The organism is Sphingomonas sp. NPDC079357, from assembly GCF_044901155.1.
GTDB lineage: Bacteria > Pseudomonadota > Alphaproteobacteria > Sphingomonadales > Sphingomonadaceae > Sphingomonas.
The window spans coordinates 1355366-1412430 of sequence record NZ_JBJDOM010000001.1 but is presented as its reverse complement, the minus strand read 5'-3'; the positions used below and the strand labels follow the sequence as shown (position 1 = coordinate 1412430).

The window sequence follows — 57065 nt, the reverse complement described above, 5'->3', positions numbered from 1 at the left end:
GGGCCTCGATCCAGCGCGCGGGCATGACAGCGGACTTCTCCTGGGCGACCAGCGGACGCCGCTATGCCGATCTTTACCGGGAGCTGCTGTCCGCATGATCCGTACCGTCACGACCACGCCCTTCACCGACCAGAAGCCCGGCACCTCCGGGCTGCGCAAGAAGGTGAAGGTGTTCCAGCAGCCGAACTATGCCGAGAATTTCATCCAGTCGGTCTTCGACGTGGTCGAGGGCAAGGAGGGCGCGACCCTCGTGATCGGCGGCGACGGCCGGTATCTCAACCGCGACGTGATCCAGACCGCGATCCGCATGGCGGCGGCGGCGGGCTTCGCGCGCGTCGTGGTCGGGCAGGGCGGCATTCTCTCGACGCCCGCCGCCTCGAACGTGATTCGCAAGCGCGGCGCGCTCGGCGGGCTGGTGCTGTCGGCGAGCCACAATCCCGGCGGGCCCGATGAGGATTTCGGGATCAAGTATAATGTGTCGAACGGTGGTCCCGCGCCCGAGAAGGTAACCGAGGCGATTCACGCCCGCACGTTGTCGATCAACGCATGGCACGCCGCCGATACGGCGGATGTCGACCTTGATGCGCTCGGCGAGACGCAGGTCGAGGGGCTGACGGTTGAGGTGATCGACCCGGTCGCCGATTATGCCGAGCTGATGGAGACGCTGTTCGACTTCGACGCGATCCGCGCCGCCCGGCTGACGATGGCGTTCGACGCGATGAGCGCCGTGACCGGGCCGTATGCGACCGAGATCCTTGAGAGAAGGCTCGGCTTCGCGCCCGGCACCGTGCGCAACGGCACGCCGCTGGAGGATTTTGGCGGGCATCATCCCGATCCCAACCTTGTCCACGCGCACGAACTCTACGAGACGATGATGGCGGCCGACGCGCCCGATTTCGGCGCGGCCTCCGACGGCGATGGTGACCGCAACCTCATCATCGGGCGCGGGCGGTTCGTGACGCCGTCGGACAGCCTTGCGATGCTCGCCGCCAACGCGCATCTCGCGCCCGGCTATGCCGGCGGGCTGAAGGGAATCGCACGCTCGATGCCGACCAGCGCCGCGGCCGATCGCGTCGCCGAGAAGCTCGGCATCCCGTCCTTCGAGACGCCGACCGGCTGGAAGTTCTTCGGCAATCTGCTCGACGCCGGCATGGCGACGATCTGCGGCGAGGAAAGCGCCGGGACCGGCAGCGACCATGTCCGCGAAAAGGACGGGCTGTGGGCGGTGCTGCTGTGGCTCAATATCCTCGCGGCGACGGGCAAGAGCGTCGACCGGATCGCGCGCGATCATTGGGCGGAATATGGCCGCAATTATTACGCGCGCCACGACTATGAGGGCGTCGACAGCGCGGCGGCCGACACGCTGATGGCGGAATTGCGCGGCAAGCTCGGCACGCTGCCGGGCACGGCGTTCGGCGCGCTCACCGTCGCGGCGGCGGACGACTTCGCCTATGAGGATCCCACCGATGGCTCGGTCAGCCGCAACCAGGGCGTGCGCGTGCTGTTCGAGGGCGGCAGCCGCGTCGTCTTCCGCCTGTCGGGCACCGGGACGAGCGGCGCGACCTTGCGCGTCTATCTCGAACGCTACGAGCCGGTCGGCGGCGATCTGGATGCCGAAACCGGCGCGATGCTGGCCGGGATCGTCGCTGCGGCGGAGGCGATCGCTGGCATCCGCGCGCATACCGGACGCGAGCAGCCCGACGTCGTGACGTGACCGCGACGCTCGTCGCGGGCGGCGTCGACTTCACGGTCCGCGCGCCGCGTGCAGGTGCGGTGTGGCTGTGCCTGTTCGACGGCGACACCGAGCGTCGTATCGCGATGGTGCGCGTCGGAGACGACTGGCACGCGCAGGTCGCCGGGGCGGGCGAGGGGACGCGCTACGGCTTCCGCACCGATGCCGATTCGGCCAAGCTGCTGGTCGATCCTCATGCGGTGACGCTCGACCGGCGCTTCGTCTACGACCCGCACCTGCGCGAGCCGCGCATCGACACCGCGCCGCTGGTGCCCAAAGCGATCGTCACCGCGCCATTGCCGGCGCTGGACCGGCCGCCGGTGTTCCGCGCCGGCGGGCTGATCTACGAGATCAACGTTCGCGCCTTCACGATGCGCCATCCCGACGTGCCCTCGGCGCAGCGCGGGACGATCGCCGCGCTCGCGCACCCGGCGGTGATCGCGCACCTCCAGCGGATCGGCGTCGCGGCGGTCGAGCTGATGCCGATCGTCGCCTGGATCGACGAGCGGCATCTGCCACCGCTCGGGCTCGGCAATGGCTGGGGCTATAACCCGGTCGTGCCGATGGCGCTCGACCCGCGGCTCGCCCCCGGTGGCATCGCCGAGCTGCGTGCGACCGTCGGAGCATTGCGTGACGCCGGCATCGGCACGATCCTCGACCTCGTGTTCAATCACACCGGCGAGAGCGACCTGCTCGGCCCGACCCTGGCGCTGCGCGGGCTGGATGACGCCGCCTATGCGCGCGCACCTGACGGGACTCTCATCAACGACGCCGGCACCGGCAACACGCTCGACTTCGCCAATCCGGCGGTGCGCGCGCTGACGCTCGAAACGCTGCGCCACTTCGTCCGCCAAGCCGGGGTCGACGGTTTCCGCTTCGACCTCGCCACCGTCATGGCGCGCGGCCCCGGCTTCGACCCAGTCGCGCCGATCTTCGCCGAGATCGCCGCCGACCCCATACTGCGCGACCGCGTGCTGATCGCCGAGCCGTGGGACGTCGGCCCCGGCGGTTATCAGCTGGGGAAGTTTCCCGACGACTGGCTCGAGTGGAACGACCGGTATCGTGACGACGTGCGCCGCTTCTGGCGCGGCGATGGCAGCGCCGGAGCGCTCGCCACGCGGCTGATGGGATCGAGCGACCTCTTCGGCGACCGCACGCGCGGGGTCAGCTTCGTCGCCGCGCACGACGGCTTCACGCTCGCCGACACTGTTGCCTTCGCCACCCGTCACAACCACGCCAATGGCGAGGGCAATCGTGACGGCCATGCCGGCGAGATCGCGTGGAACAACGGCGTCGAAGGCGAGAGCGACGAACCTGCGGTGCGCGCCGCACGTGACGCCGACGTGCGTGCGCTGCTCGCGACCCTGTTCGCGACGCGTGGCACGATCATGCTGACCGCCGGTGACGAGTTCGGGCGCACGCAGCGCGGCAACAACAATGGCTACGCGCAGGATGAGCTGCTGTGGCTCGACTGGGCGAAGCGTGACAGCGCGCTCGAGTCGTTCGTCGCGGGGCTGGCGCGCCGACGCGCGGCATGTGCGTCGCTTGCCGACCCCACAATTGCGCACGGTGCGACGTGGCTACGCCTCGATGGTCAGCCGATGCGCGACGATGACTGGCAAGACGCGCCCGGCTTCATCCTGCAACTGCACGACGCGACGATCACCGTCGATCGCGCCGCACACACCGTTACGCTGACACCATCAGGTCAGGCGCAGATCGCATAGGGCGCGGCATTGGCGGTCGCATCGACCAGATCGCGAAGTTCCTTGCTGTTCAGGGGCTTCATGAACTCGCAACCGAAGACGTGATCATCGACCCAGGCAATACGCGCGTGGCGCTCGGCCCCGCCCGGCAACGTCAGCTTCAATAGCGTCCCCGCCGCCAGCGACATGCCGGCGCGGGCGCGCAGCCCCGCCGCCGAGGCATCGAGGATTTCAATCGATATCGCCAGCCGCGCCAGCCCGCGACATTCGGCGGTTAGACGCGGCTCCCGACGGTTGTCGATCTGCGGTTTGGATGCCATGGCCCCTTCTCACTTCTTCTGTCCTGCCCCGGATCTACGGAGCGAGGAGTAAAGAAGCAGTAACCACCTATGTTATCATCCGCCGATGCAGCGGCGGCGTGACTCATTTTGACGGAGCATGGCATGACGATCGGCGGATCCAGCGCGGCGGCGGAACTTGCGGCCATCACCCCCTGGGTGAACAAGGCGCCGCCGATCGATGCAGCCGAGCGCATGGCGCGACTGGACCGCGCTCGCACGCTGACCGCCGAACAGGGTGCCGATGCCTTGCTGGTGCAGGCCGGCCCGTCCCTCCATTACTTCACTGGCGTGCCGTGGAACCCGACCGAGCGGCTGGTTGCGCTGTTGCTGCCCGTTGCCGGCACGCCACGGCTGATCTGCCCGGCGTTCGAGCGTGGCTCGCTGGAGGCCGAACTCGCCATCGCCGCCGATCTGTCGTTGTGGGAAGAGGATGAGGATCCGATCGCGCTGGTCGCCGACGCGCTGCCCGCCGGCGGGACGCTCGCCCTAGATCCGATGCTCTTTTACAGCTGGGCGCGGCGGCTGGCGGGGGCGGGGCTCACCACCGTCGATGGTGCTCCCGCAATCGACGGCTGCCGGATGATCAAATCGCCCGCCGAACTCGCGCTGATGGGGCAGGCGATGCAGATGACGCTGGCGGTGCACGCCGCCGCCGCACGCATCCTGCGCCCCGGCATCCGCGAGAGCGAGGTCATCCGCTTCATCGACGAAGCGCATCGCGCGATCGGCGGCGGTCCGTCGTATTTCTGTGCGGTGCAATTCGGGCAGGCGACCGCCTATCCGCATGGGCTGCCCGGCGACCGCGCGCTGACAGAAGGCGATCTGGTGCTGGTCGATACCGGCTGTCGCGTACAGGGCTATCATTCCGACATCACGCGCACCTATGCGTTCGGGCAGGTTTCCGACGAGATCCGCGCGATCTGGAATATCGAACATGCCGCGCAGGCCGCCGCCTTTGCCGCGGTGGCTCCCGGCGTGCCGTGCGAGGACATCGACGCCGCCGCACGCGCGGTGCTGGTGCGCGAGGGTCTGGGGCCGGACTATCGCCTGCCCGGTTTGCCGCACCGCACCGGGCACGGGATCGGATTGTCGATCCACGAGCCCGCCAATCTGGTGCGCGGCGACAAGACCCCGCTCGCGCCCGGCATGTGCTTCTCGAACGAACCAATGATCGTCGTGCCCGAACAATTCGGCATTCGTCTGGAGGATCATTTCTACGTCACGGACGCTGGAGCGGCGTGGTTTACCGAGCCACAACCCAGTATCGACCGCCCATTCGATTGAAAACGGACACAATTTCCATGAAGCCCCACGCCGCGCCTCCGGGCATGAACGCGACCGAATTCGTCATCTTCGTCGCGGCGGTCATGGCGGTGAATGCGCTGGGGGTCGACCTCATGCTCCCCGCGCTCGCCGATATCGGGCGCGACCTGGCGATCGATCAGGCCAATCACCGGCAGTGGGTGGTGACCGCTTATGTGCTCGGCTTCGGCGTCGGGCAGTTGCTCTACGGGCCACTCGCCGATCGCTATGGGCGCAAGCCGGTGCTGATCGCGACGCTGATCGGCTTCGTCGGGGCGAGCGTCTTCGCCGCGGCGTCGGTGACGTTCGCGGCGCTGCTCGGCGCGCGGGTGTTGCAGGGGCTGATGTCGGCTTCGACGCGCGTCATCGCGGTGGCGGTGGTGCGCGACAATGCCTCGGGCCGCGCGATGGCGCGTACCATGTCGGTGGCGCAGATGATCTTCTTCCTCGTGCCGATCCTCGCGCCGACGATCGGGCAGGGATTGCTGGTGATCGGGCCGTGGCGGTTCGTCTTCTACGCGCTCGGCGGCTTCGCGGGGCTGGTGCTGGTCTGGACGCTGACGCGGCTGCCCGAGACGCTGCCGGTCGAGCGCCGCACCGCGATCTCGCTCGCCAATCTCTCCAGCAGCTATCGGCTGACTCTCACCAACCGCTATTCGCTCGGCTATGCGCTCGCCGCCTCGTTGACGTTCGGCGGGATCATCGCGTTCGTCTCCTCGGCTCAGCAGGTGTTCGTCGACGAATTTGGCGCGGGCGATCGGTTCACCGTTCTGTTTGCGATCTGCGCCGGCGCGATGGGCGTGGCATCGTTCATGAACAGCCGGCTGGTCGAGCGGCTTGGCACGCGGCTGATCTCGCAGACCGCGGTGATCGCGCTGGTCGTGCTCTCGGTGCTGCACCTGTCGGTGGTGTGGATGGGATGGGAGACGCTGGCCAGCTACATGGTCTTCCAGTCGCTGAGCATGACCTGCATCGGCCTGTGCGGGTCGAACTTCGGCGCGATGGCGATGGAGCCGGTCGGGCGGATCGCGGGCACCGCGTCATCGGTGCAGGGCTTCATCACCAGCGTCGGCGCGGTGCTGGTCGGATCGGCGATCGGCCAATCCTATGCCGGCACCACGCTGCCGCTGACCCTCGGCTATCTCGCGATCGGCGTCGCGGCGTTCGTGATCGTCTATATCGTGGAGGAGGGCCAGCTCTTCCGCGCCCGGCTCGCCTGAGCCGCGACGACCGCGGCCTTGATCCGACCGTAGCCGAGCGCGACGAGCATCGTCAGTCCGGTGAGCGGGAAGAGCAATCCCGCGACGCCCATGATCGCGAGCAGTCCGGTGCCGGTGCGCGCATCGGGTAACGTCGTTCGCCCACGCGGTCCACGCTTCCACCACATCACCGGTGCGGTGACGGTCAGCAGCGCGAGCGCGGCGCAGGCGAACAGCATGATCAGCCGGTTGGCCTCGCCATATTCCTTGCCCTGGTGGACGGCGGCGCTCCACTCGATCACCTGACCCGGACGGCCGAAGTCCTTGAACCCGGCATCTTGCAACACCCGACCGGTGCCGGCGTCGACATAGACGACGTGCGCCGCCTCTGAAGGCCCGAGGGAAGCGCTGACCAGATATGGCGCGCCGGGACCTTCCGGCCACGTCAGTGTCCAGTCGGGCGCCATGCCGCGCGCCTGTGCCGCCGCCAGCGCGCGGTCGGCGGAGATACGCGGCCCGTCATGCCCCATCGGCATCTCATGCTGCTGGAGCGACCATGGCAGGTCGTGCCCCGCATGCGCCTCGCCACCCGGCGCGGCGGGGCGGCCCCAGCCCGCGCCCGCGACCCCCGCCTGTACGTTGTGTCCCCACACCGCGCTCCACGGCATACCGCTGAGCGCGAGGAACAGGATCAGCCCGCCGGCGAACAGCCCGGTCACGGCATGGAGGTCGCGCCAGAACAGCCGCCCGCTTGCGCAGCCGCGCACCGTGACCGTCCGCCCGCGTCCCCACCACAGATACAGGCCGCTGACGACGAGGATGATCGACCAGCCGGCGGCGATCTCGATCATCCAATTGCCCACCCAGCCGGTGATCGCGAGGCTGTGGAGATGCTTGACGGTCTGCATCACCCCGCCCGGGCTGGTGGTTCCGAAGACCCGCGCGTCATGCGGGTCGACGAATGCCATCCGCTGCGTCCCGTCGGCGCGCCGCACCGTGACACGCCAGCTTTCGTCGAGCGTGGCGGGTTTCTGCACCTGCGTCACCGTGCCGCCGACCGAAGCACCGACGCGCATCGCCAGCGTATCGAGCGGCAGCGTGGTGCGCGCCGGCGCGACGTGGATCCAGTCGGCATAGACCTGCCGCTCGATCTCGGGCTTGTAGAGGTACAGGGCGCCGGTGACGGCTAGCCAGAGCAGGAAGGGCAGCACGAGCAGGCCGGCGAAGAAGTGCCAGCGCCAGACTGCGCGCTGCAGTTCGGCCGCAAGCGCAGCCGGACGGGAAGGGGTCATGATGATTCCTCGGGTTCGGCGCGCACGAAGGGCGCCGCGACAGCAGATCAGCGGGTCGGAAGGAGGATCATCGGTGGTGCGCGGAGTGGCGGACGCCAGCGGAGCGCGATGCGCGGGGCGGGTGGCGCCGCGAGGGGGAGGAGTTGCCGGACTGTCGCCGCCAGCGGGAGGATCAGCAGCAGCACGATCGCGAGCAACGTCGCGGGTGCGGCAACCGCGGCAAAGGCGCACGGCCGCTCGAACCCGTCGTGCATCGGCGCGTCATGCCCATGAGGATACGCGGTGCTCGCCATCGCCATGCCGGGGCAGGAGACGATCGCGACCTTTCCGTGCGCGATCTGCGGCATGAACCCGGCCGGGACCAGCAGCCGCACCAGCAACGCCAGCGCGGCCACGATCGCGAACAGCGATGATCGTGGGCGGACGCCGCTCACAACGGGCCCTCCGTCATTGCGCGCGCATCAAGGCAATCCCGGGCCGGATCAGGACGCCCCGGATTGCTTCGCTGCGCGCGCAATGACGAACAACATTTGCCATGCGCCGCATCTTATCGGGAGATGGTTAACCAGAACATACCGCGTCGACTGCGATCACCGCCGAATGGCGCACCGGGAAGGCGACCGAACGCGCGATGAAGCAGCGCCGCTGCGCCTCGTCGTGGAGCGCCTCTGCCAGTGCGGCATTGCCCCCGGCGGCGATCGTGACGTGCGGGCGCAGCGTCGCCTCGCTGACCTGCCCATTGCCGTCCTTGTCCAGCGTCAGCACCGCATCCGCCTCGTCGCGATAATCGGTGACGACGATCCCGGCGTCGGCGCACAGGTGCAGATACCATAATTGATGACATGCGCTGACCGCTCCGAGCAGCAGCTCCTCGGGGTTCCAGCGCGTGGCATCGCCGCGGAAGCGCGGGTCCGACGAGCCGGGAATCGGCTGCTTGCCCTCGGCCGCAATCTCATGATCACGCGCATAGCTGCTGTAGCTGGCGGTGCCGACGCCGCGATTACCGGTCCAGTGCAGCCGGACGCGCGTCATGCCGCGTGGAGCCTTCGCGTGCGGCGATAGAGCCACCACGCCACCAGCGCGAACAGCAACGTCCCCGCGATCAGCGCCGGCCCCTCAAACCCGTCGACCAGCGCGAGCGGTGTTTCGGTGCCGGTCTCGTAGACGATACCCGCAAAGACGACGTTCCACAGGCTCTCGCCGACGATCATGCCCGTCGCGGTCAGCACGCCCAGCCGCTTCGCCGCCTCGGCATCGGGCAGCGCGTCGGCGCGCTTGTCGTAAAAATGGCCGATCACCGCGCCGATCACGACGGTCAGCGTCGCGCTCATCGGCAGATAGATGCCGAGCCCGACCCCCAGGGGCGGCAGCCGCAAGCGCCCGGCCCGCCCCAGCGCCTCGTCGAGCGCGATCGCGGCTACGCCGGCAAGCGCGCCCCAGCCGATCATCATCCAGTTGAGATTGCCGCCCAGCACGCCCTGCGCCAGCGCCGAGATCAGCGCCGCCTGTGGCGCTGCAAGCGCGTTCGGCCCCGCCCCCGGCATCCCGGCAAAGCCAAACGACGTGTAGAGCAATTGCATCACCGGCGGCACCACCACCGATCCGAAGCACACGCCAATCACCAGCGCGACCTGCTGCTTCCACGGCGTCGCGCCGACCAATTGCCCGGTCTTCAGATCCTGCAGATTGTCGTTCGAGATCGTCGCCACGCCGAACACGATCCCGGTCACGATCAGCGCATAGGCGACCAGCGCCTGCGTCTGCGCAACCTCCCCGCCGCGCCCGAACAGCCCGACCAGCAAGGTCGCGGCGGCGATCACCGACAGGATGCCGATCCCCGAAACCGGCGAGTTCGACGCGCCGATCAGCCCGGCCATATAGCCGCACACCGCCGCGATCACGAGCCCGATCACCGCCACGAACAACAGGCTGCCCGCCACCAGCGCCCATTCATGCCCGGCGAGCGGCCCGCCGCTCACCACCGAATGGAGCAGCAACGCGATCGGAACGAGCGTCGCGAGGCTCACCGCCGCGACGATCCCGATCGGCAGGTCGCGTTCCTCGATCGCAACGCTGTCGCCGCGCGCGGCGGTCAGCGAGGCACGCAGCCCGCCGATCACCGGCCGCGCGATCCGCAACAGGGTCCAGATCGCCGCGACCCCGATCACGCCCGCGCCGAAGAAGCGCACGTCGCTGCGGAACACGCCGTTCGCCCAGACCGCGACGTCGCCGGCCTGCGGCGCGGCGGCGGTCAGGATCGGCAGCACGACCCACCAGCCAACCACGACGCCGAGCAGGATCGCGAGTCCTGCCGATAGCCCGATCAGATGGCCGGCACCCAACAACGCGAACGACAGCCCGGCGCTCACCCCCGTCGCGCCGGCGCCGACGCGGAAGAATTGCGCCGCCTCGCCGGCGATCAGCCGCGTCTGCGTCAGGATCGAAAAGGCCGCGGCGGCCAGCGTGCTCGCGACGATCGCCGACAAGCCTTTGGCGCTCTCCGCCCCGCCGTTTCTGCTCTCCTCACCGACCTTGAGCACTTCGGCGGCGGCGCGGCCTTCGGGGAAGGGCAGCACGGTATCGACCACTAGGGCACGGCGCAGCGGCACCGAGAACATCACGCCCAGGATGCCGCCGGTCGCGGTGATCGTCGCGGTCGTGACGAACGGAAAGCCCTGCCACCAGCCGATCATCACCAGGCCCGGCAGCACGAAGATGATCGCCGCCAGCGTCCCCGCCGCCGAGGCGACGGTCTGGACGATATTGTTCTCGAGGATCGTCGAATCGCGAAACGCGCGCAGCACCGCCATCGAGATCACTGCGGCGGGGATCGAGGTGGCGAAGGTCAGCCCGATCTTGAGCCCGAGATAGACGTTGGCGGCGGTGAACAGCAATGTGATGAGCCCGCCCAGCAGCACGCCGCGCAGCGTGAGTTCGACGGGGGAACGGAGAGGAGCGGAAGCCATGCCGCCTTCGTGCCACAAGTCCGTCGCCGGTGACAGGGCGGCCCCACCCATGATGGTCAACGCCGCTGAGAGACCTTACAACCTGCGCCATGTATCGGCCGCCCGCTTTTCGTGAAGATCGTCGCGACGTGCTCCGGGTCGCGATTCGCGCGCATCCGCTGGCGACGCTCGTGACCGCAACCGACGGCGATATCGTTGCGAACGTGATCCCGTTCGGTCTGGAGGTCACGGCGCGAGGCGATGTGCTGAAGGCGCATCTGGCACGGGCCAATGAGCAGGTGGCCGCGTTACGCGCAGGCGCACCCGTGCTCGTCGTCTTTCAGGGGCCGCAAGCCTATGTCAGTCCCGCCTGGTATGCGAGCAAGCGCGTCCATGAAAAGGTCGTGCCGACGTGGAATTACGTCGTCGTGCAGGCGCGAGGCAGAGCACGGGTCATCGAGGATCCCGTCTGGGTGCTGGCGCACATCGAGGCCATGACGGCCGCGATGGAAAGCGGGCAGCCGGAACCATGGACGGTCGCCGATGCGCCGGCCGACTTCATCCACGCGCAAATGAAGGGGATCGTCGGGATCGAGATCGCCGTCGATCGCCTCGAAGGCAAATGGAAGGTCAGCCAGAACCGCAGCCGAGAGGACCGTATCGGTGTCGCCGACGGGCTCCGCGCTGGCGGCCACGACGATGTCGCCGGTCTGATCCCGCTTGATTGAGCCGCTACGCCGACGCACCGTCCTTGAGCTGGAACCGGTACAGGCGACCCGGCCCGTCCTCGGGCGCGAAATACAGGTCGCGCCCTTCGATTGCCATGCCCTCGGCGGTATAGGTGCCCGCATCGATCGATCGGCGTAGCGTCAGCCTGGGCCAGTCGAGCCAGTCGACCGTTCCGCTCCACCACGATCGCGGGCCACCCGCGACCAGTCTGCCGCCAGCAAACTTGATGTCCTGGTAGCGGGTCGGCGACGGATTGGGGACGACCCGCATCCGCGTCGGTGCGTCGCGGTCAATCACGTAAAGCAAGCGGCTGTTCCAGTTGCCCGCGACCAGCCAGCGCCCCTGCGCCGCTACGCAGCCGAGATGATCGGCGACCCGGATGCGCCGTCGCACGCGCAGCGTCTCGGTATCCAGCTCGATCAACACTGCCGAGCTGCTCGCGCGGAGTTCCGCGACCGGCACCCACAAGGACTGGCCGTCGACCGAAATCCCGCCGGGGTGATAGCGCGCGCCATCGGTCAGCTCGATCCGCCGCACGAACCGCCCTGTCCTGCGGTCGAACAGGTGCAGAAAGCCGCGACGCGAAAAGCGGTCGACCGAGGTCAACCACACGCGCGTCCCTTGCAGCGCCAATCCTTGGACGTGGAAGATCTCGCCATCCAGCGCCGTCGCTCCGCGGAAGCGTGCGCTCTCCACCTCATCCTCCGCTGTCTGTGGCGCCGCGGCGACCGACAGGCTCGACAGCAGCAACAAGGCGAGGGTCGTCCCGGATCGTATCCATCGACGGTTCATGGCCGGCCCCCGCAGCTTCGCTCGCCACGGCCATGCCCGCGCTTCGTGTCAGCAGCGCGCAAGTGGCGTTGCGGTTTGATGAGCGTTCGATGTCGTCCTAAAGACGGCGTCGATGTTAATCCGCCCTGCTTCGCCCGATGATGACGCGGCGATCGCCGCGCTGATCCTTCCGGAGATTGCGGCGGGCGAAACCTATGCCCTGTCGCGGGACATGGGTGCGACGGCGGCGGTGGCCTATTGGCGCGGGCCAGACCGCCAGACCTTTGTCGTCGAGAATAATGGTCGTCTGATTGGCAGCTATTTTCTTCGCGCCAATCAGGGCGGTGACGGTGATCATGTCGCCAATGCCGGCTATATGGTCGATCCCGCGGCGCGCGGACGCGGTGTCGCGCGCGCGATGGCGACCGATTCATTCGACCGCGCACGCGCCGCCGGCTTTATTGCGATGCAGTTCAATTTCGTGGTGTCGAGCAACCAGCGTGCGGTGGCGTTATGGCAGACGCTTGGCTTCGCGATCGTTGGGCGGTTGCCCGGCGCGTTTCGTCATCCCGCTTTGGGGCCGGTCGACGTTTTGGTGATGTTTCGCTCGCTGTAGCGAACCCCGCCCGGGGAACGGCCCGCCGACCGTTCCCCGCTCCGCTGCCGGTCCGACCCGGCGCATCCTGTCCTGTTTTTTCCTGTTCGTCCGCGCTCTTCGGTGCGGCGAATCGCTGCCTAGCGGACGTCAGGGCCAAAAAAAAGCCGGGCAAAGCCCGGCTGTAAAAGTTTTTAGGAGAGGATGCCTGAAAGGCACACCTTTTTTGCGCCGCAGCACGGCAGGACGCAAGTGCAATAATTCCTATCTCGATTGCAGGAATTGCAATTCACTTGCCGCAGACGTGCTCGACAGCGTCCTGCTCACCGCCTAGCAGCGCGGGCTAAGGATACGGAGACGAACATGGCGCAGGCGTTGCGGGTGGCATTGGCGGGGCTGGGGACGGTCGGAGGCGGCGTGATCCGCGTACTCGACGAGAACCGCGAGCTGATTACCCGGCGTGCGGGTCGCCCGATCGAGGTCGTCGCCGTGTCCGCGCGCGACCGGTCGAAGGATCGCGGCGTCGATCTGTCGCGCTTCGCCTGGGTCGACGACACCGCATCGCTTGCCGAGGCGGAGGCGGATGTCGTGGTCGAGCTGATCGGCGGATCGGACGGCCCGGCGCTGGCGCTCGCGCGGCGCACGCTTGCGGCCGGCAAGGGGTTCGTCACCGCCAACAAGGCGATGCTCGCGCATCACGGGCTCGAACTGGCGCGCATCGCGGAAGGTGCGGGCGTGCCGCTGAAGTTCGAGGCGGCGGTCGCGGGCGGCGTCCCGGTCATCAAGGGGTTGCGTGAAGGCGCGGCGGCGAACGTGATCGCGCGCGTCTATGGCATCCTCAACGGCACCTGCAATTTCATCGTCTCGAAGATGGAGGCCGAGGGTCGCGACTTCGCCGAGGTGCTCGCCGAGGCGCAGGCGCTCGGCTTTGCCGAGGCCGATCCGTCGTTCGACATCGACGGGGTCGATGCGGCGCACAAATTGTCGATCCTCGCCAGCCTCGCCTTTGGCACCGCCCCGGCATTCGGCGACGTGGCGATCAGCGGTATCCGCCATCTGCTCGCCGCCGACATCGCCGAGGCGGCGGCGCTCGGCTACCGGGTACGGCTGGTCGGCGTCGCGGAGGCGGACGGCGGGAAGCTGTTCCAGCGCGTTCATGCGCATCTCGTCCCCAACGATCACCCGCTCGCGCATGTCACCGGCGCGACCAACGCGGTGGTCGCCGAGGGCAATTTCGTCGGCCGGCTGCTGTTCCAGGGCGCGGGCGCGGGCGAGGGGCCGACCGCCAGCGCGGTGGTCGCCGACCTCATCGACATCGCGCGCGGCGAATCCGGCGCGCCGTTCGCTATGCCCGCCGACGCGTTGACGGTAGCGGTCGCCGCGGACAGCGGCGAGCGGCGTGGGCGTGCCTATCTGCGCTTTGCGGTCGCGGACCGCGTCGGCGTGCTCGCGGAGATCGCCGCGGCCATGCGCGACGCGGGCGTGTCGATCGAGAGCCTGATCCAGCGCGGTGCGCACGCCGATGGCAGCGTGCTGGTGGCGATCGTCACCCATGACGGACCGGAACGCTGCGTCGCCGCCGCGCTGGAGCGGCTGCGCGGGTCGCAAAGCCTGACCGGCGAGCCGTTGTGGATGCATATTCTGGGGTGAGCTTTCCCTCACCGTCATCCCCGCGCAAGCGGGGACCCAGGACCTCTGACGTTGCGAACGTTGCGAGCACCTGCGCGTCTCGATTCCCGCCTGCGCGGGAATGACGAGGGAGGAGGGTTTGCGCACGAGCCGGGGATGACGCCTCCGGCCCCGCCCGCTAAACTCCGCGGCATGAACGAAAATCTTACCGCCGATCGCGCGACGTTCGTCACGTATCTCGAATGCTCGCTGAGCGGCGAGCTTTACGAGGCGGACCAGCTTCACAACCTCTCGCGCGCTGGCCGGCCGCTGCTCGTGCGCTACGATCTCGACGCGCTGCGCGGCGCACTCCCGCGCGATACGCTCGCCGCCCGCCCGACCGATCTGTGGCGGTGGCGCGAGCTGCTGCCGGTACGCCACACCCGCAACATCGTCAGCCTCGGCGAGATCGAGACGCCGCTGATCCCGATCACCGCCAGCGCCGGCCCCAACGTCTGGGTCAAGGACGAGGGTCGGTTGCCGACGGGCAGTTTCAAGGCGCGCGGGCTGGTGATGGCGGTCGCGATGGCCAGGGAATTGGGTGTGACGCGGATCGCGATGCCGACCAACGGCAATGCCGGCGCGGCGCTCGCCGCCTATGCCACCCGCGTCGGGATCGAGACGATCGTCTTCTGCCCGGAGGACACGCCCGAGGTGAACGTCCGCGAGATCGCCGCGCAGGGCGCAAAGGTGTGGCGTGTCAACGGCTTGATCGACGATTGCGGCGCGATTGTTGGCAAAGGTGCCGCAGAGGGGCGGTGGTTCGACTTCTCGACCCTGAAGGAGCCGTACCGGATCGAGGGCAAGAAGACGATGGGGCTGGAACTGGCCGCGCAGCTCGGCTGGCGGCTGCCCAGGGCGATCTTCTATCCGACCGGCGGGGGCACCGGGCTGATCGGGATGTGGAAGGCGTTCGACGAGCTGGAGAGGCTCGGCTGGATCGGCGCGGAACGGCCGCGGATGTTTGCGGTACAGGCAGCGGGATGTGCGCCGATCGTGCGCGCATTCGAGGCGGGCGAGGAACATGCTGAACGCTGGGAGGACGCGCACACCGTCGCCGCCGGCATTCGCGTGCCGCGCGCGGTGGGCGACTTCCTGATCCTGCGGGCGGTGCGCGAGAGCGGCGGCCGGGCGCTGGCGGTCGGCGACCCCGCGATCCTGAAGGCGGTGGACGAGTGCGCGCGCAAGGACGGGCTGTTACTGTGCCCGGAAGGCGGGGCGACGCTGGCGGCCTACCGGCAGGCGCTGCGCGACGGGCTGGTTGATGAGGATGACGAGGTCGTGCTGTTCAATTGCGCGACGGGGTTGAAGTATCCGATGCCGCCAGCGGAGCAGCGGCTGGATCGGCATGGGACGATCGACTTCGACGCTTTGTGATCGCGCGACGCTACCTGGCCTCGATCTGCTCGACATCAGGAACCGAGCGGCCGACCCACCATGTATATAATAGGATACCCATGCCGGTAATGACGCTCACCGCAGCAATCGGCATGCTGTCGCTGTAGTCCTCCGCTTTTTCGATGATCCCGAGAGCACCGATCGCGATGCCAGCGACGACCATCACCCAGCCGATCAGCCCGGCGTTCGATCGTGCACGCGGTTCGATCTTTTCGATCAACAGGCGTGCGCTGGCGGGATCGACATCGAGAGCCTTGCGAACGGTGCGGTTAAGTATCGCTTGTGAGATCAGGCGGCAAACCTGCGCGAACATCAGCGACATGAACGCCAGCGCACCAAGCGGAAGAACTATTTCAACCATAAGCCATGATCCGCCTTGGCGGCAGGTTTAGCAACAACAAAGGCACCGGCGCCGATCATTTAACAAGTGCGGTCAGCCAAGGGGCCGTAAATTAAGGCGCTTAACCGCTTTGAGGCGGGGGGCGATCATTACTGCCCTTAATATGGCGCACACGCCCGTCGCCGCTGCAAGCCCTTCAGCGTCAACACCAGATGCCCCAGCCGCTCGCGCACCAGCCCTTCGTCGAGCAACAGCCGGATGGTCGCCGGATCGTTCCCGTGCGAGATGATCAGCGTCGCGCCGGCGCTGCGGGCGGTCCAAAGGATTTTCTCGAGCTGCTCGCGCGGCGAGCCGCCGGTCATCGCGTCCATGGTTCCCCACTCTCGGGCGTGCGCGCGACTCGTGCCGCCGCAGGGCCGGAGAGGACCGGTTGCGCGTCCGTTCGTCAACGCCCCGACGGCATGGTGACCGAAATTGATTGATGAAACGTTAAAGCGACGCGGCAAAGCGACAGGTCAGCCGCCGCCGTCGCGCTCGATGTCGGCACCGACAGCCTGCAGCTTCTCCTCCAGCCGCTCATACCCGCGATCGAGATGATAGACCCGCGAGACGGTCGTCTCGCCGTCCGCGACCAGCCCGGCGATGATGAGGCTCATCGACGCGCGCAGGTCGGTGGCCATCACCGGCGCGCCGACCAGCCGGTCGACGCCGGTCACCTCGGCGGTGCGCCCGCGCACGCTGATGTCCGCGCCCATCCGCGCCAGTTCGGGAACGTGCATGTAGCGGTTCTCGAAGATCGTTTCGGTCAGCGTGCTGGTGCCCGGCGCCTTGCACAGCATCGCCATGAACTGCGCCTGCATGTCGGTGGCGAAGCCCGGATAGGGCGCGGTCGACAGCGACAGCGGTTTCAGCTCCGCCTCGGACGTCACCATGATCGAGCCGCGCCGCTCCTCGATCCCGACGCCGGCTTCGCGCAGCGCGTCGAGCGTCGCGCCCATGTCGGCGGCGTTGACGTTGGTCAGCTCGACCGTGCCGCCGGTGACGGCGACCGCGCAGGCATAGCTGCCCGCCTCGATCCGGTCGGGCATCACCGCATAGGTCGCGCCGTGCAATTCGTCGACGCCCTCGATCTCCAGCGTGCCGGTGCCGACGCCCTCGATCCGTGCGCCCATCGCGATCAGGCAGCGGCACAGGTCGACGATCTCCGGCTCGCGCGCGGCATTCTCGATCCGGCTCGATCCTTTGGCGGTCACCGCCGCCATGATGACGTTCTCGGTCGCGCCGACCGACACGACCGGGAAGCTGTAGCTCCCGCCCGAAAGCCGTCCGCCGGGCGCGGTGGCGGTGACGAAGCCGGCGCTCATCTCCAGCGTGGCGCCGATCGCCTCCAGCGCCTTGAGATGCAGGTCGATCGGGCGATTGCCGATCGCGCAGCCGCCCGGCAGCGAGACGCGCGCCTGCCCGGCACGCGCCAGGATCGGCCCCAGCACCAGGATCGACGCACGCATCTTGCGCACGATGTCATAGGGGGCCTCGGTGGAGGTCAATTGCCCCGCACGGATCGTCATCACCCGGCCGAATTCATCGGGTTTGCTGCCCTCGATCCGTGTCGAGGCGCCCAGCTGGTTGAGCAAATGCCCGAAACCGTCGACGTCGGCGAGCCGCGGCAGGTTGCGCAGCGTCAGCGGCTCGTCGGTCAGCAACGCGCACGGCATCAGCGTCAGCGCGGCATTCTTAGCGCCGGAAATGGGGAGCTTGCCAGACAGGCGGCGGCCGCCGCGAATGATGATACGGTCCATCGGCACGCTCTATCGAAGCCGCGGCGTCGCGCCAAGTGAACGAACGCATCCGCCGGTTGATCGGTTTTAATGCAGTCCAATGCCACGCCCGCGTAACGATCCGAGGAACTTGAGGATCAACATTGCGTGCCAGCGCTTAGTTTCGCCGACCGGGTCGGCGATTTTCTATCTCTCACCACGGTCGAGCGCGGCGTGCTGGCGGGGCTTGTCGAGCGGGAACGCCCGCTGCGCCGGGGCGCGACGCTGGTGCGCCAGAACGAGCGCGGCACCGATCTGTTCGCGCTGAAAAGCGGGATGATGATGGGCTATGTGCTGCTCGGCGACGGCAGTCGACAGATATTGCGGCTGATCTTTCCGGGCGATCTGTTCGGAGCACAGGTGATGGTGTTCGGCAAGGCGCAACAGACGCTGGTCGCCGCGGCCGACAGCGTGGTGTCGCCGATCGATCGCGCCGCGCTGGCTGACGCGACGCTGCGTCATCCGCGGCTCGCGCTGGCGCTGACCGCGCTCGAACAGATCGAGAGCGCGTCGCTGGCGGATCGACTGGCGGCGGTGGCCAAGCTGCCCGCGCGCGCCCGGGTGGCGGGGATGTTGCTGGAAATCCGCGCGCGGATGCGGCGCGGCGATGCCGCGATCGGCGACAGCTTCACCCCCGGGCTGACGCAGGAGGAAATCGGCGACGCGGTCGGGCTGACCGCGGTGCACGTCAACCGGATGCTGCGCCAGCTTGAGGATCAGGCGCTGATCGCGCGCACCGCCGGGCGGGTGACGATCATCGACGAGGCGGGACTTCGCCGCGCGGCCGGCCGCAACGATCGCGGCGAGGATGCCGATCTCTCGTGGTTGCCCGAAGTGCAGCCGGCGTAGGCGGCGACGACGACCCTCCCGTCATTCCGGCTCAGGTCCGGCGCGACGATGGGGTCGGTCGATCGGTCAGTTGCCGCTGCGCGACAGCCCACAGGCCGCCAGTTCCGCATCGATCGCCGCGATCAGCCGCGCCAACGCCCCGGCATCGCGCCCTTCGGCGCGCAGCGTCAGCGCCGCTTGCGTGTTCGAGGCGCGCAGCAGCCACCAGCCGTCCTCGGTCGAGACGCGCACGCCGTCGGTAATCGTCACCCGCGCACCTTGTTTCGACAATCGCGTGGCGACTTCCTCGACCACCGCGACCTTGCGGGCGTCGGGTACGGGCACCCGCCATTCGGGCGTCGCGACCCGCGCGGAGGTGTCCTCGCGCAGATCGGTCAGCGAGCGCCCCGACAGGTGCACCGCGCGGATCAGCCGCACTGCGGCATAGAGCGCATCGTCGAAGCCGTAATATTCATGCGCGAAGAAGATATGCCCGGACAGCTCGCCCGCCAGCGGCGCTCCCAGTTCCTTCATCTTCGTCTTGATCTCGCTGTGCCCGGTCCGCCACATCACCGGCGTCCCGCCCAGTGCGGTGATCCGCTCGAACAAGGCGTCGCTCGATTTCACGTCGGCGACGATCGTGCTGCCGGGCAGTTCGGCGAGCGTCGGCCCGATCAGGATCGACAGGATCTCGTCGCCCCATAACACCCGGCCCTGCGCGTCGACCGCGCCGATCCGGTCGCCGTCGCCGTCGAAAGCCAGTCCGAAATCGAGCTTTCTCTCCGCCACCAGCGCCTGAAGCTGCGCGAGATTGGCCTCCACCGTCGGATCGGGGTGGTGATGGGGGAAGGTGCCGTCGATGTCGCAGAACAGCAGATGATGTTCGCCCGGAAGCTGCGCGGTCAGCCGCGCGATCGCCGGCCCGGCAGCGCCGTTGCCGGCGTCCCAGCCGATCCGGTACGTCCCCCCGGCATAGCCGGCGAGCAGCCGGCCGACGTAAAGGTCGAGGACGTCAGCCTCGGTGACGGTGCCGGCCCCGCTCTCCCAGTCGCCGGTCTCGGCGAGCCGCGCAAGATCGCGCACATCCGGCCCGCAGAAGCTGTTCCCCTGCATCACAAGCTTGAAGCCATTGTCCTCACGGGGATTATGGCTGCCAGTTACCTGTACGCCGCCATCCACCTCTAACGTCGCGGCGGCATAATAGAGCATCGGCGACGGCCCGACGCCGATCCGCACGACGTCGACGCCCGAGGCGGTCAGACCGGCCACCAGCGCCGCCTCCAGCATGGGCGAGTGCGTTCGCCCGTCATAGCCGACCGCGACGCGCATGCCGCCCGCGCGCCGGATGCGCGTCGCGAAGCCGCGTCCGACCGCCCACGCGTCGGCCTCGGTCAGCGTGTCGCCGACGCGCCCGCGAATGTCATAGGCGCGCAGGATCTCGGGCGAGAGCCGGTGCGTCATCGCGGGTCCTTCAACGCGGCGAGCAGCGTGTCGCGCGCTGCATTGACGCGCCGCGCGCGCTGTTCGGAGCCGCCGCGATCGGGGTGTAGCTCGCTCATCAGCCGGCGGTGCGCGGCGCGGATCTCGCCCGCGTCGGCGCGCGCGTCGACCCCCAGCACGCGCCGCGCCTCGCCGAGCGGGGAGGGGCGCTTTCTCGCCGGCTTGCGGAGCAGCATCCATACGCCCCACACGATCAGCGCCGCGACGATCCATTTGATCAGCATCGTCAGGCGGCCTGCGTCGCGCCGACGTCTGGCAGCGCCAGCGCGGCCATCATTTCGCGCAACTCCTGCCGCGCCGCGACATGGCTCAGCCCCATGCCGCCGAATTCCTTGGCGTCGAGCAGCGTCAGCCCCTTGGGGAACAGTTCGCGATAGATCACGCGCTCGCCCAGGCCCGGGATGATCCGGAAGCCGACGCGCCGGGCGAGCTGGTCCAGCGCCTCGGACACGCGTCGCATGTTGCGCGCCTCAAGGTATTGCAGGCGGTTGCGCAGCACGACCCAGTCGATGGTCGTCCCGTCCTCGCGCGCGCGGGCCTTGCGCGCGTCCCAGATCAGCTCCGAATAGAAACTGGGGCGCACCACCTTGTAGGTCTCGGGATCGACCTGCCCGATCAGGTCGAAGTCGACGAAACTGTCGTTCATCGGCGTCACCAGCGTGTCCGCCAGCGCCGCGGCGATCCGGGCTGCCGGATCGTCCCGCCCCGGTGTGTCGATGACGAGGAAGTCATAGCCATCGGTGAAGGCGCGGTACATTTCCGGGAAATTGCCATCGGCCCGCCCGTCGCCCGTGGCATGGACCGGCACTGCCAGATCGATCCCGGCGCGCTTCACCGTCGCCTCGCGGTTGTCGAGATAGCGGCCCAGCGTCCGCTGGCGATGATCGAGGTCGATGCACGCCACGCGCGCGCCCTTGGCGGCCAAGGCGATCGCGACGTGAACCGCCGTCGTCGACTTGCCCGTGCCACCCTTTTCGTTGGCGAACACGATGACATGCGTGCGGCCGTGTTGCGCTTCCGTCCCCGTTTCGGACAATTCGTCGCATCCTCGATTGATTGCGTCCTGTCGCGACCATAGAACCCCCGACCGCGAGTTTCGAGGGGTAACGGGTGGAAGTGTATCGTGATCTCGCCGGCCTGCGCGCCGCGCTGGAGACAGCGCGCGCCGGCGGGCGTGAAGTGGCGCTGGTGCCGACGATGGGCGCGCTCCACGCCGGGCATATCGCGCTGGTCGAGGCCGCGCGCCGTCCCGGCGCGCTGGTCGTCGCGTCGATCTTCGTCAATCCCAAGCAGTTCGGCGCCAACGAGGATCTGTCACGCTACCCGCGCAAGGAAATCAGCGACATCGCGATGCTCACCGACGCGGGCTGCGACGTGCTGTGGCTGCCGCCGGTCGAGCAGATGTATCCGGCGGGCTTCGCCACCAACGTCTCGGTATCGGGGGTGAGCGAGGGCTGGGACGGCGCGGCGCGTCCGGGGCATTTCGACGGCGTCGCGACCGTCGTCGCCAAATTGTTCAACCAGGTCCGCCCGACCCGCGCCTATTTCGGCGAGAAGGATTTTCAGCAACTCGCGGTGATCCGCCGGATGGTCGCCGACATGGATTTCGAGATCGAGGTCACCGGGGTGCCGACGCAGCGTGAGGACGATGGCCTCGCGCTGTCGTCGCGCAACGTCTACCTCCTGCCCGAAGAGCGTCAGAAGGCGGTCGCATTGCCCCGCGCGCTCGGCGTGGCGGCGCGCGCGGTGCTCGCCGGCGGTGCTGTCGACAAGGCGCTGGCGGATGCGGGCGCGACGCTCGTCGCGGCAGGCTTCACCGTCGATTATGTCGCACTGGTTGATGCCGAGACGCTCGAAAGCGATCCCGCACCGGGGCGGCGGCGGCAGTTGCTGGCGGCGGCGCGGCTGGGCAACACACGGCTGATCGACAACCTCGCCGTCGATCCCGTTTGATTGACTCACCCATTTTAAGTCATCGGCTTAGATGATCGCGGCCTTAACCATTTGGTGAGCCGAATCGGTGCAAACCTCACTTCACATTGAAGGATTGAGGGGTGGTCCGATGGCAACTGAATTCGACCTGGCGCTGTTAGCGCGCCGTATCAACGAAGCGACCCGCGGCGACGTCGACGCCGCCTATGATCTGGGCGTGGCCTATTCGACCGGCACGATGGGTGTGGTCCTCGACCTGATCGAGGCGCACAAATGGTTCAATCTGTCGGCGGCCTGGGGCAATGACGCGGCGGCGGCAGCGCGCTCGGACATCGCCGAGGACATGACCGCGCGCGAGATCGCGACCGCACAGCGCGCCGCGCGTGACGTGCTCGGCGGAATGCAGCGCCGCGCGGCCTAGGGTCTGAGCACAGACCCTAACCTGCGGCATCTCCTTGACCCGTCGCGCTTGCACAGCGCATAGCCCGGTCATGGAGAATACGACCGAGACGCTGTCCTTCGAAGCCGGTCTGCGCGAACTCGAGGAGATCGTCGCGCGGCTCGAATCGGGGGACACCCCGCTGGAGGAGGCGATCCGCCTGTACGAGCGCGGCAGCGTGCTGCGGCAACGCTGCGCCGACCGTCTGGATGCCGCACAGGCGCGGATCGAGGCGATCCGTACCGGCGCCGACGGGCGCCCCGCCGCGGTCGAGCCGTTCGCCGCCGGATGAGCGTCGCCGCCAACGCCTCGCCGCAGCTGAAAGCGGCGCTCAAGGAAGTGTCGGCGGAGATGGACCGGCGCTTCGACGCGCTGTTGCCGATCCCGAACGATCCGCGCGCGGACCTTTACCGCGCGATGCGCCACGCCACGATCGGTGGCGGCAAAAGGCTGCGTCCGCTGCTGGTGTTCGCGACCGCGCGGCTGTTCGACGTCGCGCGCGATGCCGCCGCGCGGGTCGCGGTCGCACTGGAGGCGATCCACGTCTATTCGCTGATCCACGACGATCTGCCTGCGATGGACGACGACGATCTGCGCCACGGCAAGGCGACCGTCCACAAGGCGTTCGACGAGGCGACCGCGATCCTCGCCGGCGATTGCCTCCATGCCCTGGCGTTCGAAGTGCTCGCCGATCCCGCGACGCATGCCGATCCGTTCGTCCGCGCCGAGCTGATCGCCGATCTCGCGCGCGCTTCCGGCCCGTCGGGCATGGCAGGCGGGCAGGCGATGGACCTCAAGGCCGACGGCACGCGCTTCGACCTGAACACCGTCACCCGGCTTCAGCAGATGAAGACTGGCGCACTGATCGGTGCGGCGGTGGAGGGTGGGGCGATCCTCGGCCGCGTCCCGCCGGAGGGGCGCCGCCACCTGCGCGGCTATGCGCACGACCTCGGGCTCGCCTTCCAGATCGTCGACGATCTGCTCGACGTCGAGGGGGACGAGCAACTTGCCGGCAAGAAGCTGCGCAAGGACGGCGATCAGGGCAAGGAAACGTTCGTCTCGCTGCTCGGCGTGGACCGGGCGCGTCAGCAGTCGCGGATGCTGGTCGACCAGGCGATCGACCATCTGCGCAGCTATGGCGAGGAGGCCGAACTGCTCCGCGCGATCGCCCGCTTCGTCATCGATCGTCGCGGCTGACCGAAAGGCTTCTCCCATGCGTATCGGCGTCTATCCCGGCACTTTCGACCCGATCACGCTGGGGCATATGGACATCATCCGCCGCGGTGCGAAGCTGGTCGACCGGCTGGTGGTCGGCGTCACCACCAACCCCGGCAAGTCGCCGATGTTCGCGCTCGACGAGCGGATGGCGATGGTCGAGCGTGAGGTCGCCGGCATCGGCGGGGACATCCGCGTCGTGTCGTTCGATTCGCTGCTCATGGACTTCGCCGAGCGCGAGCGGGCGACGATGATCGTCCGCGGCCTGCGCGCGGTCGCCGACTTCGAATACGAATATCAGATGGCGGGGATGAACCAGCAGCTGAACGACCGGATCGAAACGGTCTTCCTGATGGCCGACGTCTGCCTGCAACCGATCGCGTCGCGGCTGGTGAAGGAGATCGCGATCTTCGGCGGCCATATCGGCAAGTTCGTCAGCCCGGCGGTCTGCGAGGAAGTGGTGGCGCGCGTCGAGCGGGATGGCCGGCGGGGAGGCTGAGTCCGTTTCTCGCCCATCGTCATTCCCGCGCTCCCCTTTTTTCGTCATTCCCGCGAAGGCGGAAATCCAGACCCTCTCACGTCCCGGCTCCTTCGACGGAACTGCGCGTCTGGATCCCCGCCTCCGCGGGGATGGCGAAGGTGCGGCCCGCGCGTGTTCAGTTTGGCGCAAGCACGTTTCTGGTCTAGGGCGAGCCGGAACCCATTGATCCGATCCGAAAGACCCGATGCGCCCGATCGCCCTTTTCGCCGCCGCGCTCGCCGCGACCGTGTCCGTCGTTACCCCTGCCGTCGCGCAGGACCGGCTGCCCGCGCCGCCGCTGACCGACAAGACCAATATCTGGGTGCTCGATCTCTCGACCGGCGGCCGGGTTGAGGTGGCGCTGCGCCCCGATGTCGCACCGAAGATGGTCGACCGGATCAAGACGCTGACCCGCCAGCATTTCTACGATGGGCTGACCTTCCATCGCGTCATCGACGGCTTCATGGCGCAGGGCGGCGATCCCAAGGGTGACGGCACCGGCGGCAGTACGCTCCCCGATCTGCCCGCCGAGTTCAACTACCTCCCGCACGTCCGCGGCGCGGTGGCGGCGGCGCGTGCCGAGAAGGAGGACAGCGCGAACAGCCAGTTCTACATCGTGCTGCAACCGCGCTTCCAGCTCGACAAGAAGTACACCGTGTTCGGTCGCGTGCTGTCGGGCATGAACTATGTCGACCTGATCGAGAAGGGCGAGCCGCCGCAGAATCCGTCGCGGATCGTCCATGCCTATATCGCGTCGGACAATCCCCCGCCGTACCAGCCGCTGCCTGCCGCCGCCGCGCCGACGCTGCCGGCGACGCTCCCGACGCTGCCCGGCACCACGCCGGCCGCGGCGAAGCCTGCGCCGAAGAAGTCCGCTACCCGCCGCTGACACAATGAACGTCGATCTTTTCGACTTCACGCTCCCGCCGGAGCGGATTGCGCTGCGTCCCGCCGCCCCGCGCGACGCGGCGCGGATGCTGGTGGTCACGCCCGCCGGGCTGGCCGACCGCATCGTCTCCGACCTGCCGTCACAGCTCCGCGCCGGCGACCTGCTGGTCTTCAACGACACGCGCGTGATCCCGGCGCAGCTCGAGGGCATGCGGGGATCGGCGCGGATCGGTGCGACGCTTCACAAGCGCGAGGGGCCACGCCGCTGGCGCGCGTTCGTCCGCAACGCACGGCGGCTGCGCGACGGGGACGCCATCGACTTCGGCCACGACGTCACCGCCACCGCGCACGACCGCGCCGAGGATGGAAGCTGGGCGCTGGTCTTTGCGGGCGAGGAGCCGGTCGAGCTGCTGCTCGAACGTGCCGGCCGGATGCCGCTACCGCCCTATATCGCGGGCAAGCGCGACACCGACGCGCGCGACGCGCAGGATTATCAGACGATGTTCGCGGCAGAGCCGGGCGCGGTCGCCGCACCAACCGCCGCGCTGCACTTCACCCCCGCACTGCTCGATGCGTTGGCGGCGGTCGGGATCGAGCACGCCACACTGACGCTCCACGTCGGCGCGGGTACCTTCCTGCCGGTCAAGGCTGAGGACACCGCCGACTACAAGATGCACGCCGAATGGGGGCGGATCGACGCCGCTACCGCCGCGCGGCTCAATACCGTCCGCGAACGCGGCGGGCGGGTGATCGCGGTCGGCACCACCTCGCTACGGCTGATCGAGAGCGCGGCAGACGCGGCGGGGATGATCCAGCCGTTCGAGGGCGACACGTCGATCTTCATCACCCCCGGCTACCGCTTTCGCGGCATCGACGGGTTGATGACCAACTTCCATCTGCCACGCTCGACACTGTTCATGTTGGTGTCGGCGCTGATGGGCCTCGATCGGATGCAGGCGGCCTACGCCTATGCGATCGAGAGCGACTACCGCTTCTATTCCTACGGCGACGCGAGCCTGCTGCTGCCATAGTCGACGGCCGTCCGGGTGAGGTCACCCGGACGGCCGCGCGCCTTACGACGACAGCCCGACGCGCAGCGCGGCGTTGGGGTTGTTCGTCCCGTTCGGGAAGAAACCGCCACCGGTACGGTTCGCGCCGGTCGCGTTCAGGTATACGATGTTGTGCACCTGCTCGCTGCTGCGGCTGTAGGCGATGCCGTTGACGTTGGTGGGCACCAGGTTGGCGGCGTTGCCGTTGTTGGCGTCGACCAGCCCCTGATCGTCGTCGGAGCCGATACCGCGCGTGGTATCGTCGGTCGGCTTGCCGTCGAGCAGGTCGCGTGCGTCGGAGATCTTGGTCGTCGCGTCGATCAGCGCGGCGGTCGACATGCCCTTGGCGTAAAGGACGGTGCGCACGATCCCGGCGTGATACGCCTCGGCCGCGAGAATGCCCGCCGCCGCCTCCAGATAGGTCTTGTTCGTCAGCAGCGGCGCGGCGCCCTTATAGGCGGTGACCCCGACGTCCTCGAACAGGAACGCGCCGAGCAGGAAGTTTTCCGGCGACGAATAAGGGTCGAACGTATCGGTGTCCCCGATCACCTTTGCCGCGCGCGCCGCCGCAGTGAAGGCGCCGTTCGCGCCGCCGGCGATGTTGATGTTCGGCATCGCCACCGCCGCCGAACCGAGCGCCGCGCGGAGGAACGCGACGTGCGCGGCTTCGTCCGCAGCGATCTCGCGCGCATAGGCGCCCACCATCGGGTCCTTGGTGAAATCGACCTTCGCCCCGCCGGTTACGGTGCCGCCGGCGGTGCCGCTGCCGCTGGCGGTCTGCGCCGCCGACAGCCCGGTGCCGTTGACGGCGTACAGGTAGAATTGCGCCTCGAGATATTCGAGGTTGAGCGCGAGGTTCAGCACATCGCTGTCACTGATCGCCGACGGCGTCGGGGTTGGGGTCGGTGACGGCGTGGGGGTCGGTGCGGGCTGGTCTTCGTAATCGCCATAGCAGCCCGACAGCAGCGACGCGCCGCCCAGCAGCACCGCACCGCCACCGGCCGCCTTGAGGAAGCCGCGCCGCGCCGCGCGGCGCGCATCGGCGGCGGACAGGATTTCGAGAGCCTTGAACGGATCGATCATGGGGAAGATTCCTTGAAAGCGTCAGGAGAACATCATCGGAAGCGCCATTGCGCTCAGGTCGTCGACTTGATGTTCCCGTTGACGCCATTGGGGAAAAAGCCGCCCATCGTCGCCGTACCGGCGTTGAGATAGACGATGTTGAGCACCTGTCCCGGCGTCCGGCTGAAGGCCAGGCCGTTGGTGTTGAGCGGCGACAGATTGGCGGTCAGCGTGTCGCCGCTGCCCGAGGGGGCGATGCCCTGGTCGTCCATCGGCGCGATGCCGCGCACCTTGTCCTCGGTCGGCGCGCCGTCCAGCGCGTCACGCGCGGCGGCAATCTTCTCGGTCGCGTCGACCAGATCCTGCACACCCTTGGAATACAACGTCGTCCGCACGATCGCCGCGTGATAGGCCTCGACGGCGAGAATGCCGGCGGCGGCCTCGAGGAACGTCTTGTTGCTGAGCAGCGGCGCCGCGCCCTTGTAGGCGGTCACCCCGACATCCTCGAAGATGAACGCGCCGAGCAGGAAATCGGTCGGCGAAGCGTAGGGGTTGAAGATGCCGGTCGTCGGATCGACCACCTTGGCGGCGCGCGCCGCGGCGGTGAATGGCCCGTCCGCCGCGCCGCTGATGTTGATGTTCGGCATCGCCACCGCCGCCGTGCCGAGCGCGGCACGCAGGAACTTGACGTGCGCCAGCTCGTCGGCCGCGATCTCGCGCGCATAGGCGCCGACCAGTGGATCGGTCGTGAACGTCACCTGCGCGCCACCGGTGACGGTGCCGCCGGCCGTGCCGCTGCCGCTCGCGGTCAGCGTGCTGTCCAGCCCGGCGCCGTTGACGGCGTAGAGGTAGAATTGCGCCTCGAGATATTCGAGGTTCAGCGCGAAGTTGAGCACGTCGCTGTCGGTCACGCTGGTCTGCGCCAGCGCCGGATCGGCATAAGCGAACGCACCGCCAACGGCGGCGACACCCAAGGCAGCGGTAAAGAAGGCTCGGCGGTTCTCACGACGGCGCGCACGGCCGTCGAAGTTTTCGATCAAAAGATCTTGCTCGGTTCGGGCGTCTTGCATCGTCACTTCGCACCTCCCACAACCCACTGGGACGACACGAAACGCCTTCCTCAACGTGGGTAAAGTCAGGTACGACGCGAACTTGGGTTGGGATGCGGGATCGTTAAAAAAGAATTTCGACGATCGATCCTGCCAACGGAGGGCTGCGGTGACGGCTAACGAGACGGTTGCGGCCGAAACGCGAAGAGCGGCGCTCGCCGCCGCGCTGGCCGAGAGCGCGGCGGGCGATCGGCAGGCGTTCCGGCGCGTGTACGATCTGACCGCCGCGAAGCTTTTCGGCATCTGCCTGCGTATCTGTGGCGAGCGACAGGCCGCGGAGGACGTGTTGCAGGAGGTATATCTGATTGTCTGGCGCCGCGCCGCCACCTATCGGGCGGATCGCAGTCACCCCGTCACCTGGTTGGCGACGATTGCGCGCAACCGCGCGCTTGACTGGCGCCGTTCGCCACGCGGCCGCGCCTTCGTCCCCGTGCCGGCCGGCGGCACCGACGAGACGGTCGACGACACCCCGCGCGCCGATCAGGCGCTGGTCGCCACCGAGGACGGGCAGCGGCTGGATCATTGTCTGGAGGAACTCGACGAACGCCCCCGCCACGCGATCCGTGCGGCCTTCCTCGACGGGCTGACCTACGCCGACATCGCCGGGCGCGTCGGGGTGCCTTTGCCGACGATGAAGAGCATCATTCGCCGCGCATTGCTCCGGCTGCGGGAGTGTCTGAACCATGACGCCTGACGATCGCACACTCGCTGCCGAGTTCGTGATCGGCCTGCTTTCCGCGGACGAGGTCGCGCAGGCGGAGGCGCGCCGCGCACAGGATGCGGACTTCGCTGCCGAGGTCGCATGGTGGGAAAGTCGCTTCGCTCCGCTGTTCGATCACTATCGCGATACCGTGCCGCCCGCGTATCTGCTGGAACGGATCGAGGCGATGCTGGCGCTGCCGCACGTCGCGGGGCGGAGCAAGCGCGTCCACTGGCGCTCGCTTGCGATCGGCGCGACCGGCGGCGCGATCGCCGCCTCGCTCGCGGCGTGGCTGCTCACGCCGGTCGCGGTGGTGCCGCCACCGCCGTCGGCCACGACGCCCGCACAGCCGGCCGGATTGATGGTCGCGCAGCTCGCATGGTCCGACAAGAGCCGTCTGCCCGCCCCGGTGGCGATCGTCGAGCCGGCGCTCGGCTCGGTGCGGCTGACGCGCGGCATCGACGCGCCCGACGATCGCGACGGGCAATTGTGGCGCATCCCGGCGGGCGGCAAGCCGGTTTCGCTGGGGCTGCTGCCGCGTGGCGATGCGCGCGAGGTGCGCGTCGCCCGGGCGGACCTGCCGGCGATTGGAAGCACGCTGGCGATCTCGATCGAGCCGCGTGGCGGATCGCCCACCGGTCAGCCGACCGGGCCGGTCGTCGCCGCCGGCACGCTCGAACGGTTGTGACGGCACCCGGGCGTTCGCCATGCCGGCAACCGAATGCGCATGGTTTCGAGTGTGTTCCATCCACCTGTTGATCTAAATTTGTTTACGAAACGGCCGTAATTAGCTCGTGTGTGGAATCGGGCCAGATACGCGCCATGTGGCTGAGAAACGTCCTCGCCGATCGGGGCGGCGGCGTCAGCGTGCTTGCCGCACTGTCCGTGGTCAGCGTGATCGGCATGGCCAGCTTCGCGGTCGACCTCAACCGCGGCTATGAGATCATGGTCTCGAACCAGCCCGTCGCCGACATGGCGGCGCTGGCCGCGGGGGTTGCGTACAGCGCGGCGAAGAGCGAGACGATTTTGCAACCGACCGCGCAGGATCTCGCCGCGGTCCACGGCATCACCTCCGGCACCGTCGTCGCACGGCTGGTCAGCGACGTGCCGACCCCCGGCGCGAAAGCGGTACAGGTGACGATCACCGTCCCGCTGACGATCACGCTCGGCCGGGTGCTCGGGCTGGGAGCGAGCTTTCCGGTGAGCACCACCGCCACTGCCAGCCTCGCCACCCAGTCGACCGCCGGCTGCATCGTCGGGCTTGCGAACTCGGGCACCGCGATCGAGACGAAGGGCGGCGCCACGATCAACGCGCCGGCGTGCGCGGTCGCCGGGGTGGGGACGGTCGCCAACAACGGCACCGGTATCACCGCGAAGACGATCATCTCCGGCGCGGGTGACATCGTGAACAATTACGGCACGCTCGCAGCCGATTTGCTTCGTTACGCCGGCAGCTTCACCAATCCGAGCTGGAACAACAATGTGCCGGGCCCGGACAAGCGCGTGAGGCAAGGCTCGACGGTCGCCGATCCGCTCGCCGACAATCTCGATCTCGGCAGCGCGCGTTCGCTGATCGGAACGTGGCGAGCCCCGGTCGCGCCGTCGAACCCGACGACACCCGGCGGCGGCGATGTGTGGTCGTTCAGTTCGTCGCCGTCCGCGGCGGTCGCCAAGTTCCGCAAGGGTAACAGCAGCAATTTCGTGGTGCCCGCCGGCAATTACACGATCGATACGCTCGCGGCCACAGGCGGCGTCAGCGTTACCTTCAACGCAAACTCGACGGTGACGGTCGCCCGCGGCGCGACGATCGACGGCGGCGCGACGGTCGTCTTCGGCAACGGCACCTATCGCATCAACGGCGGCTTTTCCGGGGCGAACGTGACCTTCGGCGACGGCGAGTTGTCGATCGGGCAGGGGACCGTCAGCTTCACCGGTGCCAGTCGCATCGGCGGCGGGCCAGTGACGATCAATGCGCCGCTGTCGATCGGCGGCGGCGCCACGCTGGCGGTCGGTGCCGGGGCGCACACCTTTGGCGGCATCTCGGTCGGCGGCGGCAGCTGGCTGACGATGGGCAACGGCGCGCTCAATGTCGCTGGCGGGGTGTCGGTTGCCGGCGATTCCACCATCATCGCAGGCGCGGGTGACGTCGCCATCTCCAATCCCGGCGCGCGCGCGATCGATCTGAGCGGCAGCGGGCGCTTCTTCATGGGCGATGGCCTGTTCAGCGCCAACGGTTCAGTGGTCACTGCCGGGGGCAGCCGGCTGGTGTTCGGAAGAACCGCCAACCACCTCATCAATGGTGACCTGTCGGTTGCAGGATCGGTGCTGTTCGGCGCGGGCCGCTACACCGTCGCTGGCAATCTCGTGAACGGCACCGGCGGCACGACTTGGCCCTATACCTCGCCGATCAACAATCAAACGTGGGGCGATTATCTGGAGGGCACCAGCGTCTCGGACTATGATATGGCCGGGGTCAACGTTACCCTCATCCTGTCAGGAACGATCAATCTGGCCGGCGGCGCCAAGACGTTGCTAATCGCGCCCGCGACAACGACGAGCAACGGCGCGATCGCCGACATGCTGATCGACAGCCTTACCTCGACCGACACCAGCTGGAGCGCCGGCGCCACCAGCACGTTCAGCGGTGCGGTGCACCTACCCAATTCGGCGCTGACCAGCAGCGGTGGCAACAATACGCAGTCCGGCGTCCGATGCTTCATGCTGGTGGCGCTGCGGGTGACCGTCACCGGTGGCGCGACGACAGGATCGACATGCTCCGGGATTGGCTCGGGGGCCGGGGGCAGCGGCACGGTGGACCTGATCTCATGAGCAAGGACATGCTGCTTCATCGCCTGTCGCGCGACCGGCGCGGCGTGGCGGCCGCCGAATTCGCGCTATGGATGGTGCTGTTCTTCATCACCATGCTCGCCGCGCTCGATATCGGCACCTTCTCGATCGAGCGCGCGCGGCTGGCTCAGGCGATGAGCGGGGCGTCAATCGCCGCGTTCAAGTCGCGCGATGCGGTCAACTTCACGGCCTTGCCGGGCTACCTGCGCGCCGCCGCCAACGTCACGACGCCGGGTGCGCTGACCGTCACAATTGGCTGCAACGGCGGGCAGGACAATTGCGTCAACACGTCGCGGACCTGTTCCTGCCTCACCTCAACGGCGACCCTGGTGGCCGCCAGCAGTTGCGGCGCGCCGTGCGGCAGCGGGGCGTCAGCGAACAGCCAGTCCGGCTATTACCTGAAGATGACGGCTTCCTACCCGTTCCGTCCCGCGCTGCTGCCACGCGGAATGCTGGGCAACGGCGTGGTGTCGCAAAGCACCACGGTGCGGCTGCAATGATCCGCGACGAACGCGGCGCGACCGTGATCGAGTTCGCGATCGTCCTGCCGTTGTTGCTGATGGCGCTGTTCGGACTGATCGAGGGCGCGCGGCTGGTGTGGATGGATCAGGCGCTCGACCAGGCGGCCTACAGCACCGCGCGCTGCCGCACGATCGCCAGCACCGCCTGCGACAGCGCTGCCAAGCAGGTCGATTACGCCGTTCAGCGCGCCAGGGCGAACGGCGTCACCGTGAGCCCGACCGATGTCGTCATCAATCCCGGGGCGACCTGCGGCGGGGCCAGCGGCGCGCTGCTGGTGACGCTGACCGTGCCCTTCGGCTCGCCGGTCGGAAAGCTGTTGCCGCTGCCGCAGACGGTGCGTGGACGGTCTTGCGTGCCGGTGCTGCCAAAGGTCTGAGCCGCCCCGAAAGCGGCAGTTGCAAATTGTAAGAAACCGACGTTCCGCCTGATGGGACAAAAGTCTATGGCGCTGCCGTCCGCGGGGCCATTGCCTTGGGGGGAGCCACCGTTGCGAGGCTCGTGGGAGAGAAACGTTGGCGAACCTGCTGCAGTCCGTGATGCGGACGCTCTACACGGCGCTGCCCGCCAAGCAATCGCTGCAGGTTCAGTATCTGAAGGCGCTTGGGCAATGGCCCGATCTCGATAACCCGAAAACCTTTAATGAGCGCGTGCAGGCCCTCAAGCTCGCACCGCCCAACCCCTTGCTACCGTTACTTGCCGATAAGGTGAGAGTAAAAGACTGGGTAGCCGAACGTGCCGGCCGTGACGTGGTGATCCCGACCTTGTGGTCGGGCAAGGTGCTGCCTGCACAAGTGCCGTGCGCCACCCCATTCGTCGTAAAGGCAAACCATTCGTCGGGCTGGAACGCCTTTATCCGCAGCTATGACGAGGCGACATGGCAGCAACTTCGCGTGACCAGCGAGACGTGGCTTGAGAAGGATTGGCATCCGTATTTGCACGAATGGTGGTATAATGAGATCGATCGGCTGCTGCTGATTGAGCCGATGATCGGCGAGAACCTTAACGACTACAAGTTTTTCTGCTTCAACGGGCAGGTGCGTGCGGTGCAGGTCGATGCCGGGCGTTTCATCGATCACCGACGCAGCTTCTATAACCGCGATTGGCAGCAGATGCCTTTCAGTCTCGCGCACGACCAGATCGAAGGTGATGTGCCCGCGCCACGTCATCTGAAACGCATGATCGAGCTTGCCGAGGTGCTATCGGCGGGCTTCGCATTTGCGCGGATCGACTTCTACGATCTGGAGGCTGGCCCGATGTTCGGCGAGATCACCTTTGCGCCGGGCGCGGGTCTGGAGCGCTTCTCACCGCCGTCCGCGGATCGCCTGATGGGCGACTGGTGGGCGGAAAGCGAACAGCGTTTGTCGGGCTCACGATCGGACGATCTGCCGATCGCGGTCTGATCGCGTCACTCAACGGCGCACGAACTTGGCCTTGATCGTGCGCACCTGATCGAGCCGCAGCAGCAGGATCGCCGCCGCATAGACCAGCCCGCCGGCGGCGAGCGCGACCAGCGTCATCGGCACGCCGGTGACATGCGCGAACGGCAGCATCGCCGCCGCCATCGCCGCCCCGGCCACCAGCACCTTGGCATTGTCGCGCCCCAGCAGCCGGATGCCGAATGTGCGCCGCGCCAGCAGCGCGCTGACCGCATAGCCGCTCGCCTGCGCCAGCAGCGAGACGCCCGCGATCCCGATCAGCCCGTAGCGGTGCAGCGACAGCGGCCCCAGCGCCACGAAGGTCGCGATCGCCAGCGCCGGCGCGATCATCAGCAGCCGCATGTGCCGCGTCAGCTGGAACGCCACCTGCAGGTGATAGATGGTCAGCAACCGCAGCAGCGCCGCCGCGGTGACCAGCGGCAGCAGCGGCGCGCTTTGCGGCGCCAGCCGCGCGCCGAGCAGCAGATGGCTCACTGGCCCCGACAGCACCGTGGCGGCGACCAGCACGGGCAGGCACATCGCCACGTACATGACGGCATTGCCCTCCAGCAGCACGCGCGCCTTGTCCGGGCCTTCGTCCTCGTATGCGCGGACCATCGCCGGATACATGGTGATGTTCACCGCCAGCATCGCGAAGCCCAGCGTCTTCTGCAGCAGGTCGGCCGGGGCGGCGTAAAAAGCCACGCTGGAGGTGCCAAGAATATGTTCGACCTGATAGCGGTCGAGCACCCCGACGCCGTACGACAGCCCCGAACTCAGCATCAGCGGCGCGCCCAGTTTCAGCATCCCGCCCATGATTTCGCGATCCTCGGCCCGCGCGCCGCGCACGCGCAGCCGCCGCCACACCGCGTCGGTGGCGATTCCGCCGATCACCGCGATCGCCTGTCCGATCACCAGACCCAGCAGCACGCCCGACAGACCCAGTCCATAGCCGAGCACCAGCGCAAGCCCGATGATCAGCGACAGCGCCGAACGTGTGACGATCACCCAGAAAGTGTGCCAGGCGGCATGCCGCGCGCGGCTGATAACGTTGAGTTGCGTCAACGCCACCTCGCTGATGAGGAAGACGAACAGCACCCACATCCACCGTGGCCCGAGGCCGAAGATCGTGTGCCCCGAAATCGAAAGGATGGCGGTCAGGATGCCGAGCAGCAGGATCAGGCCGAAGACGATCGTGAACAGCGCATCGGCCCGCGCCGGATCGATGCGGGTCGCGGCGGTCGGCGAATAGAGCGTCCGCGCGCTGACGATCCGCGCCCATTCGAACAAGATCGCGTTGATGAGCAGCGCCGTCGTGGTGATGAGCGTGAACTGGCCAAACTCGACGGGCGGCAGCAGCCGCACCCAGAGCAGCAAGGAAATGAAGTTCAGCCCGCTGGAGATCGCTAGACTGAGCGTGTTGAGAACCGCTGGACGCGCCACGATCTTCCTCTTCAACAAAACGCCGCGAGCCATGCCGGATTTGTGGCGCGGTCGCCATGCGCTTGTCGCGAATAATGTTGCGGCGCAATACGAAAGAGCCCCCTTCCATCGGGAAGAGGGCTCAGGCGGACGAAGGGACCGTGCGGCGATCAGCCTTCGACAGGAAAGGACGGACGCTCAGCGCTGGCAGTAGCGCGGATTGTCCGACCGCTCGACCGCGTTGCCGGCCAGCGCACCCGCGCCCGCGCCGATCACGGTGCCGAGCGTGCGATCGCCGCGCTGGTCGATCGTGCGGCCAAGCAACCCGCCAGCGATCGCGCCGAGCACCGTGCCGGTCGTGCCGCTCTGGCAACGCGCGCGATAGCGATAGCGGCGGTCGTCGCGGTCATAACCGCGGTAGCGATCGTCGCGGTCATAGCCGCCGCGATCGTATTCGGCATAGCGCGGGCCGCGGTTCCAGCCGTCACGATAGGCGCCGCGATAGGCACGGTCATGATCGCGATAGCCGTCGTCGTCATCATAGCTGCGATAGTCGCGCGCGTAGTAATCGCGCTGCTCCCACCGCTGCGCCTGCGCCGCGACCGGCGTCAGCGCCACGATCGCCAGCGCCGCAGACCCGAGACCCATCGACATCTTCTTGAGCATGATCCAGCTCCCCTTACGCACCACCGCCGCAGGCCGGAGCGGCTGCGACGATCACAGGGATAGACTCGCGTGATTGAGCGGAGACTGAATGCGTCCGTTATCCTGCGTTAAGGTCGATATCCGGTTGCAACGACTTTCGGGCATCATCGCTCGCCCGTCGGAGAAGCGAGAACGAAAAAGCCAAGCCCTTCTAAGCGTCTATCTTCCCTAAGCCCCTTCCCTTCAGGGGAATGGCCGGGTTGGGGAAGTCGCGGGTGCTGGGCTCGGTGAAACGCAGCCCCACTCCCTGCCCCTGCCCTGAAGGGGAGGGACGGGGCGGTTTCACGTCAACCCGCGCTATACGACCGACCCCTCGGTCAGCCCCGATCCACCGAGGATCAGCGCAATGCCGATGTCGTTGCGCAACGCGGGCGGCAGCGTCACCTCCAGCGCATCGCCGGTGCGTACGAAGCGCAGCGGCGCGTTGCTCCCCGGCACCGTCACGCGCTCCACCGTCCCGCGTCCGACGCGATTGTCCCTGGCCAGCAGCGTCAGCCGCGCGACGCCGTCCTCGGGCCAGCCGAGCACCAAAGCGTGCAGCCGCCCGCCCTTCGTCACGTAGCGGATGTCCTTCGCGCCATAGAGCGACTTGGGGCCACCCTCCGAGAACAAGCCGCCGCCGCCGTTGCGCGGTCCCTCGCCATGCACGCGCCACGGGCGGGTCGCGTAGATCGCCTCGCCATAGCGCTGCATCCACGCCGCGATCCCCTCGACGATCCGCTCTTCCTTGTCGTCGATCGTGCCGTCGCCGCGCAGCGGCACGTTGACCATCAGATTGCCGTTCTTCGACACCACGTCGCACAAGGTGTGGATGACGGTCGCGGCGGATTTGTAGCGATCCTGATCGTAGACCGCCTGATCGTAATGCCATTCGCCGATGCAGGTGTCGGTCTGCCACGGAAAGCGCTCGATGTACGTCTTGCCGCCGCGCTCGACGTCGTCGACCACGCCCATCCGCCGTTGCGGCGGGATGTTCTTGCCCGTCACCACGGCGTTTAGTTGCCCGCGATTCCACGCCATGCTGCGGTTGTAGAAGTAAGCGGTGATGTCGAGCCCGGCCTGTTCGAGCGGCAGGTCGAAATTATCGAAATAGACCAGATCGGGGCGATAGCGGTCGATCAGCTCCTGACAGCGTAGATACCAGTTGCGCACGAAGGCCGGATTGGCGGGCGTGCCCTCGTTCCACAGCCGGTCGTGCGCCTCGTGCCATGCATCAGCCTCCAGCAGCGTCTCGATCCCCTCGGGCATGATGTCGTCGCGCCCGGTATAAAGCTGCTGCGGGTCGAGCCCCTCCCACCATTTGCCCTTGCCATCGGCGGCGGTCAGCCGGAACGCGTCGTAACGCTGCCCGCGCCGCGGTCCGACGGGATCATAGCCGTAGGCGGCCTGGTTCCAGTGCCAGGCGTGCGCCGAGTGGTTCGATACGCCGAAGCGCAGGCCCCGCTCGCGCGCCAGTTTCTCCCACGTGCCGACGATGTCGCGCTTCGGCCCGACGCGCGTGCTGTTCCACGCGTGATGCGTCGAGGCATAGCAATCGAGATTGTCGTGATGGTTGGCGAGCGCCATGAAATAACGCGCACCCGCCTTCTGATAGAGGTCGATCAGCCGCACCGGGTCCCACTTCTCGGCCTTCCAGCGGTTCTGGATCTCCATGAAGCCGGTGTCGGCGGGATGGCCGTAATTCTTGAGGTGGTGCGCATATTGCCCCGAGCCCTGCAGGTACATGTTGCGCGCATACCAGTCGCCCGCGGCGGGCACGCATTGCGCGGTCCAGTGCGCCCAGATTCCGAACTTGGCGTCGCGAAACCAGTCGGGCACGCTGTAGCCGTCGGTCAGTGAGCGCCAGTCGCCGGTGAAGGCGCGCGGGGCAGGGACGCGCACCGCGCGCGCGCCGCCGGGGCGCGTGCTGTACGCACAGGTCGCGGTGGTCGCCGCGCCCGCCGGCACCGCCGCCAGCGCTCCTGCGGTCGCGCCCGCGCCCAGCGCCTGCCTGCGTGTCACCTTCATCGGGCTGCTCCTCTCACGATAATTCGTTGTTTTGAAAACTGGTTTTCACGATCATGCCGCGCGACCCGACCGATGACCACCCCCTTTCGGCGCGCTTGCGGCGGCGGGCGTCCTGCCGCACAGATCGTGGCAACAATCCTGCCGGAGTTTTCCATGCGCCGTTCCGTGCTGTCGCTGCCGCTTATCGCTCTGGCCACCGTTGCGGCGCAGGCGCCCCAAACCCAGACCCAGCCAAAGACCCGGCCGCCAGCCGGTGGCGACATCCCCGCCGACTTCCGCCTGCCGACGGTCGAGCGCGACTATATCAAGCAGGAGGTGATGATCCCGATGCGCGACGGGGTGAAGCTCCACACCGTCATCGTCATCCCGAAGAACGCGACCAACGCGCCGATCGTGCTGACCCGCACGCCGTACAACGCCTCGGCGCGCGCGAAGCGCAGCGACAGCCCGTCGATGCTCAACGCGCTGCCGCTCGCCGACGAGATCTTCGTCAAGGGCGGCTACATTCGCGTCTATCAGGACGTGCGCGGCAAATATGGGTCGGAGGGCGATTATGTCGTGACACGCCCCGTCATCGGCCCGCTCAATCCAACCAAGGTCGATCACGTCACCGACGCGTATGACACGATCGACTGGCTGGTGAACAAGACGAACCTGCCGCAGTCGAACGGCCGCGTCGGGATGATCGGCTCGTCCTACGAAGGCTTCACGGTCGTGATGGCACTGCTCAACCCGCATCCCGCGCTCAAGGTCGCCGCGCCGGAAAGCCCGATGATCGACGGCTGGATGGGCGACGACTGGTTCCATTACGGCGCGTTCCGGCTCGCCAATATCGCATGGCTCGGCGGGCAGACCGGCTACAAGAGCGGCGGCCCGCTGCCGCCGACCGGCGGCTATGACGATTACGACAATTTCCGCGACAAGTCGGCGGGCGACTGGGCGAAGCAATCGGGCTACGACCAGCTGCCATACTGGACGCGCATGTCGCAGCATCCCGCCTATGACGGTTTCTGGCAGGGGCAGGCGCTCGACAGATTGCTCGCCGCCAATCCCTCGAACGTGCCGACGCTCTGGGAACAGGGCCTCTGGGATCAGGAGGACATGTACGGCGCGATCACCGCCTGGGAGGCGCTGAAGGGCAAGGGCAAGACCGGCAACAATTTCCTCGTGATGGGGCCGTGGCGGCACAGCCAGGTCAACCGCGAGGGGCGCAGCCTCGGCCCGTTCCAGTGGAACGGCGACACCGCCGCGCAATTCCGCGAGCAGATGGTGCGCCCGCTGTTCGACCAGTATCTCAAGGACGGCGCGCCCGCGAACCTGCCGACCGCCGCGATCTACAACACCGGCGAGAACCATTGGGACCGTTTCGCCACCTGGCCGCTGGCATGCGAACAGGGCTGCGCCGCGCCGCTGACGCCGATGTACCTTCAGGCGGACGGCGGCTTGTCGCTGGCGAAGGGCGCGTTGGGCGGCGACGCCTACGTCTCCGATCCCGCCAAGCCGGTCCCGCATTTGCCGCGCCCGGTCAATTTCGACGACGGCCGCTGGGGCGACTGGCTGGTCAGCGACCAGCGCCCCGCCGACGGCCGCACCGACGTGATGACCTATATGACGCCGGTGCTGACGCAGCCGATGCGCGTCTCGGGCGCGCCGATCGCGGACCTCTATGCGAAGACGACCGGCACCGACGGCGATTTCGTCGTCAAGATCATCGACGTGCTGCCGCCCAACGTCGCCGACGCGAAGATGGGCGGCTATCAGCTGCCGATCAGCCTCGACATCTTCCGCGGCCGCTACCGCAACAGCTTTGCCAAGCCGAGCGCGATCCCGGCCGGCAAGGTCCAGCGCTATCGCTTCCGGCTGCCGACCGTGAACCACGTCTTCCAGCCGGGCCACCGCGTGATGGTGCAGGTCCAGTCGAGCCTGTTCCCGCTCTACGACCGCAATCCGCAGACCTACGTGAAGAACATCTTCTTCGCGCAGCCGGGCGACTACCGGAAGGCGACGGTGACGATCGAACGCGGCGGCGCGCAGGCCAGCGCGGTGCTGTTGCCGATCGTTCCAGTAGTGCAGGGGGCGAATTGATACCGTCGCCCCGGACGTGATCCGGGGCCCCGCTTCTTACGTCCGTTCCCCCAACACCAGCCCCGCCCGCAACCCGCGCCCGTCCTCGCCCGGCGTGAGCGTCAACGCGCCCCCATGCGCGGCGGCGATCCGCGCGACGATCGACAGCCCCAGTCCCGATCCACCGCTGCGCGCCTCGCCTTTCCAGAACCGCTCGCGCATCTTCACTAGCCGCTCGGGCGGGATCGGCGCGCCGTCGTCGCACACGCACAGCCGCGCGCCCGGCCCGGCCGATACCGCGATCCGCGCCCCCGCCGGCGTATGCCGCACCGCATTGTCGATCAGATTCTCCAGCGCCAGCGTGATTGCCGCCGGCTGGCCGGGGATCACCGCAGCCCCATCGACCTGCAACGCGATCGTCCGCCCCGAGGCGAGCACCCCCGGCGCGCGCTCCGCCACCACCTCTTCGGCGAGCGCACCCAGATCGACCATTGCGCCGTCGCCCTGCACCGGCCGCTCCAGATCGGCGAGGCTCAGCAATTGCGCGATCACCCGCGCCGCGCGATCGACCTGCTGCAACAGCGCCGCGCGCGCCGCCGCATCCGGCACCGCATCGGCGCGCAGCCGGATCGTCGCCAGCGGCGTGCGCAGCTCATGCGCGACATCCGCCGCGAACGCCGCCTGCGCCGCGAACGCCTGCTCCAGCCGGTCGAGCGCGGCATTGGTCGCCACCGCCAGCGGCTCGATCTCGGCAGGCAGCGTCCCCTGCGGCAGCCGCCGGTCGAGCGCGCGCGGCCCGATCGCGGCGGCGGTCTGCGCCGCGGCCCTCATCCGCCTTCGGATCCCGCGCGTCAGCCACGCCGCCATCAGCGGCCCCAGCATCACGAACGGCAGCAGCAACAGCACGAACCGCTTGAGGAAGGTCGTGACGATATCGTCGGTCACCACCTCGGGCGCGGTGCTGTCCTGCGCCACCACGATCCACCGCGCGCCCTCCGGCCGGCTGAGCACCGCGACCCGCCCGCGCCGCACCAGTTCCGGCCGACGCGCCAGCGGCACGTCGGCCGGCACCATCGCCCCGCGGGCGGCCACGACATGCCGCCCGGCATCGACGATCGCCAGCGACAGTCCGCCCGCGAGCAGGTCGACGCTCGCCATTGCGCGCGCCGCGTCGCCGTGATCGGCACTCAGCCGGTCGGCGACGCGCTGCGCCTGCTGGTGGAGCACCTCATGCTGGTAATGCCGCGCCACCCGGTGAAGCAGCGCCCCCACCGCGATCGGCAAGGTCACTGCGGCGGCCAGCGCGATCGCGACGTGGAGCAGCGCGAGCTGCCCGAACAGCGACCGCGGCCACCACCGCCTCATGCCGCGCTGCGCAGCAGATAGCCGACCCCGCGCACCGTATCGATCCGCGCCCCGGTCGCGGCCTCGTCGAGCCGCTTGCGGAGCCGGTGGACATAGACCTCGACCGCATTCTTCGAGCCCTGATCGCCGCCCGCGCCGAACAACTGGTCCTCCACCACGCGCTTGGGCACGACATTCCCCGCGCGCCGCAGCAGCAGCTCCAGCAACTCGGTCTCGCGCGCCGAGAGGGTCAGCACCGTCTCGCCGACCCGCACCGTCCGCGTCTCGACATCGAAGGTCAGCCGCGCGCAGGTCAGCGACACGCCCAGATACCCGCCCTGCCGCCGCAACACCGCCAGCAGCCGCGCATGCAACTCGTCGGCGTCGAACGGCTTGACCAGATAGTCATCCGCGCCGTCGTGCAGCCCGCGCACGCGCGCCTCGACGCTGCCGCGCGCGGTCAGCACCAATACCGGGCGCGTCTCGCCCGCCGCGCGCCGCCGCCGCAGCCATGCCAGCCCGTCGCCGTCGGGCAGCCCGAGATCGAGCAGGATCGCGGCATGATCGACCGCGGCCATATACGCCTCCGCCTCGTCCAGCGACGCGGCATGGTCGAGCGTCAGCCCCCGCTGCAACAGCGCCGCCGCCAGCGCCTCGGCCAGCGCGCGGTCGTCCTCTATCAATAATATGCGCAAGAAGCCCCCGCAGCGCAGCAATAGTAAGAAACATGTAAGTCGGCATCGCTAGGGGCCTTACGGTTCACCGTACGCAGAGTCGATCATGCACGCAGCCGACGAATCCGTCCCGCTTCCCCCCGCGAACCGTTTGTCGCGCCCGGCGCAGTGGCGCTGGCTGGCAATTGCCGCCGCCGCGCTGGTCGGCATCGTGCTGCTCGTCACGCTGATCGGCAAATGGACGCATAAGGAAGAGGCGCCGCCCGCGCCGCCGCCGCCCGGCACCTTCCGCCCCACGCCGACACAGCTTGCGGGGCTCCAGACGATGCGCGTCGGCGAGGGCGGCTCGGCCGAGCAACTGCTGGCGAGCGGCGCGATCACCGTCGATGGCGACCGCAGCACGCCCGTCCTGATGCCGTACGCGGGTCAGGTCGTGAAGGTGCTGGTCGAGGCGGGCGAGCGCGTCGTTCAGGGTCAGCCGCTGATGCTGGTCCGCACCGGCGATTTCGTCGACGCGCGCAGTGGGCTGTTCGCGGCCCGCGCCGCCTATCAGAACGCACAGGCGCAATTGCTCGCGGCGCAGCGCGCGGCCGACCGTCAGAAGCAGATCTACGAAACTGCCGGCGGTGCGCTGAAGGATTACCAGCAGGCGCAGGTCGATCTCGCCGCCGCACAGGCGAGCGCGCGCACCGCCGCCGCCTCGCTGGGCGCGGCGCGCGACAAGCTGGCGGTGCTCGGCAAGTCGCCCGCCGAAATCCGCCGGCTGGAGAATGTCAGCGAAGTGTCGGGCATCCATGACGTCACGACGCTCCACGCGCCGATCAGCGGGCTGATCGCGTCGCGCGACGTGTCCGCCGGGCAATATGTCGGGCAGGGCGGCGACAAGCCGGTGATGACGATCACCGATCCGTCACGCGTCTGGCTGGTTGCGCAGGTCGCGGAAGGCGATGCGGAATCGATCCACGTCGGCGATGCCGCCACCGTCACCACCCCCGCGCTGCCGGGCCGCACGTTCAGTGCGCGGATCGATCTGGTCGGCGCGGCGCTCGATCCCGTCACGCACCGCCTGCCGGTGCGCGCCGCGATCGCCAATCCCGGCGGCGCGCTCAAGCCGCAGATGTTCGCCAGCTTCGCGATCCGCCGCGCCAGCGCGGGCGCGGAGATGCGCGTTCCGGCGGCGGCGGTGATCCACGAGGGCGAGCAGGCGCGCGTGTGGGTGGTCCAGCCCCATAATGTGCTCGCCTCGCGCGACGTCGTCACCGGCGACAGCCAGGACGGGCAGGTCGCGATCGTCAAGGGGCTCAACCCCGGTGAGCGGATCGTCACCGCCGGCGCGCTGTTCGTCAACGAAGCGGGGCTCGGCGAGTGAACCGCCTGGTAGGCTTTGCGCTGCGTCAGCGGCTGCTGATCGTCGGCGTCTTCGTCACCATGCTGGTGGCGGGCGTCATCGGCTTCCTGAATCTCAATATCGAGGCCTATCCCGATCCGGTCCCGCCGATGGTGGAGGTCATCACCCAGACGCAGGGCCTGTCCGCCGAGGAGATGGAGCGCAACGTCACCATCCCGATCGAGGTGCAGATGGCGGGCATCCCGCATCTCACCGCGATCCGCGCGATCAGCCTGTTCGGCCTGTCCGACATCAAGATCCAGTTCAGCTACGATTACACCAACGAACAGGCGCGGCAGCAGGTCATCAACCGCCTGTCGCAGCTGCCGCCGCTGACGGGTGGCGCGCAGCCGACGCTGTCGCCGACCAGCCCGGTCGGGGAGATCTATCGCTACCGGATCGCCGCGCCCAAGGGCTATTCGGTCATGGATCTCAAGACGTTGCAGGACTGGGTGCTGCAACGCCGCTTCAAGCGCATTCCCGGCGTGATCGACGTCACCGGCTGGGGCGGCAAGCTGCGCGCCTATGACGTGGTGATCGACAACGACCGGCTCTCCGCGCACAATGTCACCGTCAACCAGGTGTTGCAGGCGATCGCCAAGAGCGACGGCAACGTCGGCGGGCAGACGATCAACTTCGGCAGCCAGGCCGCGATCGTCCGCGGCGTCGGGCTGATCCAGTCGCCGTCGGGGATCGAAAACGTGCTGGTCGGCACCGCCGGCGGGCAGCCGGTGTTGGTGAAGGACGTGGCGAAGGTCACGATCGGCAACACGCCGCGGCTCGGCATCGCTGGCTATAACGATCAGGACGACATCGTGCAGGGCATCGTGCTCATGCAGCGCGGCGCGCAGTCGATGCCGACGATCGAGCGCGTCCAGAAGGAAGTCGCCGAGATCAACGATTCGGGCGTCCTGCCGCCCGGCGTGCATCTGGAGCGGATCTACGACCGTTCGGATCTCATCAAGTTGACGATCCATACCGTGCTCGAAAACATGGTGGTCGGCATCCTGCTGATCTTCGCGTTGCAATGGCTGTTCCTCGGCAATTTGCGCAGCGCGATCATCGTCGCGGCGACGATCCCGTTCGCGCTTGCCTTCGCGATCCTGATCCTCGTGCTGCAGGGCGAAAGCGCCAATTTGCTGTCGGTCGGCGCGCTCGATTTCGGGCTGGTGGTCGACGCCTGCGTCATCATGGTCGAGAACATCTTCCGCCACATGGTCGAACGATCCGCCAACGTCGAAAGCGGCAAGGGGCATTATTCGCTCGCCAGCCGCTTCTCGGCGGTGCTGGGCGCGTCGAGCGAGGTCAGCCGCGGCATCTTCTTCGCCGCCGCGATCATCATCGCCAGCTTCCTGCCGCTGTTCACGCTGACCGGGGTCGAGGGCCACATCTTCGGCCCGATGGCCAAGACCTATGCCTATGCGATCACCGGGGGCCTGATCGCGACCTTCACGGTCGCGCCGGTGCTCGCGACCCTGCTGCTCCCCGACAAACTGTCGGAGGTCGAGACGTTCATCGTCGGCAAGCTGCGCCGCGTCTACGAACCGGCTGCCGCCTTTGCGCTCGGCAATCGCGTGCTCGCGCTCGGCGGTGGCGTGCTGTTGCTGCTCGTCGCGATGGTCGGCGTCCGCTCGCTCGGTATCGAATTCCTCCCGCATCTGGAGGAAGGCAATATGTACATCCGCGCCACGCTGCCGGCGTCGATCAGCCTTGAGGCGGGCGAGCCGACCGTCAACGGCATCCGCCGGATCATCGCGGAATATCCCGAAGCGACCGCGGTGCTGTCCGCGCACGGCCGCCCCGACGACGGCACCGACGCGACCGGCTTCTTCAACGCCGAATTCTTCGTGCCGCTCAAGCCCGCCGACGAATGGCCGTCGGGCATGACCAAGGAGAAACTGATCGACGAATTGTCGAAGCGGCTCAGCGCCAAATATCCCGGCGTCGACTTCTCCTTCTCGCAAATCATCGAGGACAACGTCGAGGAAGCCGCTTCGGGGGTGAAGGGCGCGAACTCGATCAAGCTGTTCGGCCCCGACCTGCCGACGCTCGAGAAATACGCCAACCAGATCAAGGACCAGATGGGCAAGGTGCGCGGGATCGAGGATCTCGGCGTCTTCCAGTCGCTCGGCCAGCCGACCGTCCGCATCGACGTCGATCGTGCGCGCGCCGCGCGCTACGGGCTGACCCCCGACGACGTGAACGGCGTCGTCGCGGCGGCGATCGGCGGCAGCAGCGCGGCCGATCTGTACGAGGCCGGCACCGACCGGCACTTCCCGATCGTCGTGCGGCTGAAGTCGGAACAGCGCGATTCGCTGGAGGCGCTGCGCCGGATCACGATCGGCGCGCCCGCGCTCGATGGCAGCGCGCAGACGATCCAGGTGCCGCTGTCGGAGGTCGCGAACGTCCGCCTGACGTCCGGCGCGTCGTTCATCTATCGCGAGCATCAGGAGCGCTACATCCCGATCAAATTCTCGGTGCGCGGCCGCGATCTGGGCGGTGCGGTCGAGGAGGCGCGCGCGCGGATCCAGCGCGAGGTGCATCTGCCCGCCGGCTATCACCTCGAATGGGCGGGCGAGCTCGACAATCTCAACAACGCGATTGCGCGGCTGGAGATCGTCGTGCCGATCAGCCTGTTGCTGATGCTGTTGCTGCTCTACGCCAATTTCGGATCGATCCGCGACAGCCTGCTCGCCTTTGCCGCGATCCCGCTCGCGGTGATCGGCGGGGTGCTGGCGCTGGCGCTGACGGGCACCGCGTTCAGCATCTCGGCGGCGATCGGTTTCGTGGCCTTGTTCGGGATCGCGGTGATGGACGGGATCCTCGTCGTCACCACCTTCAACAATGCGATCGACGAGGGGCTCGATCGCGCGCGCGCGATCGCGACGACGGTGCGCCATTCGCTGCGCCCGGTCGTCATGACCTGTCTGGTCGCCGCGATCGGTCTGCTCCCGGCGGCGATGTCGCACGGCATCGGCAGCCAGGTGCAGAAGCCGCTGGCGCTGGTCGTGGTCGGTGGCATGACGCTCGCGCCGGTGCTGATCCTGCTGATCCTGCCGGTGCTGATCGACCGCTTCTCGAAACGTGTCGCCCCCGCCGATCGCGGCGCGCATGGCCGCGACGTCGGCCACCATAATGGCGGATCGGAGGTGATCGCATGACCCGCACGCTCGCCCTGCTGCTCGGCTGCACCGCGATGGCGGCGTGTTCCGTCGGCCCGCGTGACCTGGATCCGCATATCGCGCTCCCGGCGGCAACGACGCCGGCACCGATCACGCCGGAGAGCGCCCCGAGCCAGGTATTTTCGGGGGCGTCGGCGTCCCCGGCGGCATGGTGGACGGCATTTGCCAGTCCGCAACTCGACATTCTGGTCACCGAAGCGCTCCGCCACAACAACGACATCGCTACCGCCGACGCGTCCTTGCGGCAGGCGGCTGAACAGGCGCGCGCCGCCGGCGGCGCGCTGCTGCCTCAGGCCGACGTCAGCTATCAGGCGGAAAGAACACGGGTTTCGGACGCGATCTCGCCGGTGATCGCGAACCAGAACCAGCAGCTGTACACGCTCCACACCGCGCAGGTGAACGTCAGCTACACGCTCGACGCGTTCGGCGGCACCCGCAGCCGCGTCCGCTCCGCCCGCGCCCAAGCCGCGGTGCAACGCAGCCGCTTGGACGCGGCAAGAACTACTGTTATCAGTAACTTGGTACAGTCGGTGATCCAGCGCGCGGCGCTCGCCGACCAGCTCGACGCGGCACGCACCGCGGTCGCGGTCAACCGCGACATCCTCAACCGCCTGCAACTGCGTCAGAAATTGGGCGCGGTCGGCGCGGCCGATGTCGTGACGCAACAAACGGCGCTCGCCGCCGCCGAGGGCGCGCTGCCCGCGCTGGTCCGACAGGAGGCGCATCAACGCGTTGTAATCGCTGCATTGCTCGGCCGCGCCGCAGGTGATCCGCTGCCCGATCTCCCGACACTCGCGCAGCTATCGCTGCCCACGCAATTGCCCGCGGTGCTCCCGTCCGACCTCGTCGCGCAGCGCCCCGACGTGCAGGCGGCGCGCGCGCAACTCGAAGGTGCCGGTGCCGACGTGCAGACAGCGATCGCCGCACGCCTCCCGTCGATCACGCTCAGCGCCAATGCCGGCGGTTCCGCGCAACGGTTCGGCGATATGTTCAAGGACGGTAACCCATTTTGGACGCTGATCGGCGGGATCACTCAACCGCTGTTTCACGCCGGGCAGCTCCGTCATCAACAACGTGCTGCGGAGGCGGCGCTCGACGGTGCCAAAGCGGGTTATCGTACGGCGGTGCTGACCGCCTTCGGTGACGTGTCCGACGCGCTCACCGGCCTGTCGACCGATGCGGTGGCGCTGGACGCCGCGACCCGCGCCGCAGATGCCTCGAACCAGGCGCTGGCCTTCGCGCGACGACGGCTGGCGCTGGGCGACATTGACACGCTGACGTTGCTCAACGCCAGCGCCGCCGATGCGCAGGCACGCGCGCAACTCGTTCAGGCGCGCGCCGCGCGGTTGACCGACACCGTGGCCTTGTACGCCGCGGTCGGCGGCCGGATTGCGGCCCCTAATTAGTTCGTACTTTCCAAGAGTTGACATAGGCTATCCGGAAAATAGTAAAAGACTCCGGACTGCCTTGCCGTGCCGATAATCCCAGTATCGCACGGCCAAGAAGATGAAGCGAGCGTGAAAATTGCTCGGGTTTGCTTGTCATAGCTTCGTCACGATCTTGAAGCCGAATCGAATTAGACGCGCCCCGTCAGGCCGAACGGCCGAAAGGGGATACTCAATCATGTCGAATGCTTCGCAGGCGCGCCTGCGCCTGCTCTCCGGAATTGCCGCACTTGCGCTTCCCTTCGCAGCGAATGCCGAAACTCCGGCCGCGCCGGCTGCCGAACCGACGACTGAAAACGCCGATGGGCAGGGTCTGACCGAGGTGGTTGTCACCGCCACCCGCCGCGAGACTAACCTCCAGAAGACGCCGATCGCCATTTCGGTGATCGATCCCGTCATTATCAAGGACCGTCACGTCCAGAGCCTGCTCGACCTGGGCGATGGCGCGATCCCTTCGCTGCGCGTGGCCACCTTCGAGGCGCGCCAGTCGGCGCTCACCATCGGTATCCGCGGCATCGTGCCGTTCGACCAGAACCAGACCGCGCGCGACACCGGTGTCGGCGTTTACATCGATGGCGTCTATCTCGGCCGCTCGCAGGGCCTGAACGCCGCCTTGTTCGACGTGGCGCGGATCGAGGTGCTTCGCGGGCCGCAGGGCACCCTGTTCGGTCGTAACACCGAAGGCGGCGCGCTGTCGGTCGTCACGGCTGCCCCGACGGGCAAGTTCGACGGCACGTTGACGGCAGGCCTGGGCAACTTTGGCGCCTACAATGGCCAGTTCCACGTGAACCTGCCTGAATTCGCCAATATCTCGCTGAAGTTTGATGGCGTCAGCCAGCACCAGGACGCGACGGTCAGCAACCCGCTGCCTGGCAGCTACGGCTGGAACTATTACAACCGCGTCGGCGGCCGCGCGACCGCGCTCTGGAAGCCGGCCCCGGGTCTGTCGGTGACTGTCGCCTATGATCAGGCGAAGGATGAGAACACGCCGTTCTACAGCCAGCTGGTGAACTACAACCCCAACAAGTACAATGTTGCCACGCTGGCGCAGATCAATGCCAACGGTGGCAAGCTGCCGGCGGACGCGATTGCGCCGCTTTCGCCACTGGTGGTCGTGGCGGGCGGCCGCCGCATGACCAGTGCTGACATCGGTGTGCCGCAGCAGTTGAGCGTCGACCAGACCCATGGCGTGTCGTCGACGATCAAGTGGGAAGTCGCGCCGTCGCTGGAATTGCGGTCGATCACCGCATGGCGCGGCGTCACCACCGATCAGTGGGATAATTCGGGCGGCGGCCACCGCACCGTGTTCCTGCCGAACGCCAAGTTCAGCCGCTACAGCCTGTCGTGGATGGATCAGCACCAGTTCAGCCAGGAATTCCAGGCGGTCGGCAGTGTGCCGCAGCTCGACTACACCGCCGGCCTTTATTACTATACCGAAAAGGCCGAGGAGACGGCCGCGACTCCGACCAGCAACCAGTGGAATGCGGACGGCACTGCCTACACCATTCTCAGCCCGATCGTTACTGGTACGGTCGCCAGCGGCAACCAGGGCTGGGCGCCGGGTTCGCGCTTCCTGCAACGCGGCAGCCGCGCCAATGCGCACAGCTATGCCGCATTCGCCCAGGCCACCTTCACGCCTGACGCGTTCGACGCCTTCCACCTGACGCTCGGCGGCCGCTACACCAAGGACAAGCGCGAGGGTACGCTGTTCCTGGTGTCGGGCAAGACGACGAACTTTCCGTTCACGTTCGACAACAGCCGCTTCGACCCGATGGTCACCGCGGCGGTCGACGCCAGCGATACCATCCACCTCTACGCCAAATACGCGACCGGCTATCGCGCCGGCGGCGCGAACTCCCGCTCGCAGACGTTCGCATCGTTCGGGCCGGAAGTGGTGAAGTCGTACGAGGTCGGATCCAAAATGGATTTGCTCGACCGGCATGTCCGTCTGAACCTGGCCGGCTACATTATGGATCGCACCGGGACGCAGATCGACTTCGACAACGTTGATACGAATACAGCCAGCCCGACCTTCGGCAACCATACCGAGGAAACGCGAAATGCGCCGGGCAAGTCGAAGATCCGCGGCCTCGAAGCCGATGTGACCATCAACCCGGTCGACGGGCTGACGCTCACCGGGTCGTATGCCTACACCTACACCGACGTGCCGGCGACGGCGAACCCGTTCAAGAACAACGCGCTGACCAAGGTGTTCGTGGTCTTCACGCCGCGCAACGCCGCGTCGGCATCGCTGGACTATGAGCTGCCCGTCGCGATTGGCGAGGCGAAGGCACGCCTCCACATCGACGGCAATTACTCGGATGCTATGTACAGCTTCCAGAACGAGCCGGTGAAGACCGACAGCAGCTTCATCGTCAACGGACGACTGGCGCTTGCCGACCTGCCGCTCAACGATGCTGGCACCAAGGTGACCCTCTCGCTCTGGGTGCGCAACCTGTTCGACGAGACGCACATCTATCGCCGGTCGAATGCCAACTCATCGCCGACGCTGAACAACAACGGCTCGCTTAACTACGGCGGCGTGCTGGGTGATTACGCCAACTTCAATCCGCCGCGCACGATCGGGCTGGAAGGCGCGATCAAGTTCTGACCCACCGTCCGACCTACGCGTGGCGCCCGTCCCGGTTTAGACCGGGGCGGGCGTCGTCGGTTTGGCCCTTCATACCTTGAGGATGATGCCCCGGCGGTCGAGCGCATGCCCGAACCAGCAGCACAGCAACGTGTAGGTGAGCGCACACAGCAATGATCCGATCGGACCGGGCGCGAGTGCCTGAAACCACGTCTCGCCCATCCAGCGATACAGGCCGACGCCGGGTCGGACGTGGATCAATTCCATCGTCACCACGAGCAGTTCAGAGAACAGATAGATCGCGAGCGGATTGCGCCCGAGCATCTGCAGGAAATCGCGCCCGAACCGCAGGCCCTTCACCTCGACGACCCCGATCACCGCGCCCAGCAGGATCATGTCGAGCCCGACCGTCAGCAGCACGAACGAGCCGGTCCACAATTTTTTCGCAATCGGCAGCACCGGCGCGAGCAGTAGCGCGACCAGGACCAGGCCCGCTCCGATCGTTGCCATCCGCGCTACGGTCGCGCCATGCTTGCCCCAGCGCTGGATGGCGAGACCGGCAAGATAACCGGCGATGACGTTGGCGGTCGCGGGCAGGGTGCCAAGCAGGCCTTCGGGATCGAAGCCGTGATCCTTACGGTAGAGATGGTCCGGGCCGATCAGCCACAAATCCAGCAACGTGCCCGCATTGCGATAACGCCCGAACGCCTCGTCGGCCGGGCTGAACCCCACGAGAATCGCGCAGTGCGCGCCTGCCAACGCGATGGCGGCGACCATCAACCAGCGCGGCGACAGGTATCGCGCGAGCAGGCCTGCGAACAGATAGCAAAGCGCGATCCGCTGCAGTACGCCGGTGAAGCGGGTTTCGGCGAATGGCTTCCACGCCCAGCTACCATCCGCCGCATGCGTAACGAACGGAAACCAATACATCAGGAAGCCGAGCAGGAAGATCAGCGCGGCGCGCTTGCAAATCCGACGCAGGAAAACGTGGTTCGACATCGGCCGCGTCAACGCGAAGCTCATCGCGTTCCCGACCGCAAACAGAAACGACGGATAGACGAGATCGGCGAGCGTGAAGCCGATCCACGGCGCGTGGACCAGTTGCGTGAACGGTTGGCCCGCGCCCGCAGTATTGACGACGATCATCAGGAAGATCGTGGCGCCGCGAAACATGTCGAGCGAGGCAAACCGCTCCGGGCGGGGAAGAGTGGTCAAGGCTGCGACACCTGCGCCATCACCGCGCGCGCCGCGCCGATCGTGTCGACGGGCGCGGAGGCGCGATAGGGGCGGCCGTCCGCGACCCAGCGATCCTCCCACGCGCGCAGCCGCTTGAAAAACGCCGCGTCGTTGACCGGCTGCCCGGCGAGCGCCGCCACGCGTGCTTCGCCGAGATACATCGTCCAGCGCGGCAGGTAATAACCGGCGTAGAGTCCTGCCCATGCCTTGGATGCGTAATCGCCGAGATGCCCGGCGCCGCCCCAGATCGTGACCTGCGCCTTGGCGTCCTCCTCGAAGCGGCGCTTCTCGGCGGGCGTGTCGCCATAGGCGCGGGCATCGGCGATCCAGCTCGCGAGCGTTTCCTGTTGTCCGCCGATCAAGCGATCGATCGCCAGCGCCAATCGGGTGCTTTGCGCCGTCTCGCGGTCACCGGTGGGCACGTCGCCACGCTGGTACGCCGCCAGCGCCGCCTTGAGATGCTCGTCGAGTGCGAAACTCGCCTCATGCCGGACGAGGTCGACCAGATCGTAGCGAAACAGTGCGCTGTCGCGATGCTGCGGCGCCAAGTGCAGCAGGGCGGCGATCCCCGCGCGCGCCTTGATACGGTCGCCGGGACTGGCGGGGTAGGTGAGAGCATCGGCGGCGGGGCGTTTAAAGAACAGATAGGCGCCCGCACGCTGGTTCCACCATCGTGGCGTCCAGTACCGCACGTCATAGACGCCCGCGACCACATCCTGCCAAGCCGCGACCAATGCCGCATCGCTGCTTCCGTAGCGCGCGCGGGTGTATTGCGCGAGCCACGGGCGCATTGCCATGTCGCCACTTGGCCAGGCCGCGTCGAACGCATAGTCATAAGCCAGGCTGTTGTTGTGCAATCCCTCCGGGAACATCCCGAATCCACGCACCTGCCCACGCTTCGGATCGGCGAGCAGCGCGGCGATGTCGCGCCGGTAGAAATCGGGCGCGCCATAGACCGGATTGCTGCCGCCGTAATTGTGGACGTAGCCGTAGATCCAGTCCTTGCCGTCGAAGCCGTCGGTCTGCTTCCAGATACCCGGATAGCGATCGTTGCCGATGTCGAGGATCAACATCCGCTGGTCGGGAACGTCGCGCAGGAAGGCGGCAATCGCGTCGCGCGTCCAGAACTCCTTATCCGACCCGAACAGCCATCCCTGCATCACCCACGTCGCGCCTGGCTGAGCTTCAGCGATCGAGGCATAGAGGCGCTTGCCGTAAGCGGCCAGCCGCGCGTCACGCACTGCCGGAGGCAGGGCGGCGGCGCGGGCCACGGGCGTATTGGCCGTGCTGTCGCCATAGCTGGCGTGGGCGGTGTCGCTGCCGTCGTCGGCGATCGGCGGCACCATCTCGTTGAACGCGTCGGCCAGATAATGGCGGCCCGCGCCATATTCGGCGGTGTAGAGCTTCAGGAACCGCGCTGCGAGCTTCGCGAACAATGGGTCGGACGGGTCGAGCCAATAGGTGCCGGGAAATCCTTCCCACTCGCGCATTCGATAGATGCGCGCCTCGGGATGCGCTTTCGCGAATGCCTCCGGGACGTAACCGGCAAAAGCGGGCAGGATCGGCGTCATCCCCAAAGCCCGCATCCGCGCGAGGATCTGCTTTTGCAGCACGCGCTTCTTTTCGATCCAATTGGGTGACAGCGGCGCGCGATAGCCGGCCATATTGCCCATCCGCTCCCAAGGCAGGAACGGCGCACCCGCAAAAAGCTGGTCGACTTGCGCACCGCTCAGCCCCTGTTCGCGCCACAAGGCGCGCCAGATATACTCCTGACCCTCCATGGCGAGCGGCATGTCGACGCCGTGCATCGCCATCAGGTCTATTTCGCGTTCCCAGCGCGCCCAATTCCACCATGGCGTCGTGTAACCGTAGGTGCAGGTGTTCAGATACGCGCGGAAGCCGAACGGCGATGCGACCCACCCGCTGTCCTGCGGTGACAGTCCGGTAAGCGTGCCGAGACGGTCGCCTTCCCATGAGGCGTGAAAGCGGCCTTGCCGGGTGAGCGCCGCGGTGACGCCGCGTACCGCCGCAACGGGTGAAGAAGCCGTCACGGTGACACGATCGCGGGCGATTTGAACCCGATATCGCGGGGCGGTGGCAGCTACGAGCGTGACCGTCACTTTCGAAGGCGGGATGCCGAGCCTGGTGAGCACCGCGCGTGCATCGGCAGCGGTTTGTGCCGCTGCCGGCGTCGCGAGCGCCAAGGCAAGCATCGCGGGGGCCCGGCGCATCGTTGCGGCGCGCGCTGCACAGCGTCTTGAATCGAGAAGCCCCATGTCACTTCCTCCCTGTCGATGGACGGCTGCCGCTCCGACGGAATTATTGTCGGATGACCCTCGTCACGGCACGAATTGGTCTTGCTGGAAGAGCAATTTGTAATGTTGTGGTATTATTGCTCGCACGGGGGGTCGCGGACGTCAATCAGCGGCGAGACGAAAGTACGAAGCGGTGACATGCACACGCGGACCCGATCCGGCACGATGCCGAACCGAAGCGCGTGACACAAGGGCGCGAGCCCAGATCAAGGAGCTTGGCGGGTTTCGTCGGGCCCGGCTGTAGTGCGGGGGCGGCGGTCAGTCGCCCGTAATGTCGCGGGCCGCGTTGTTGACAATATATCCCTTGTCATCGGGGCGGAACAGCGATGCCGCTGGCTTATGCTGGTCAAAGGTGGCGACGCGCCAGATTTCCTGGCCGTTGCCATCCAGCATCAGCATCGGAAACGCCTGCTCGCGGCTCCAGCAGATTTGCGTTCGCCGTCCCTCCTCCTGAAGCCCGAACCAGCGGCACGGTGCAGCTGGCCGAGCGGTCGACGTGGGGGGGAGCGCAAGCGCCGTCAATCGGTAGCGACCGGCCGGGCGGCGCATGGCGAGCGCGAGATCTTCCCAGTCAGCGAAGTGGCCGACTTGGTACAGACTGTTCCGGTCGATGATGGTGTGGAGGAGCCGGCGTCGATCGAGAAGGTCCAGCCGAAATTCGGGGCTGCGTGGGCTCTGGCGTCTCGCGATCGTGACCAGCCGCGCATCGGTGTCGCGCCGCAGCCGTATCGCGCCGTTCCGCCACAATTCCATACGGTGAACGCCGTCGCGCCCGCGATACGCGATCCGCGCATGAAAGTGGGTTGGAGCGGCAGCGGTGGCAAAGGCCTGATCGTAGCGAAGCACGATGTCGCCGGTGGCGGGCGAACCCACCACCGCCGCCACCGCCGCCGCGACGATCCCGCGCCGCTTACTGGCGGATCGCACGAGCATAATCGAAATAGCGATAGGTCTTGCCGTCGATCGTCACATCCTTGACCGCCAGCTGGATCGAATAGCTGCCTCCGGTGAGCTTGTTGTCCTTTGTCGCGCCGGTCGGATCGAGCGGCGTTTCGAACGCCAAGCCCGTCGCGGTGCTGGCGGGGGTGAGGACGTGCGGCGCGATCGTCGCCGCCGAGGTGCTGCGCGGGCTGAGCAGCGCCTCGTTCAGCACGCGCCCGTCGGCTTGCGGCATCGACAGGCCGAGCAGCCACGCGATCGTCGGCGCAACATCGACGTTGCCGCTAGGTCCGCTGACCACATAGCTCTTGCGGAAGCTTGGCCCGGCCGCGATCAGCGTATTGTGGACGTCGGTGATGCCGAAGCTGCCGTGCATGCCGCGCTGTCCGCCCGTGCTCTCGAATTCGATGCCAGGCTTGCCCTGAACGACGGTGTTTTCGTCCCAGTTGAACGACACGACGATGTCCGGCTGCCCCTTGCCGCTGCGCGCGCTGTTTTCGAGGTTGGCGTCCTTCATCATGAAGGTGCCAGGAATGCTGCCGTAGCGGCTGTCCACGAAGATCGCGCCATACTCCTCACGCCGCTGCAGGATGGTGATGATCTGCTGGATCAGCGCCTTGTCATGACTGGGCACGTACAAATAATCGGACCCGCCGTTAGCCGCGACGACCACGCCGTTCGACGGCAAGGCGCCGGGCGCGGGCACCTTGAAGCTGGCGACCGGTTTTGTCAGCGTCGCGCTGACAGCCTGATATTGGGCGTTCGTCGTTCCGCATAACACGCCCGCGGCGTCGCTGCGGAGCGGCACCGTTGGTGTGCCGTCGCTACGCAGGCCGTACATCGCGCTGGTGGTGCAGCCGTTTCCGTCGAATGCCGGTATGCCGCGGAAGGTCAGCAGGTCCGCAGTGCGCACGTCGCCCGAGAAGGAGTAGCCGCTCTCACTGATAGCGCCCAACGTTGCGGGCGTACCGCTGCCGGCAGGGTTGATCGCGCGCAGCGGATAGAGGCTGGTCGGCCCCGACACGCTGGAATGGCCATGATCGGAGACGATGATCACGTTGGTCGATTGATCCAGCCCTTGCGCCTTCAGCGCGGCGAGCAGTTCGCCAAGCCGCGCATCCTGCGAGCGCAGCCCCGCCTTCACATTGGCGGTGCCCGGCCCGTAGCCATGTTCGACGTTGTCGGGCGTGCGAAACCAGATGAGCGACAGCATCGGATTTTTTTTGGGCAATATGTAGCTGGTGAAAACCGACATCATGTATTTGTTGGCGGCATCTTCCGGCGCACCGCTGCTATTCGACGAATCCCGCGCCGTGACGGTCAACTTGCCGTCGGGGTCGAAGGCGGTAGTGTTGAACGTTGCATAACTCGCTCGGCCAGTCGGATTGCCGTTAGCCGCGGCGAGCTTAACGTCGTCATAGGTTTTGATCGTATTGGTGGGCACCGCGATATTGGCCGCCTGCAATTCCGTGACGAGGCTGCGCGGCCGCACGGTATTCTCGTCGACGAAGTAGCTGGCCTGACCCAGATCCTGGATATAGGCTGGTCCGGATTTGCCGATCGTTGCGGTGGTCAGCCCCGCCGCCTGCGCGGTGGCGAACAGACTCTTCACCAGCAGCAATTGATTACCATAATAGGCGTTGAGCGTATCGAGGATCGCATAATCCTCGGTAAAGACCGGATCGATATAATCCGCGGCTCCGCCCGATCCGCCGTTGCCCGCCGGGACCGTGTTGCCGCTGCCCTGCGGCGGGGTCCAGAAGGTGTTGCCGTAGAAGCCGGTCGTTGCCGGGAATGACCCGGTCGCGAAGCTGGCGCCGTTCATCATCGTAAACGTCGGATAAGTAGAATGATTGTCGGCGAACTGCACGCCGTCCTGTTGCAGCTTGTACAG

General features: G+C 67.4%; 51 protein-coding genes (2 of these 51 running past the window's edge). 28 read left to right on the top strand and 23 right to left on the bottom strand.

The genetic code is table 11. From position 1 onward, the window contains the following. The 3 genes in view from glgA to ACI2JO_RS06570 are tightly spaced (each overlapping or abutting the next) and all read left to right on the top strand, a layout consistent with a single transcriptional unit that may run on beyond the window. Positions 1–98, top strand: partial view of a glycogen synthase GlgA gene (gene glgA, locus ACI2JO_RS06580; RefSeq protein ID WP_404719901.1) — the final stretch only. It extends 1351 nt beyond the left edge of the window; only the last 98 of its 1449 coding nucleotides appear in the window; its start codon lies beyond the left edge, outside the window; its stop codon occupies positions 96–98. Then, positions 95–1714 carry an alpha-D-glucose phosphate-specific phosphoglucomutase gene (locus ACI2JO_RS06575; protein WP_404719900.1) on the top strand — a complete coding sequence of 540 codons (1620 nt, stop codon included), beginning with the start codon at positions 95–97 and terminating at the stop codon, positions 1712–1714. Before glgA ends, ACI2JO_RS06575 begins: the two co-directional genes overlap by 4 nt. Beyond that, positions 1711–3459: a glycogen debranching protein gene (locus ACI2JO_RS06570; RefSeq protein ID WP_404719899.1), complete on the top strand. Its 1749-nt coding sequence runs from the start codon at positions 1711–1713 to the stop codon at positions 3457–3459. Before ACI2JO_RS06575 ends, ACI2JO_RS06570 begins: the two co-directional genes overlap by 4 nt. Here the strand turns inward: ACI2JO_RS06570 and ACI2JO_RS06565 are convergent. Further along, positions 3441–3758: a hypothetical protein gene (locus ACI2JO_RS06565; RefSeq protein WP_404719898.1), complete on the bottom strand. Its 318-nt coding sequence runs from the start codon at positions 3756–3758 to the stop codon at positions 3441–3443. The genes ACI2JO_RS06570 and ACI2JO_RS06565 overlap by 19 nt on opposite strands. Positions 3759–3881: 123 nt before the next feature. Here ACI2JO_RS06565 and ACI2JO_RS06560 point away from each other — a divergent pair, with 123 nt between their 5' ends. Both ACI2JO_RS06560 and ACI2JO_RS06555 read left to right on the top strand, forming a co-directional pair. Next, positions 3882–5063: a M24 family metallopeptidase gene (locus ACI2JO_RS06560; RefSeq protein WP_404719897.1), complete on the top strand. Its 1182-nt coding sequence runs from the start codon at positions 3882–3884 to the stop codon at positions 5061–5063. Positions 5064–5107: 44 nt separating this feature from the next. Continuing rightward, positions 5108–6301, top strand: coding sequence for a multidrug effflux MFS transporter (locus ACI2JO_RS06555; RefSeq protein ID WP_404720338.1), 1194 nt, complete (start codon positions 5108–5110; stop codon positions 6299–6301). Here ACI2JO_RS06555 and ACI2JO_RS06550 read toward each other — a convergent pair. From ACI2JO_RS06550 to ACI2JO_RS06535, 4 genes are all read right to left on the bottom strand, one after another. Beyond that, entirely contained in the window at positions 6256–7572 is a 1317-nt protein-coding gene (locus tag ACI2JO_RS06550; protein ID WP_404719896.1) for a PepSY-associated TM helix domain-containing protein, read from the bottom strand. The two genes, ACI2JO_RS06555 and ACI2JO_RS06550, sit on opposite strands and share 46 nt — an antisense overlap. Before the next feature lie 47 nt (positions 7573–7619). Continuing rightward, positions 7620–8006, bottom strand: a complete 387-nt coding sequence (locus ACI2JO_RS06545) for a hypothetical protein (protein WP_404719895.1) — start codon at positions 8004–8006, stop codon at positions 7620–7622. 127 nt (positions 8007–8133) lie between these two features. Further along, complete coding sequence (locus tag ACI2JO_RS06540; RefSeq protein ID WP_404719894.1) at positions 8134–8604, bottom strand: OsmC family protein; 471 nt, start codon at positions 8602–8604, stop codon at positions 8134–8136. Then, positions 8601–10538, bottom strand: coding sequence for an OPT family oligopeptide transporter (locus tag ACI2JO_RS06535; protein ID WP_404719893.1), 1938 nt, complete (start codon positions 10536–10538; stop codon positions 8601–8603). The genes ACI2JO_RS06540 and ACI2JO_RS06535 overlap by 4 nt, the downstream gene beginning before the upstream one ends. An 89-nt stretch (positions 10539–10627) precedes the next feature. Between ACI2JO_RS06535 and ACI2JO_RS06530 the strand changes: the two genes are divergently transcribed. Next, positions 10628–11245, top strand: coding sequence for an FMN-binding negative transcriptional regulator (locus ACI2JO_RS06530; RefSeq protein ID WP_404719892.1), 618 nt, complete (start codon positions 10628–10630; stop codon positions 11243–11245). A gap of 4 nt (positions 11246–11249) precedes the next feature. Here the strand turns inward: ACI2JO_RS06530 and ACI2JO_RS06525 are convergent, their stop codons facing one another. Then, positions 11250–12038 (bottom strand): DUF6454 family protein, encoded by a 789-nt coding sequence (locus ACI2JO_RS06525; RefSeq protein WP_404719891.1) that lies wholly within the window; start codon positions 12036–12038, stop codon positions 11250–11252. Positions 12039–12150: 112 nt separating this feature from the next. On the opposite strand from ACI2JO_RS06525, the gene ACI2JO_RS06520 reads away from it, so the two are divergent. The 3 genes from ACI2JO_RS06520 to ACI2JO_RS06510 all read left to right on the top strand — a co-directional run bounded on the left by ACI2JO_RS06520 (position 12151) and on the right by ACI2JO_RS06510 (position 15657). Continuing rightward, positions 12151–12633 carry a GNAT family N-acetyltransferase gene (locus ACI2JO_RS06520; protein WP_404719890.1) on the top strand — a complete coding sequence of 161 codons (483 nt, stop codon included), beginning with the start codon at positions 12151–12153 and terminating at the stop codon, positions 12631–12633. A 342-nt stretch (positions 12634–12975) separates the two neighbouring features. Beyond that, positions 12976–14262 carry a homoserine dehydrogenase gene (locus tag ACI2JO_RS06515; RefSeq protein WP_404719889.1) on the top strand — a complete coding sequence of 429 codons (1287 nt, stop codon included), beginning with the start codon at positions 12976–12978 and terminating at the stop codon, positions 14260–14262. A gap of 171 nt (positions 14263–14433) precedes the next feature. Next, positions 14434–15657 (top strand): threonine synthase, encoded by a 1224-nt coding sequence (locus ACI2JO_RS06510; RefSeq protein ID WP_404719888.1) that lies wholly within the window; start codon positions 14434–14436, stop codon positions 15655–15657. A gap of 10 nt (positions 15658–15667) precedes the next feature. Here the strand turns inward: ACI2JO_RS06510 and ACI2JO_RS06505 are convergent, their stop codons facing one another. The 3 genes from ACI2JO_RS06505 to murA form a co-directional block, all read right to left on the bottom strand. Next, positions 15668–16000 carry a hypothetical protein gene (locus tag ACI2JO_RS06505; protein WP_404719887.1) on the bottom strand — a complete coding sequence of 111 codons (333 nt, stop codon included), beginning with the start codon at positions 15998–16000 and terminating at the stop codon, positions 15668–15670. 176 nt (positions 16001–16176) lie between these two features. Beyond that, a complete protein-coding gene (locus tag ACI2JO_RS06500) occupies positions 16177–16389 on the bottom strand; it encodes a hypothetical protein (RefSeq protein ID WP_404719886.1) in 213 nt (70 codons plus the stop codon). A gap of 144 nt (positions 16390–16533) precedes the next feature. Beyond that, entirely contained in the window at positions 16534–17817 is a 1284-nt protein-coding gene (gene murA / locus ACI2JO_RS06495) for a UDP-N-acetylglucosamine 1-carboxyvinyltransferase (protein WP_404719885.1), read from the bottom strand. A gap of 126 nt (positions 17818–17943) precedes the next feature. Between murA and ACI2JO_RS06490 the strand changes: the two genes are divergently transcribed. Continuing rightward, positions 17944–18684 (top strand): Crp/Fnr family transcriptional regulator, encoded by a 741-nt coding sequence (locus tag ACI2JO_RS06490; RefSeq protein ID WP_404719884.1) that lies wholly within the window; start codon positions 17944–17946, stop codon positions 18682–18684. Positions 18685–18750: 66 nt separating this feature from the next. Here ACI2JO_RS06490 and pgmG read toward each other — a convergent pair whose 3' ends face one another. From pgmG to ACI2JO_RS06475, 3 genes are read right to left on the bottom strand one after another with little or no spacing between them, the layout of a single operon-like run. Further along, complete coding sequence (gene pgmG / locus ACI2JO_RS06485) at positions 18751–20124, bottom strand: phosphoglucomutase/phosphomannomutase PgmG (RefSeq protein ID WP_404719883.1); 1374 nt, start codon at positions 20122–20124, stop codon at positions 18751–18753. Beyond that, complete coding sequence (locus ACI2JO_RS06480) at positions 20121–20387, bottom strand: DnaJ domain-containing protein (RefSeq protein WP_404719882.1); 267 nt, start codon at positions 20385–20387, stop codon at positions 20121–20123. The genes pgmG and ACI2JO_RS06480 overlap by 4 nt, the downstream gene beginning before the upstream one ends. A gap of 2 nt (positions 20388–20389) precedes the next feature. After that, positions 20390–21199 carry a division plane positioning ATPase MipZ gene (locus tag ACI2JO_RS06475; protein WP_404719881.1) on the bottom strand — a complete coding sequence of 270 codons (810 nt, stop codon included), beginning with the start codon at positions 21197–21199 and terminating at the stop codon, positions 20390–20392. A 74-nt stretch (positions 21200–21273) separates the two neighbouring features. Between ACI2JO_RS06475 and panC the strand changes: the two genes are divergently transcribed. The 7 genes from panC (at position 21274) to queA (ending at position 26188) form a co-directional block, all read left to right on the top strand. Beyond that, complete coding sequence (panC, locus tag ACI2JO_RS06470; protein ID WP_404719880.1) at positions 21274–22116, top strand: pantoate--beta-alanine ligase; 843 nt, start codon at positions 21274–21276, stop codon at positions 22114–22116. A gap of 109 nt (positions 22117–22225) precedes the next feature. Continuing rightward, complete coding sequence (locus ACI2JO_RS06465) at positions 22226–22516, top strand: hypothetical protein (RefSeq protein WP_404719879.1); 291 nt, start codon at positions 22226–22228, stop codon at positions 22514–22516. Between the two features lie 70 nt (positions 22517–22586). Continuing rightward, a complete protein-coding gene (locus tag ACI2JO_RS06460) occupies positions 22587–22826 on the top strand; it encodes an exodeoxyribonuclease VII small subunit (RefSeq protein WP_404719878.1) in 240 nt (79 codons plus the stop codon). Then, a complete protein-coding gene (locus tag ACI2JO_RS06455) occupies positions 22823–23731 on the top strand; it encodes a polyprenyl synthetase family protein (RefSeq protein WP_404719877.1) in 909 nt (302 codons plus the stop codon). Before ACI2JO_RS06460 ends, ACI2JO_RS06455 begins: the two co-directional genes overlap by 4 nt. Positions 23732–23747: 16 nt before the next feature. Further along, positions 23748–24248, top strand: coding sequence for a pantetheine-phosphate adenylyltransferase (gene coaD / locus ACI2JO_RS06450; protein WP_404719876.1), 501 nt, complete (start codon positions 23748–23750; stop codon positions 24246–24248). Between the two features lie 226 nt (positions 24249–24474). Beyond that, positions 24475–25158 (top strand): peptidylprolyl isomerase, encoded by a 684-nt coding sequence (locus ACI2JO_RS06445; RefSeq protein ID WP_404719875.1) that lies wholly within the window; start codon positions 24475–24477, stop codon positions 25156–25158. 4 nt (positions 25159–25162) lie between these two features. Next, entirely contained in the window at positions 25163–26188 is a 1026-nt protein-coding gene (gene queA / locus ACI2JO_RS06440) for a tRNA preQ1(34) S-adenosylmethionine ribosyltransferase-isomerase QueA (protein WP_404719874.1), read from the top strand. 42 nt (positions 26189–26230) lie between these two features. Here queA and ACI2JO_RS06435 read toward each other — a convergent pair whose 3' ends face one another. Next, a complete protein-coding gene (locus ACI2JO_RS06435) occupies positions 26231–27289 on the bottom strand; it encodes a ferritin-like domain-containing protein (protein WP_404719873.1) in 1059 nt (352 codons plus the stop codon). Positions 27290–27342: 53 nt separating this feature from the next. Further along, positions 27343–28338, bottom strand: a complete 996-nt coding sequence (locus tag ACI2JO_RS06430; protein ID WP_404719872.1) for a ferritin-like domain-containing protein — start codon at positions 28336–28338, stop codon at positions 27343–27345. Positions 28339–28486: 148 nt separating this feature from the next. Here ACI2JO_RS06430 and ACI2JO_RS06425 point away from each other — a divergent pair, with 148 nt between their 5' ends. The 6 genes from ACI2JO_RS06425 to ACI2JO_RS06400 all read left to right on the top strand — a co-directional run bounded on the left by ACI2JO_RS06425 (position 28487) and on the right by ACI2JO_RS06400 (position 33846). After that, positions 28487–29071 carry a sigma-70 family RNA polymerase sigma factor gene (locus ACI2JO_RS06425; protein WP_404719871.1) on the top strand — a complete coding sequence of 195 codons (585 nt, stop codon included), beginning with the start codon at positions 28487–28489 and terminating at the stop codon, positions 29069–29071. Continuing rightward, positions 29061–29765, top strand: coding sequence for an anti-sigma factor domain-containing protein (locus ACI2JO_RS06420; protein WP_404719870.1), 705 nt, complete (start codon positions 29061–29063; stop codon positions 29763–29765). Before ACI2JO_RS06425 ends, ACI2JO_RS06420 begins: the two co-directional genes overlap by 11 nt. Positions 29766–29899: 134 nt before the next feature. Continuing rightward, on the top strand, positions 29900–31906 hold the full coding sequence (locus ACI2JO_RS06415; protein WP_404719869.1) for a beta strand repeat-containing protein: 2007 nt from the start codon (positions 29900–29902) through the stop codon (positions 31904–31906). Beyond that, entirely contained in the window at positions 31903–32424 is a 522-nt protein-coding gene (locus tag ACI2JO_RS06410) for a TadE/TadG family type IV pilus assembly protein (protein WP_404719868.1), read from the top strand. Before ACI2JO_RS06415 ends, ACI2JO_RS06410 begins: the two co-directional genes overlap by 4 nt. Then, positions 32421–32822, top strand: coding sequence for a TadE/TadG family type IV pilus assembly protein (locus ACI2JO_RS06405; protein WP_404719867.1), 402 nt, complete (start codon positions 32421–32423; stop codon positions 32820–32822). The genes ACI2JO_RS06410 and ACI2JO_RS06405 overlap by 4 nt, the downstream gene beginning before the upstream one ends. A 136-nt stretch (positions 32823–32958) precedes the next feature. Beyond that, on the top strand, positions 32959–33846 hold the full coding sequence (locus ACI2JO_RS06400) for an ATP-grasp fold amidoligase family protein (protein WP_404719866.1): 888 nt from the start codon (positions 32959–32961) through the stop codon (positions 33844–33846). Positions 33847–33855: 9 nt separating this feature from the next. Here ACI2JO_RS06400 and ACI2JO_RS06395 read toward each other — a convergent pair whose 3' ends face one another. From ACI2JO_RS06395 to ACI2JO_RS06385, 3 genes are all read right to left on the bottom strand, one after another. Beyond that, complete coding sequence (locus ACI2JO_RS06395; RefSeq protein ID WP_404719865.1) at positions 33856–35304, bottom strand: lipopolysaccharide biosynthesis protein; 1449 nt, start codon at positions 35302–35304, stop codon at positions 33856–33858. A gap of 177 nt (positions 35305–35481) precedes the next feature. Then, entirely contained in the window at positions 35482–35949 is a 468-nt protein-coding gene (locus ACI2JO_RS06390; RefSeq protein ID WP_404719864.1) for a glycine zipper 2TM domain-containing protein, read from the bottom strand. A 336-nt stretch (positions 35950–36285) separates the two neighbouring features. Further along, positions 36286–37995, bottom strand: a complete 1710-nt coding sequence (locus ACI2JO_RS06385) for an alpha-L-fucosidase (RefSeq protein WP_404719863.1) — start codon at positions 37993–37995, stop codon at positions 36286–36288. 153 nt (positions 37996–38148) lie between these two features. Here ACI2JO_RS06385 and ACI2JO_RS06380 point away from each other — a divergent pair, with 153 nt between their 5' ends. Then, the gene (locus tag ACI2JO_RS06380) at positions 38149–40080 is read left to right on the top strand and encodes a CocE/NonD family hydrolase (RefSeq protein ID WP_404719862.1); all 1932 of its coding nucleotides are present in this window, start codon (positions 38149–38151) and stop codon (positions 40078–40080) included. 36 nt (positions 40081–40116) lie between these two features. Here ACI2JO_RS06380 and ACI2JO_RS06375 read toward each other — a convergent pair whose 3' ends face one another. Together ACI2JO_RS06375 and ACI2JO_RS06370 are read right to left on the bottom strand one after the other, a co-directional pair. After that, on the bottom strand, positions 40117–41424 hold the full coding sequence (locus ACI2JO_RS06375) for an ATP-binding protein (protein WP_404719861.1): 1308 nt from the start codon (positions 41422–41424) through the stop codon (positions 40117–40119). Further along, complete coding sequence (locus tag ACI2JO_RS06370) at positions 41421–42098, bottom strand: response regulator (RefSeq protein ID WP_404719860.1); 678 nt, start codon at positions 42096–42098, stop codon at positions 41421–41423. Before ACI2JO_RS06370 ends, ACI2JO_RS06375 begins: the two co-directional genes overlap by 4 nt. 85 nt (positions 42099–42183) lie before the next feature. Here ACI2JO_RS06370 and ACI2JO_RS06365 point away from each other — a divergent pair, with 85 nt between their 5' ends. The 4 genes from ACI2JO_RS06365 (at position 42184) to ACI2JO_RS06350 (ending at position 50702) form a co-directional block, all read left to right on the top strand. Beyond that, entirely contained in the window at positions 42184–43446 is a 1263-nt protein-coding gene (locus ACI2JO_RS06365) for an efflux RND transporter periplasmic adaptor subunit (protein ID WP_404719859.1), read from the top strand. Further along, positions 43443–46625, top strand: a complete 3183-nt coding sequence (locus ACI2JO_RS06360) for an efflux RND transporter permease subunit (protein ID WP_404719858.1) — start codon at positions 43443–43445, stop codon at positions 46623–46625. Before ACI2JO_RS06365 ends, ACI2JO_RS06360 begins: the two co-directional genes overlap by 4 nt. Next, complete coding sequence (locus ACI2JO_RS06355; protein ID WP_404719857.1) at positions 46622–48052, top strand: efflux transporter outer membrane subunit; 1431 nt, start codon at positions 46622–46624, stop codon at positions 48050–48052. Before ACI2JO_RS06360 ends, ACI2JO_RS06355 begins: the two co-directional genes overlap by 4 nt. Positions 48053–48269: 217 nt before the next feature. Further along, positions 48270–50702, top strand: coding sequence for a TonB-dependent receptor (locus tag ACI2JO_RS06350; RefSeq protein WP_404719856.1), 2433 nt, complete (start codon positions 48270–48272; stop codon positions 50700–50702). Positions 50703–50771: 69 nt separating this feature from the next. Here ACI2JO_RS06350 and ACI2JO_RS06345 read toward each other — a convergent pair whose 3' ends face one another. The 4 genes from ACI2JO_RS06345 to ACI2JO_RS06330 form a co-directional block, all read right to left on the bottom strand. Then, positions 50772–51896 (bottom strand): acyltransferase family protein, encoded by a 1125-nt coding sequence (locus ACI2JO_RS06345; protein ID WP_404719855.1) that lies wholly within the window; start codon positions 51894–51896, stop codon positions 50772–50774. After that, the gene (locus ACI2JO_RS06340) at positions 51893–54148 is read right to left on the bottom strand and encodes an alpha-N-acetylglucosaminidase TIM-barrel domain-containing protein (RefSeq protein ID WP_404719854.1); all 2256 of its coding nucleotides are present in this window, start codon (positions 54146–54148) and stop codon (positions 51893–51895) included. Before ACI2JO_RS06340 ends, ACI2JO_RS06345 begins: the two co-directional genes overlap by 4 nt. Positions 54149–54490: 342 nt before the next feature. Next, positions 54491–55159, bottom strand: coding sequence for a hypothetical protein (locus tag ACI2JO_RS06335; RefSeq protein WP_404719853.1), 669 nt, complete (start codon positions 55157–55159; stop codon positions 54491–54493). Continuing rightward, positions 55143–57065: the 3' portion of an alkaline phosphatase family protein gene (locus ACI2JO_RS06330; RefSeq protein WP_404719852.1), read on the bottom strand. It continues 213 nt past the right edge of the window; only the last 1923 of its 2136 coding nucleotides appear in the window; its start codon lies off the right edge, out of view — the gene reads right to left on this strand; it ends in the stop codon at positions 55143–55145. Before ACI2JO_RS06330 ends, ACI2JO_RS06335 begins: the two co-directional genes overlap by 17 nt.

Coding starts and splice junctions, on each gene's coding strand:
- ACI2JO_RS06415 (WP_404719869.1), top strand. CDS start 29,900: ATGTGGCTGAGAAACGTCCTCGCCGATCGGGGCGGCGGCGTCAGCGTG.
- ACI2JO_RS06355 (WP_404719857.1), top strand. CDS start 46,622: ATGACCCGCACGCTCGCCCTGCTGCTCGGCTGCACCGCGATGGCGGCG.
- ACI2JO_RS06560 (WP_404719897.1), top strand. CDS start 3,882: ATGACGATCGGCGGATCCAGCGCGGCGGCGGAACTTGCGGCCATCACC.
- ACI2JO_RS06390 (WP_404719864.1), bottom strand. CDS start 35,949: ATGCTCAAGAAGATGTCGATGGGTCTCGGGTCTGCGGCGCTGGCGATC.
- ACI2JO_RS06525 (WP_404719891.1), bottom strand. CDS start 12,038: ATGAACCGTCGATGGATACGATCCGGGACGACCCTCGCCTTGTTGCTG.
- coaD (WP_404719876.1), top strand. CDS start 23,748: ATGCGTATCGGCGTCTATCCCGGCACTTTCGACCCGATCACGCTGGGG.
- ACI2JO_RS06480 (WP_404719882.1), bottom strand. CDS start 20,387: ATGCTGATCAAATGGATCGTCGCGGCGCTGATCGTGTGGGGCGTATGG.
- ACI2JO_RS06550 (WP_404719896.1), bottom strand. CDS start 7,572: ATGACCCCTTCCCGTCCGGCTGCGCTTGCGGCCGAACTGCAGCGCGCA.
- ACI2JO_RS06420 (WP_404719870.1), top strand. CDS start 29,061: ATGACGCCTGACGATCGCACACTCGCTGCCGAGTTCGTGATCGGCCTG.
- ACI2JO_RS06435 (WP_404719873.1), bottom strand. CDS start 27,289: ATGATCGATCCGTTCAAGGCTCTCGAAATCCTGTCCGCCGCCGATGCG.
- ACI2JO_RS06430 (WP_404719872.1), bottom strand. CDS start 28,338: ATGCAAGACGCCCGAACCGAGCAAGATCTTTTGATCGAAAACTTCGAC.
- ACI2JO_RS06375 (WP_404719861.1), bottom strand. CDS start 41,424: ATGAGGCGGTGGTGGCCGCGGTCGCTGTTCGGGCAGCTCGCGCTGCTC.
- ACI2JO_RS06555 (WP_404720338.1), top strand. CDS start 5,108: ATGAACGCGACCGAATTCGTCATCTTCGTCGCGGCGGTCATGGCGGTG.
- ACI2JO_RS06350 (WP_404719856.1), top strand. CDS start 48,270: ATGTCGAATGCTTCGCAGGCGCGCCTGCGCCTGCTCTCCGGAATTGCC.
- ACI2JO_RS06465 (WP_404719879.1), top strand. CDS start 22,226: ATGGCAACTGAATTCGACCTGGCGCTGTTAGCGCGCCGTATCAACGAA.
- ACI2JO_RS06500 (WP_404719886.1), bottom strand. CDS start 16,389: ATGGACGCGATGACCGGCGGCTCGCCGCGCGAGCAGCTCGAGAAAATC.
- ACI2JO_RS06445 (WP_404719875.1), top strand. CDS start 24,475: ATGCGCCCGATCGCCCTTTTCGCCGCCGCGCTCGCCGCGACCGTGTCC.
- ACI2JO_RS06515 (WP_404719889.1), top strand. CDS start 12,976: ATGGCGCAGGCGTTGCGGGTGGCATTGGCGGGGCTGGGGACGGTCGGA.
- ACI2JO_RS06365 (WP_404719859.1), top strand. CDS start 42,184: ATGCACGCAGCCGACGAATCCGTCCCGCTTCCCCCCGCGAACCGTTTG.
- pgmG (WP_404719883.1), bottom strand. CDS start 20,124: ATGACGCACCGGCTCTCGCCCGAGATCCTGCGCGCCTATGACATTCGC.
- ACI2JO_RS06380 (WP_404719862.1), top strand. CDS start 38,149: ATGCGCCGTTCCGTGCTGTCGCTGCCGCTTATCGCTCTGGCCACCGTT.
- ACI2JO_RS06575 (WP_404719900.1), top strand. CDS start 95: ATGATCCGTACCGTCACGACCACGCCCTTCACCGACCAGAAGCCCGGC.
- ACI2JO_RS06455 (WP_404719877.1), top strand. CDS start 22,823: ATGAGCGTCGCCGCCAACGCCTCGCCGCAGCTGAAAGCGGCGCTCAAG.
- ACI2JO_RS06540 (WP_404719894.1), bottom strand. CDS start 8,604: ATGACGCGCGTCCGGCTGCACTGGACCGGTAATCGCGGCGTCGGCACC.
- ACI2JO_RS06565 (WP_404719898.1), bottom strand. CDS start 3,758: ATGGCATCCAAACCGCAGATCGACAACCGTCGGGAGCCGCGTCTAACC.
- ACI2JO_RS06535 (WP_404719893.1), bottom strand. CDS start 10,538: ATGGCTTCCGCTCCTCTCCGTTCCCCCGTCGAACTCACGCTGCGCGGC.
- ACI2JO_RS06385 (WP_404719863.1), bottom strand. CDS start 37,995: ATGAAGGTGACACGCAGGCAGGCGCTGGGCGCGGGCGCGACCGCAGGA.
- ACI2JO_RS06520 (WP_404719890.1), top strand. CDS start 12,151: ATGTTAATCCGCCCTGCTTCGCCCGATGATGACGCGGCGATCGCCGCG.
- queA (WP_404719874.1), top strand. CDS start 25,163: ATGAACGTCGATCTTTTCGACTTCACGCTCCCGCCGGAGCGGATTGCG.
- ACI2JO_RS06405 (WP_404719867.1), top strand. CDS start 32,421: ATGATCCGCGACGAACGCGGCGCGACCGTGATCGAGTTCGCGATCGTC.
- ACI2JO_RS06410 (WP_404719868.1), top strand. CDS start 31,903: ATGAGCAAGGACATGCTGCTTCATCGCCTGTCGCGCGACCGGCGCGGC.
- murA (WP_404719885.1), bottom strand. CDS start 17,817: ATGGACCGTATCATCATTCGCGGCGGCCGCCGCCTGTCTGGCAAGCTC.
- ACI2JO_RS06530 (WP_404719892.1), top strand. CDS start 10,628: ATGTATCGGCCGCCCGCTTTTCGTGAAGATCGTCGCGACGTGCTCCGG.
- ACI2JO_RS06460 (WP_404719878.1), top strand. CDS start 22,587: ATGGAGAATACGACCGAGACGCTGTCCTTCGAAGCCGGTCTGCGCGAA.
- ACI2JO_RS06505 (WP_404719887.1), bottom strand. CDS start 16,000: ATGTCGCTGATGTTCGCGCAGGTTTGCCGCCTGATCTCACAAGCGATA.
- ACI2JO_RS06510 (WP_404719888.1), top strand. CDS start 14,434: ATGAACGAAAATCTTACCGCCGATCGCGCGACGTTCGTCACGTATCTC.
- ACI2JO_RS06340 (WP_404719854.1), bottom strand. CDS start 54,148: ATGCGCCGGGCCCCCGCGATGCTTGCCTTGGCGCTCGCGACGCCGGCA.